Annotated in this window: 49 protein-coding genes (1 of these 49 running past the window's edge); 30 read left to right on the forward strand and 19 right to left on the reverse strand. The window is 39.4% G+C overall.

Features of this window, described 5'->3' with window-relative positions; all coding sequences use genetic code 11:
- Together BIZ36_RS00005 and BIZ36_RS00010 are read right to left on the reverse strand one after the other, a co-directional pair.
- Window positions 1–919: putative sugar nucleotidyl transferase (locus BIZ36_RS00005; RefSeq protein ID WP_187455798.1), on the reverse strand; the 919-nt coding region annotated here is incomplete at its 3' end.
- 169 nt (window positions 920–1,088) lie between these two features.
- Window positions 1,089–1,361, reverse strand: a complete 273-nt coding sequence (locus BIZ36_RS00010) for a type B 50S ribosomal protein L31 (protein ID WP_187455799.1) — start codon at window positions 1,359–1,361, stop codon at window positions 1,089–1,091.
- A 178-nt stretch (window positions 1,362–1,539) separates the two neighbouring features.
- Between BIZ36_RS00010 and BIZ36_RS00015 the strand changes: the two genes are divergently transcribed.
- The 8 genes from BIZ36_RS00015 (at window position 1,540) to BIZ36_RS00050 (ending at window position 8,704) form a co-directional block, all read left to right on the forward strand.
- Window positions 1,540–2,061 carry a DUF4199 domain-containing protein gene (locus BIZ36_RS00015; RefSeq protein WP_187455800.1) on the forward strand — a complete coding sequence of 174 codons (522 nt, stop codon included), beginning with the start codon at window positions 1,540–1,542 and terminating at the stop codon, window positions 2,059–2,061.
- Window positions 2,062–2,102: 41 nt separating this feature from the next.
- Complete coding sequence (locus BIZ36_RS00020; protein ID WP_187455801.1) at window positions 2,103–3,077, forward strand: glycosyltransferase family 2 protein; 975 nt, start codon at window positions 2,103–2,105, stop codon at window positions 3,075–3,077.
- A 32-nt stretch (window positions 3,078–3,109) separates the two neighbouring features.
- Window positions 3,110–4,819 carry a phospho-sugar mutase gene (locus BIZ36_RS00025; RefSeq protein ID WP_187455802.1) on the forward strand — a complete coding sequence of 570 codons (1,710 nt, stop codon included), beginning with the start codon at window positions 3,110–3,112 and terminating at the stop codon, window positions 4,817–4,819.
- Complete coding sequence (locus BIZ36_RS00030; protein WP_187455803.1) at window positions 4,819–6,642, forward strand: ABC transporter ATP-binding protein; 1,824 nt, start codon at window positions 4,819–4,821, stop codon at window positions 6,640–6,642. The genes BIZ36_RS00025 and BIZ36_RS00030 overlap by 1 nt, the downstream gene beginning before the upstream one ends.
- Before the next feature lie 72 nt (window positions 6,643–6,714).
- Window positions 6,715–7,257, forward strand: coding sequence for an RNA polymerase sigma factor (locus tag BIZ36_RS00035; protein ID WP_187455804.1), 543 nt, complete (start codon window positions 6,715–6,717; stop codon window positions 7,255–7,257).
- Between the two features lie 33 nt (window positions 7,258–7,290).
- Complete coding sequence (locus BIZ36_RS00040; protein ID WP_187455805.1) at window positions 7,291–7,806, forward strand: hypothetical protein; 516 nt, start codon at window positions 7,291–7,293, stop codon at window positions 7,804–7,806.
- 100 nt (window positions 7,807–7,906) lie between these two features.
- Window positions 7,907–8,242, forward strand: coding sequence for a hypothetical protein (locus tag BIZ36_RS00045; protein WP_187455806.1), 336 nt, complete (start codon window positions 7,907–7,909; stop codon window positions 8,240–8,242).
- A gap of 114 nt (window positions 8,243–8,356) precedes the next feature.
- A complete protein-coding gene (locus BIZ36_RS00050; protein ID WP_187455807.1) occupies window positions 8,357–8,704 on the forward strand; it encodes a DUF6515 family protein in 348 nt (115 codons plus the stop codon).
- A 48-nt stretch (window positions 8,705–8,752) separates the two neighbouring features.
- Here BIZ36_RS00050 and BIZ36_RS00055 read toward each other — a convergent pair whose 3' ends face one another.
- The gene (locus BIZ36_RS00055) at window positions 8,753–9,781 is read right to left on the reverse strand and encodes an oxidoreductase (RefSeq protein ID WP_187455808.1); all 1,029 of its coding nucleotides are present in this window, start codon (window positions 9,779–9,781) and stop codon (window positions 8,753–8,755) included.
- On the opposite strand from BIZ36_RS00055, the gene BIZ36_RS00060 reads away from it, so the two are divergent.
- The 3 genes from BIZ36_RS00060 to BIZ36_RS00070 all read left to right on the forward strand — a co-directional run bounded on the left by BIZ36_RS00060 (window position 9,780) and on the right by BIZ36_RS00070 (window position 15,625).
- On the forward strand, window positions 9,780–11,072 hold the full coding sequence (locus BIZ36_RS00060) for an RsmB/NOP family class I SAM-dependent RNA methyltransferase (protein ID WP_353616801.1): 1,293 nt from the start codon (window positions 9,780–9,782) through the stop codon (window positions 11,070–11,072). The genes BIZ36_RS00055 and BIZ36_RS00060 overlap by 2 nt on opposite strands.
- A gap of 398 nt (window positions 11,073–11,470) precedes the next feature.
- Entirely contained in the window at window positions 11,471–15,166 is a 3,696-nt protein-coding gene (purL, locus tag BIZ36_RS00065) for a phosphoribosylformylglycinamidine synthase (protein ID WP_187455809.1), read from the forward strand.
- 3 nt (window positions 15,167–15,169) lie between these two features.
- Window positions 15,170–15,625 carry a GNAT family N-acetyltransferase gene (locus BIZ36_RS00070; RefSeq protein WP_187455810.1) on the forward strand — a complete coding sequence of 152 codons (456 nt, stop codon included), beginning with the start codon at window positions 15,170–15,172 and terminating at the stop codon, window positions 15,623–15,625.
- A 51-nt stretch (window positions 15,626–15,676) separates the two neighbouring features.
- Here the strand turns inward: BIZ36_RS00070 and BIZ36_RS00075 are convergent, their stop codons facing one another.
- The gene (locus BIZ36_RS00075; protein WP_187455811.1) at window positions 15,677–18,277 is read right to left on the reverse strand and encodes a DUF6923 family protein; all 2,601 of its coding nucleotides are present in this window, start codon (window positions 18,275–18,277) and stop codon (window positions 15,677–15,679) included.
- Window positions 18,278–18,520: 243 nt separating this feature from the next.
- Between BIZ36_RS00075 and BIZ36_RS00080 the strand changes: the two genes are divergently transcribed.
- From BIZ36_RS00080 to BIZ36_RS00110, 7 genes are all read left to right on the forward strand, one after another.
- The gene (locus BIZ36_RS00080; protein ID WP_187455812.1) at window positions 18,521–20,293 is read left to right on the forward strand and encodes an AMP-dependent synthetase/ligase; all 1,773 of its coding nucleotides are present in this window, start codon (window positions 18,521–18,523) and stop codon (window positions 20,291–20,293) included.
- Between the two features lie 131 nt (window positions 20,294–20,424).
- Window positions 20,425–20,892, forward strand: coding sequence for a MarR family winged helix-turn-helix transcriptional regulator (locus BIZ36_RS00085; protein WP_187455813.1), 468 nt, complete (start codon window positions 20,425–20,427; stop codon window positions 20,890–20,892).
- A gap of 27 nt (window positions 20,893–20,919) precedes the next feature.
- The gene (locus tag BIZ36_RS00090; protein ID WP_187455814.1) at window positions 20,920–23,325 is read left to right on the forward strand and encodes a 3-hydroxyacyl-CoA dehydrogenase/enoyl-CoA hydratase family protein; all 2,406 of its coding nucleotides are present in this window, start codon (window positions 20,920–20,922) and stop codon (window positions 23,323–23,325) included.
- 39 nt (window positions 23,326–23,364) lie between these two features.
- Complete coding sequence (locus tag BIZ36_RS00095) at window positions 23,365–23,712, forward strand: four helix bundle protein (protein ID WP_187455815.1); 348 nt, start codon at window positions 23,365–23,367, stop codon at window positions 23,710–23,712.
- A gap of 42 nt (window positions 23,713–23,754) precedes the next feature.
- The gene (locus tag BIZ36_RS00100; RefSeq protein WP_187455816.1) at window positions 23,755–24,945 is read left to right on the forward strand and encodes a thiolase family protein; all 1,191 of its coding nucleotides are present in this window, start codon (window positions 23,755–23,757) and stop codon (window positions 24,943–24,945) included.
- 44 nt (window positions 24,946–24,989) lie between these two features.
- Complete coding sequence (locus BIZ36_RS00105) at window positions 24,990–25,343, forward strand: four helix bundle protein (RefSeq protein ID WP_187455817.1); 354 nt, start codon at window positions 24,990–24,992, stop codon at window positions 25,341–25,343.
- Between the two features lie 39 nt (window positions 25,344–25,382).
- Window positions 25,383–27,191, forward strand: a complete 1,809-nt coding sequence (locus BIZ36_RS00110; RefSeq protein WP_187455818.1) for an acyl-CoA dehydrogenase FadE — start codon at window positions 25,383–25,385, stop codon at window positions 27,189–27,191.
- A 79-nt stretch (window positions 27,192–27,270) separates the two neighbouring features.
- On the opposite strand, the gene BIZ36_RS00115 is transcribed toward BIZ36_RS00110, so the two are convergent.
- Window positions 27,271–29,073 carry a glycoside hydrolase family 15 protein gene (locus tag BIZ36_RS00115; RefSeq protein ID WP_187455819.1) on the reverse strand — a complete coding sequence of 601 codons (1,803 nt, stop codon included), beginning with the start codon at window positions 29,071–29,073 and terminating at the stop codon, window positions 27,271–27,273.
- Window positions 29,074–29,175: 102 nt separating this feature from the next.
- On the opposite strand from BIZ36_RS00115, the gene BIZ36_RS00120 reads away from it, so the two are divergent.
- The 3 genes from BIZ36_RS00120 to BIZ36_RS00130 all read left to right on the forward strand — a co-directional run bounded on the left by BIZ36_RS00120 (window position 29,176) and on the right by BIZ36_RS00130 (window position 34,330).
- Window positions 29,176–31,383, forward strand: a complete 2,208-nt coding sequence (locus BIZ36_RS00120; protein WP_187455820.1) for a bifunctional alpha,alpha-trehalose-phosphate synthase (UDP-forming)/trehalose-phosphatase — start codon at window positions 29,176–29,178, stop codon at window positions 31,381–31,383.
- 157 nt (window positions 31,384–31,540) lie between these two features.
- Window positions 31,541–32,704: an MFS transporter gene (locus BIZ36_RS00125; RefSeq protein WP_187455821.1), complete on the forward strand. Its 1,164-nt coding sequence runs from the start codon at window positions 31,541–31,543 to the stop codon at window positions 32,702–32,704.
- 3 nt (window positions 32,705–32,707) lie between these two features.
- Entirely contained in the window at window positions 32,708–34,330 is a 1,623-nt protein-coding gene (locus BIZ36_RS00130) for a M1 family metallopeptidase (protein ID WP_187455822.1), read from the forward strand.
- Between the two features lie 62 nt (window positions 34,331–34,392).
- Here the strand turns inward: BIZ36_RS00130 and BIZ36_RS00135 are convergent, their stop codons facing one another.
- Window positions 34,393–37,797, reverse strand: a complete 3,405-nt coding sequence (locus tag BIZ36_RS00135; protein WP_187455823.1) for a ThuA domain-containing protein — start codon at window positions 37,795–37,797, stop codon at window positions 34,393–34,395.
- A 121-nt stretch (window positions 37,798–37,918) separates the two neighbouring features.
- Between BIZ36_RS00135 and BIZ36_RS00140 the strand changes: the two genes are divergently transcribed.
- The 6 genes from BIZ36_RS00140 (at window position 37,919) to BIZ36_RS00165 (ending at window position 42,217) form a co-directional block, all read left to right on the forward strand.
- Window positions 37,919–38,503, forward strand: coding sequence for a YdeI/OmpD-associated family protein (locus BIZ36_RS00140; protein WP_187455824.1), 585 nt, complete (start codon window positions 37,919–37,921; stop codon window positions 38,501–38,503).
- Between the two features lie 91 nt (window positions 38,504–38,594).
- Window positions 38,595–39,287: a DUF2490 domain-containing protein gene (locus BIZ36_RS00145; protein ID WP_187455825.1), complete on the forward strand. Its 693-nt coding sequence runs from the start codon at window positions 38,595–38,597 to the stop codon at window positions 39,285–39,287.
- 78 nt (window positions 39,288–39,365) lie between these two features.
- A complete protein-coding gene (locus BIZ36_RS00150) occupies window positions 39,366–40,007 on the forward strand; it encodes a hypothetical protein (protein WP_187455826.1) in 642 nt (213 codons plus the stop codon).
- 186 nt (window positions 40,008–40,193) lie between these two features.
- Window positions 40,194–40,802 carry a superoxide dismutase family protein gene (locus tag BIZ36_RS00155; RefSeq protein ID WP_187455827.1) on the forward strand — a complete coding sequence of 203 codons (609 nt, stop codon included), beginning with the start codon at window positions 40,194–40,196 and terminating at the stop codon, window positions 40,800–40,802.
- Window positions 40,803–40,871: 69 nt separating this feature from the next.
- A complete protein-coding gene (locus BIZ36_RS00160) occupies window positions 40,872–41,414 on the forward strand; it encodes an RNA polymerase sigma factor (RefSeq protein WP_187455828.1) in 543 nt (180 codons plus the stop codon).
- Complete coding sequence (locus BIZ36_RS00165; protein WP_187455829.1) at window positions 41,414–42,217, forward strand: anti-sigma factor; 804 nt, start codon at window positions 41,414–41,416, stop codon at window positions 42,215–42,217. Before BIZ36_RS00160 ends, BIZ36_RS00165 begins: the two co-directional genes overlap by 1 nt.
- A gap of 55 nt (window positions 42,218–42,272) precedes the next feature.
- Here the strand turns inward: BIZ36_RS00165 and BIZ36_RS00170 are convergent, their stop codons facing one another.
- Complete coding sequence (locus tag BIZ36_RS00170; RefSeq protein ID WP_187455830.1) at window positions 42,273–43,013, reverse strand: glycosyltransferase; 741 nt, start codon at window positions 43,011–43,013, stop codon at window positions 42,273–42,275.
- 111 nt (window positions 43,014–43,124) lie between these two features.
- On the opposite strand from BIZ36_RS00170, the gene BIZ36_RS00175 reads away from it, so the two are divergent.
- Window positions 43,125–43,913 (forward strand): DUF547 domain-containing protein, encoded by a 789-nt coding sequence (locus tag BIZ36_RS00175; RefSeq protein ID WP_187455831.1) that lies wholly within the window; start codon window positions 43,125–43,127, stop codon window positions 43,911–43,913.
- 10 nt (window positions 43,914–43,923) lie between these two features.
- On the opposite strand, the gene BIZ36_RS00180 is transcribed toward BIZ36_RS00175, so the two are convergent.
- The 4 genes from BIZ36_RS00180 to BIZ36_RS00195 all read right to left on the reverse strand — a co-directional run bounded on the left by BIZ36_RS00180 (window position 43,924) and on the right by BIZ36_RS00195 (window position 48,573).
- The gene (locus tag BIZ36_RS00180; RefSeq protein WP_187455832.1) at window positions 43,924–45,021 is read right to left on the reverse strand and encodes a BamA/TamA family outer membrane protein; all 1,098 of its coding nucleotides are present in this window, start codon (window positions 45,019–45,021) and stop codon (window positions 43,924–43,926) included.
- 622 nt (window positions 45,022–45,643) lie between these two features.
- Window positions 45,644–46,921: a tetratricopeptide repeat protein gene (locus tag BIZ36_RS00185; RefSeq protein ID WP_187455833.1), complete on the reverse strand. Its 1,278-nt coding sequence runs from the start codon at window positions 46,919–46,921 to the stop codon at window positions 45,644–45,646.
- A gap of 142 nt (window positions 46,922–47,063) precedes the next feature.
- A complete protein-coding gene (locus BIZ36_RS00190; RefSeq protein WP_222937106.1) occupies window positions 47,064–47,867 on the reverse strand; it encodes a DUF4331 family protein in 804 nt (267 codons plus the stop codon).
- A 25-nt stretch (window positions 47,868–47,892) separates the two neighbouring features.
- The gene (locus tag BIZ36_RS00195; protein ID WP_187455834.1) at window positions 47,893–48,573 is read right to left on the reverse strand and encodes a DUF4331 family protein; all 681 of its coding nucleotides are present in this window, start codon (window positions 48,571–48,573) and stop codon (window positions 47,893–47,895) included.
- Between the two features lie 297 nt (window positions 48,574–48,870).
- On the opposite strand from BIZ36_RS00195, the gene BIZ36_RS00200 reads away from it, so the two are divergent.
- Window positions 48,871–50,058 carry an LETM1-related biofilm-associated protein gene (locus BIZ36_RS00200; RefSeq protein ID WP_187455835.1) on the forward strand — a complete coding sequence of 396 codons (1,188 nt, stop codon included), beginning with the start codon at window positions 48,871–48,873 and terminating at the stop codon, window positions 50,056–50,058.
- 79 nt (window positions 50,059–50,137) lie between these two features.
- On the opposite strand, the gene BIZ36_RS00205 is transcribed toward BIZ36_RS00200, so the two are convergent.
- The 5 genes from BIZ36_RS00205 to BIZ36_RS00225 all read right to left on the reverse strand — a co-directional run bounded on the left by BIZ36_RS00205 (window position 50,138) and on the right by BIZ36_RS00225 (window position 53,416).
- Window positions 50,138–50,893: a LytR/AlgR family response regulator transcription factor gene (locus BIZ36_RS00205; protein ID WP_187455836.1), complete on the reverse strand. Its 756-nt coding sequence runs from the start codon at window positions 50,891–50,893 to the stop codon at window positions 50,138–50,140.
- 35 nt (window positions 50,894–50,928) lie between these two features.
- Window positions 50,929–51,273 carry a 2TM domain-containing protein gene (locus tag BIZ36_RS00210; protein ID WP_187455837.1) on the reverse strand — a complete coding sequence of 115 codons (345 nt, stop codon included), beginning with the start codon at window positions 51,271–51,273 and terminating at the stop codon, window positions 50,929–50,931.
- A 29-nt stretch (window positions 51,274–51,302) separates the two neighbouring features.
- Entirely contained in the window at window positions 51,303–51,626 is a 324-nt protein-coding gene (locus BIZ36_RS00215; RefSeq protein WP_187455838.1) for a 2TM domain-containing protein, read from the reverse strand.
- Window positions 51,627–51,639: 13 nt separating this feature from the next.
- On the reverse strand, window positions 51,640–51,942 hold the full coding sequence (locus BIZ36_RS00220; protein ID WP_187455839.1) for a 2TM domain-containing protein: 303 nt from the start codon (window positions 51,940–51,942) through the stop codon (window positions 51,640–51,642).
- Between the two features lie 136 nt (window positions 51,943–52,078).
- Window positions 52,079–53,416: a 2TM domain-containing protein gene (locus BIZ36_RS00225; RefSeq protein ID WP_187455840.1), complete on the reverse strand. Its 1,338-nt coding sequence runs from the start codon at window positions 53,414–53,416 to the stop codon at window positions 52,079–52,081.
- A 251-nt stretch (window positions 53,417–53,667) separates the two neighbouring features.
- Here BIZ36_RS00225 and BIZ36_RS00230 point away from each other — a divergent pair, with 251 nt between their 5' ends.
- Window positions 53,668–54,663, forward strand: a complete 996-nt coding sequence (locus tag BIZ36_RS00230; protein WP_187455841.1) for a DUF1028 domain-containing protein — start codon at window positions 53,668–53,670, stop codon at window positions 54,661–54,663.
- Between the two features lie 4 nt (window positions 54,664–54,667).
- Here BIZ36_RS00230 and BIZ36_RS00235 read toward each other — a convergent pair whose 3' ends face one another.
- The 3 genes in view from BIZ36_RS00235 to BIZ36_RS00245 are tightly spaced (at most 25 nt apart) and all read right to left on the reverse strand, a layout consistent with a single transcriptional unit that may run on beyond the window.
- Entirely contained in the window at window positions 54,668–55,795 is a 1,128-nt protein-coding gene (locus BIZ36_RS00235; protein WP_187455842.1) for a Gfo/Idh/MocA family protein, read from the reverse strand.
- Between the two features lie 10 nt (window positions 55,796–55,805).
- The gene (locus BIZ36_RS00240) at window positions 55,806–56,663 is read right to left on the reverse strand and encodes a sugar phosphate isomerase/epimerase family protein (RefSeq protein WP_187455843.1); all 858 of its coding nucleotides are present in this window, start codon (window positions 56,661–56,663) and stop codon (window positions 55,806–55,808) included.
- A gap of 25 nt (window positions 56,664–56,688) precedes the next feature.
- A protein-coding gene (locus tag BIZ36_RS00245) for a PVC-type heme-binding CxxCH protein (RefSeq protein ID WP_187455844.1) crosses the window boundary here: on the reverse strand, window positions 56,689–57,671 show its 3' portion. It continues 2,515 nt past the right edge of the window; only the last 983 of its 3,498 coding nucleotides appear in the window; the start codon falls outside the window, past its right edge; the stop codon is at window positions 56,689–56,691.

The raw sequence follows: 57,671 nt of genomic DNA on the forward strand, positions 1-57,671 counted from the left end.
TGCTATGGTCTCCCATCATTAAGCCACAAAATTGCAAACCCGTTTGCTCAAACCTTTCGGAGGCATAATTCCATAACCGGACTTTAGCATAATTATTCTTTAAATTGGAATTGTTACTGTCCGCCCCAATATTACACCACTCGCCTAGAACTGCATTTCCTAAATAACCTTCATGCCCTTTGCTGGAATACCCAAAAATGACCGAATTACTTATTTCCCCACACACCTTTCCGTAGGGGCCCACCGTGGTAGCCCCATAAATTTTTGCGCCCATTTTAACTACGGCATTGTTTCCAAGGGCAAAAGCACCGCGTATAAGGTTTCCTTCCCAGATTTGGGAATCTTTTCCTAAATAGATAGGACCGTCAGTGGCATTAAGAATGCTATGTTCAACTTGGGCACCTTCCTCCGCAAATATTCGTTCTGGATGTATTAGAACATTTGTAGTACTTATGGGAGCACTTTCCCTATCCTCGGTCAAAAGGTTAAAATCTTCCTGAATTGCTTCGGCGTTCTTAGAAAAAATATCCCACGTATTAATAACTCGTAAGGAATCGCCTTCATATTCTATTGCCTTATAAGATGCTAAATCAACATCATCCTGCGTATCCTTTGTAAAAAATGCAATGACCTCCTCACCTTGAAAAATGGCCTCTCCTTCTTCTAAACCTTTGACCAATTCTACCAATTCACCATTGGGCAAAAAAGAAGAGTTGATTAAAATATTTTCCTCCATTTCAACCATTGGATACTTTTCCGAGAGATAATCTTCCGTAATGGTGGTAGTGGTATAACCCAAATACTTTTCCCACTTTTCCCGTATGGTAAGAATACCGATTCTAATATCGGCAACCGGTCTTGTAAAGGTAAAGGGAAGCAGATTATCCCTTACTGTACCATCAAAAAGTATGTAGTTCATTCGTTTTATTTTCGATAAAATTAAGTAATCTAATCACGATGAACTTTTTAAATTATTGTTATCTGGACAAAAATCATCAAACCATCCAAATTTAAATGGGGCATATGGAGCATAGAAAACAAAAACGCCCCCAATATTGGAGGCGTTCTGTTTATCTAGGAAAGCAAGCTTATTTCTTTTCAGCAGCTGGCTTTTTCTTAAATTTCTCGTATTTGCTTTTGAACTTATCAATACGTCCTGCAGTATCCAAGAATTTGGCCTTACCAGTATAGAACGGATGAGAAGTTCTGGAAATTTCTAATTTCACCAAAGGATATTCAACACCATCAACTTCAATGGTCTCTTTGGTATTAGCTGTAGATTTGGTTAAGAACACGTCATCGTTTGACATGTCTTTAAAGGCTACCAACCTATAATTTTCTGGGTGTATGTCTTTTTTCATCTAATTTAAAATTTTACGCACCCATTCCGACAGGCACTCATTTTAAGGCTGCAAATTTAGACATTTTTAAACAACCAACAATTTATTTCCGCAAAAAAGAAATAAAAAAGTCTATCTTTAAATGTAACAAAAATCTAAACTCCCCTACTAACGCAAAACAACCTAAATAAAAAGTACAATGGAAGAAAATCTACCCAAACCAGCTAAATTCTCCCTTAATTATGGATTGATAACCGGAGGTATAGGAATTATTTTTGGTATAATGTTATATACCATGGACATGCACTATGAAAGAGGTATGGCCGTTCAAGGAACCCAAATTGCCATTCTTGCTGCCGGTATCATCTTGGCCATTGTTCAATTCAAGAAAGCGAACCTAACTTTTTTAACGTTATCCGAAGCCCTAAAGATTGGCGCCGGAGTTGCTTTAATCTCCGGAATTTTGGGGATTATATACTTTTTTGTTTTCTCAAACTATGTGGAGCCAGATTTTATGGACAACATGTATGAGATTGGAAAACAACAAGCCCTGGCGGACAATCCAAAACTTACCCCTGAGCAAATAGACCAAGGTATTGAGATGCAGAAGAAGTTTGCATGGATATCCTACCCGATCATTATCATTTTCAATGTCATCATTGGTTTGGTCATAGGTTTAATTACCGGTCTAATTCTTAAAAAACAAAAGCCTGCGTATTAACTGCAAAGTTGTACTTTTGGGCAGACCTATAGAATAATTGCATGGATCTGTCCATAATCATACCTCTCCTAAACGAGGAAGAATCACTTATTGAACTTTATGATTGGATCGTAAAGGTGATGCGATCAAAGGGGTATTCCTATGAAATAATTTTTATAGATGATGGGAGTACGGATAGTTCTTGGACCAAAATCTCTGAAATTTCCTTACAAGATTTACATGTCAAGGGTATTAGATTTGTAAAGAACTTTGGTAAGTCGCAGGCTTTGCACGCCGGTTTTAAAGCGGCAAGGGGCCGGGTGGTTATCACAATGGATGCCGATTTACAAGATAATCCGGAAGAAATACCTGAATTGTACCGACTTATTCATGAGGAAAAGTTTGATTTGGTGTCAGGTTGGAAAAAGAAAAGGTTTGATTCCGTTCTATCCAAAAATTTGCCATCCAAACTTTTCAATTGGGCGGCCAGGCAAACCTCCGGAGTACAACTCAATGATTTTAATTGTGGATTAAAGGCTTTTGATCAACGTGTAATCAAAAACATTGAAGTCTCTGGAGAAATGCATAGGTATATACCAGTATTGGCCAAAAATGCGGGCTTCAGTAAAATTGGAGAAAAAATAGTACAGCACCAGGCTAGAAAATACGGTAAGACCAAATTTGGAATGGAACGCTTTATCAACGGATTTTTAGACCTACTTACCATTTGGTTCGTTTCCAAATTTGGAAAACAACCTATGCACTTATTTGGTGCACTTGGCGTATTAATGTTCATTGTAGGCTTTGGCTTTGCTATTTATTTGGGCATAGACAAACTCTTTATCAATCCTACAGGGAGATTGATAACGGATCGTCCGCAGTTTTTCATTTCCTTAACCGCCATGATTTTGGGAACACAATTATTTTTAGCAGGTTTTTTGGGGGAAATGTTAATACGTTCCAAGAAAAACGAGAACCGTTATAATGTTTCCGAAGAAATTAACCTTCAGCCGAAGGAAAAACAATATTCTTCTTAAATTTAGATACTAAAAATCACGAACTATATACTATGGATGCCATTTTAAACACTGCCAAAAGTTGGCTTACAGATTTCTTTGATCCCGCCGTAAAACAAGAAATTCAAGATCTTATCGCTAACGATACCGAAGAACTCAAAGACCGTTTCTATAAGAACATGGAGTTTGGTACCGGCGGTATGCGCGGTGTAATGGGGGTTGGCACCAATAGAATCAATAAATATACTTTAGGGAAAAGTACTCAGGGGCTAAGTAATTACCTTAAGAAGATCTATGCGGGAGATGATATAAAAGTGGTAATCGCTTTTGATTGCCGTAATAATAGTGACACTTTGGCTAGAACGGTTGCAGAGGTACTATCGGCCAACGGTATTAATGTGTACCTATTTTCTAGTTTGAGAACCACACCGGAATTATCTTTTGCCGTAAGGCACTTAGGTTGCCATGCAGGTATAGTCTTGACGGCATCCCACAACCCGCCGGAATATAATGGCTATAAAGTGTACTGGACCGATGGTGGACAAATTGTACCGCCACAGGATGGCGAAATAATTTCTGAAATCAATGCCTTGGCCTATGAAGATATCAACTTCAACGCCAACGATTCCTTGATTCAATTAATAGATAAAGAAGTAGACGAAGCCTTTTTTGAAGCCTCGGTAAACAACGGAAATTTCAATGCCCCGGGAAAAGATGAATTTAAAATCGTTTTCACTTCGTTGCACGGAACATCTATTACCGCTATACCGGAAGTTTTAAAACGTGCCGGTTATAAAAATGTAACTATTATTGAAGAACAAGCAGAACCCAATGGTAATTTCCCGACGGTGAAATCCCCTAATCCTGAAGAATCGGAAGCGTTATCCATGGCCATTAAAAAAGCTGAAGAGATTGGTGCAGATATGGTGGTAGGTACCGATCCCGATAGTGACCGCTTAGGAATTGCCGTAAGAAATTTAGAAGGTGAAATGGAAATTGTAAATGGCAACCAAGCCATGATACTCATGACCAAATTTCTTTTGGAACAACAAAAACTCAAAGGGTTTAAAGACAATGAATTTGTAGCGACTACGATTGTTTCTACCCCAATGATGGAAGCCATGGCCAAGGCTTATGGTGTAGAATTTAAAACGGCCCTTACCGGATTTAAATGGATCGGCAAAATGATCAAGGATTTTCCAGAATCACATTTTATTGGAGGAGGGGAAGAAAGTTTTGGTTATATGGTGGGTGACTTTGTCAGGGATAAAGACGCCGTTACCTCTACCCTCTTGGCCTGTGAAATTGCCTCCCAAGCGAAAGCAAACGGAAGCTCTTTCTATAAGGACCTCATTCAATGCTATGTTGATTACGGCTTTTACAAAGAAAAGTTGATATCCATCACCAAAAAAGGTATGAGCGGTGCCGAGGAAATTAAGCAAATGCTCAAAGACTTTAAAGAAAATCCCGTTTCCAGTGTGGCAGGTTCCAAAGTAAAATGGATTGAGGATTATAATATGAGTATTGCCAAAAATGTGCTTACCGGTGAGGAAAAATCCATAGATATTCCAAAATCAAATGTATTGATTTACGAAACGGAAGATGGTACTCGAATCGCAGCTAGGCCCAGTGGTACGGAACCTAAAGTAAAATTTTACATTAGTACGAATGCAAATTTGGACCGTGCGGCCGACTTTAAAAAGGTTTCTGCGAACCTTGACGATAAAATAAATACCATATTGGGAGAATTGAACCTCGGTTAATGGAGTATTTTAAAAAGATCCTTCGGTTTGCAAAACCATATAGCAAATACGGTTATTTAAATATCTTTTTCAACATCTTGTACGCCTTGTTTAGTGCTCTTTCGTTCGCCGCACTAATTCCAATGCTGGACGTGTTGTTCAAGCCTGAAAATAGAGTCACTGTAGAGCCCGTTTATACGGGCTTCAGTGATATTAAGGACTATCTACAAGCTTATATCAACTTTAGGGTCACGGAGTATTCCGGTGATGATGAAATGAAAGGATTGATATTGGTAATTGGACTGGTTCTGGTGCTTTTTCTGCTAAAGAATTTCTTTAATTATTTGGCAATGTACTTTATAACCTTTCTCAGGAACGGGGTTTTAAAGGATATTAGGAACAAAATGTACAGTAAAATAGTCGAACTGCCTATTTCATTCTATTCTGAAAAACGTAAAGGTGATGTGATTGCTAGGATAACGTCAGATGTACTAGAAATACAGCATTCCTTTTTGTCTATTTTGGAACTCATAGTAAGAGAACCTTTGACCATCCTTTTCACTATTTTAATTATGTTTGGTATAAGTACCAAGCTTACTCTTTTTGTTTTCATTTTCATTCCGATTGCAGGGACTATTATTTCCAGAATTGGTAAATCTTTAAAAAAGAAGTCCGATAGGGTTCAAAGGGAACAAGGCGAATTCCTTTCCATTGTGGAAGAAACCCTAGGAGGTCTTAGGGTAATCAAAGCTTTTAATTCCGAATCCTACTTTTACAGACTTTTTGATAAATCTACCACTCGCTTTTTTAGATTTTCAAATACGTTATTGAACCGACAAAATTTGGCTTCCCCAACAGGTGAATTTTTGGGAATATTGGTAATAGGTGTCTTATTGTGGTTTGGTGGAAAAATGGTTTTAGTTGAAAAGACGTTAGACCCTTCGTCCTTTATTGCCTATATGGGTTTGGCGTACAATATTCTTACTCCCGCGAAAGCTATCAGCAAGGCTTCGTACGGAGTTAAAAAAGGAAATGCCGCCGCAGAGAGGGTATTGGAGATTCTTGAGACGGAAAACCCTATTTCAGATCGACCCAACGCAATTGAAAAAAGTTCATTTGAGAAGGGCATTCACCTTCAAAATGTTTCCTTTAAATACGAGGATGAATACGTTCTTAAGAATTTTAACCTTAAAGTTCCAAAAGGAAATACGGTGGCCTTGGTAGGTCAATCGGGCAGCGGAAAAAGTACAATTGCCAATTTGGTAACCCGTTTTTATGACGTCAATGAAGGAGAAATTTCCCTGGATGATCAAAATATCAAGGACATTACTAAAAAGTCCTTACGCTCATTACTAGGCCTTGTTACCCAAGATTCTATTCTATTTAACGATACTGTTGCAAAGAATATCTCCTTAGGAAAGGAAAATGCTACAGAAGCCGAGATTATGGAAGCGGCAAAAATTGCCAATGCCCATGATTTCATTATGGAACTTCCAAACGGGTATAATACCAACATTGGGGATAGTGGCAATAAATTGAGCGGTGGGCAAAAGCAACGCCTTTCCATAGCCCGTGCCGTTCTTAAAAACCCACCGATTATGATTCTGGACGAGGCTACATCGGCCCTTGATACGGAAAGTGAGCGATTGGTACAGGACGCGTTGGAAAAAATGATGCAGAACAGAACATCCATTGTAATAGCCCATCGTTTGTCAACGATTCAAAATGCCAATACCATTGTAGTGCTTCAAAAGGGTGAAATTGTGGAACAGGGCACGCATCAGCAGCTCATGGAAAAAGAAGGGGTCTACAAAAAACTAGTGGCTATGCAATCATTGGATTAGAATAAAATTCGACCCGTTCATTAAACCTTTTCTTAGAAGAAAAGTCCAACTTATATATTTAAGCCTATTAATTTGGTTACGGAAGAAACCTTAGTACATCAATTACAACAAAAAGAAAGCCTTTCCGAGGCTTTTGAGGTCTTGGTAAACACCTACAAGACCCAATTATATTGGCATATTAGACAAATTGTAATGAATCATGATGATGCTGATGATGTTTTACAGAACACTTTTATTAAGGTTTATAGGAATATTGACGGATTTAAGGGCGAAAGCAAGCTTTATTCCTGGATGTACAGGATAGCTACCAATGAGGCATTGTCATTCTTAAAAAAGAAAGCGCGGCGCAGTGGTTTAACGGATGGGGAACTTCAGGAGCAAATCGTCCAAAATTTAGAGGCGGACGTATATTTTGAAGGAGATGAAATTCAACTGAAATTGCAACAAGCCTTGGCCACTTTGCCCGAAAAACAAAAATTGGTCTTCAACATGAAATATTTTCAGGAAATGAAATATGAGGAAATTTCCGAAATTCTGGATACTTCTGTAGGAGGCCTCAAGGCTAGCTATCATTTGGCCGTTAAAAAAATTGAAGCTTTTTTAAAAACCGATTAAACCTTTTAAGGTTTTGAATGTCAAATAAAAGCAATGGACAAGAATTCAAAAAATAATCCTTTTAAAACGCCCGAAAACTATTTTGGAAGTTTTGAAGACCGCCTTAAAGAAAAAATTACAGAAGGGCAGCCTAACTTTCCCGTTGAAGAAGGTTTTGGTGTACCCAAGGGTTATTTCAATGATATTCATTCACGCGTCTTGAAGAAGATGGAAGCTTCTGATCCTAAAGTCGTTAAGCTTCCTCTTTTTAAAAACTACTATTATTTGGGAGCTTCCATTGCCGCCATTCTAATTATTGCCTTGGCCATCAACTTAGGTCTGAACAAGAAGCAACCTACTTTTGATGATTTGGCGCACTCTGAAATAGAAGCCTATTTTCAAAACAATGATATTGGCATTACCAGTTATGAACTGGCCGAAGTAATACCCGTAGACCAATTGGAAGTTTATGATATTGTTGAGGATCAATGGGGCGATGAACAAATGGTAGATTACCTCAATGAGAATATTGAGGATTTTGAATCACTTAATCTCGAATATGATGAATAAAAGTATAATCAAAGTTCTTTTCACTGTTTTTTTCTTAGCCAGCAGCTTGACTTTTGGTCAATCCAAGAAGGACAAGATAAAATCCTTGAAAGTGGCTTTTATGACAGAAAGACTTGACCTTAGTAGTAAGGAGGCACAAGAATTTTGGCCCTTGTACAATAAATATGAGGAAGACCGAAATGACCTAAGGAGAAAGCAACACGAAGAAATTAGAACGAAAATTAAGAACGTAAACGATATTTCTGAAAAGGAAGCCAAAGAATTGCTTGACCGGTATTTGAGGTATGAACAAGATGAAGAAAAAGTAGAAAAACAGTTTTTGGAATCGGTAAGCAAAGTAATCTCTGCCCGTAAAACAATGCTTTTGTTACGCTCAGAAGAAGAGTTTAAAAAAGAATTGATAAAAAGGTACCACGAGCGCAGGGGCAATAGATAGAGTAACAAAAATTTCGATAAACAACACGTAAAAAGGGGCTTTAAGCCTCTTTTTTCATTAAACCCCTAGCCTATTTCACAGTCTTACATATAGAAACCTTTAAAATTTTAGACTATGAGAAATCTTAAAATTGTACTGTTGTTGGCATTGACCTTTATTATCGGCAATCAATCGTTTGCTAATTCAACCGCCACAAGCGTTGAAAAGGAAATTACTAGGGTAAGCCCTAGAACCACTACCAAGATAATTGTGTTCAAAGGGAAGAAATATCAATTTAAAAATGGAAATTGGTATATAACCAGAGGAAGAAAGTTGGTGGTGGTTCGCCCACCAATAGGAATTAAGGTAAGAACATTACCAAGAACAAATAGAGTTGTTTTGGTAAAAGGAAAAAAACGCTATCTATCCAATGGTATCTACTACAAGAAAAGAGGAAGAAACTTTGTAGTTGTCAAAATCTAATAAGACAGGTTATAGATTCGGGGACAAGTTGTACGCTGCTTGTCCCTTTTATTTGAAAACCAATTTGGCTATTCTATTTTTTCCTGCCGCATAGGCTACAGAATCATTTAAAAACCGTAGGGTGTAAAATTCTTCATTGGAAAGTTTTTTCCAATGCTCCCCTTGATCGGATGTATAGCTGATACCGGTAAAACCTAGGGCCACCATCTCCGTACCGTCAGAATTAGGTACAAATTGCACACAGCTTTTATAAGGCGGCTCTTCTCCAATAGCAATTAGCTCCCAAGTTTTACCTCCATCAAATGTAATGGCCTTATTTGCTTGGTTGCCTTCTGGTTGGGTGTAATCTCCCCCAAAGGCAATGCCCAGTTTTTCATTATAAAAGTCCATGCTGTAAATTCCCTGAGTTGGCTCTTCAGCCGCTATGGGAGTAGTTTGAATGTTCCAAGTTTTACCCTTATCCGGAGAAAAATAAATTCTACCTGCCGTTGTAGCAATCCAAGTGGTATCACCCCAAATAGCAATATTGGTATTACTGGCGGCAAATGCCCCTTCTCCCTCTATTCCCTTTGGTAGTAAATCACAACTTAATTTTTCCCAAGATTCTCCGCCATCCCTAGTAATGATTATACTTAAACAGCCATCTACACTATCGCCAATGGCAATTCCTTCCAAATCGTTCCAAAACTGCATTGCATCATAAAATACCGACGCTCCCTCTTCCCTGTATGTCAATTCCATCTTTCCATTGCCACCTGTTTTGTACAACAAGGCCGGATTGGAAACGGAAAGCATAAAAAAATCGGTAGTTGTATGGGCTATTGCCCTAAACTCGGGTAAAAGACTATCTTCCTGCATCACATTGGTCCTCACTTTACCATTGCCTAAATCCACAGTTCCAAAAACACCTTTGTTTGCCGCAAAGGCCAAACTGTTACCCATAATTTCTATAGCCCTCACACTTATGGAATCTTGGTATAGGTTTGAAACTGTTACGGATGAAAACGGAGTTCTCGTTTCCTTTTCAGAACAAGAAACCAGACATAAAAGCAAGATTATAACAAGACGTATTCTCATGAACATAAAATTTCTCAAAAATACAGGGATTCCGCACGAATACAATACCTTTGCACCCATCTTTTTAGAACCGTACAATATGAGACTACACAGAAATCTTGTCTTCGCAGTAATCGATGCGCTTAACCTAATTTTCAATGAAGGGGAATATGCAGATAAAGTAGTACAGAAAGTACTAAAGTTCGACAAGCGTTGGGGATCAAGGGACCGTGGATTTATAGCGGAAACCACTTATGAAATGGTCCGTTATAAAAGGTTGTACGCAGAGATTGCCGGTGTAAAAGCTCCCTACAACAGACCGGAACTCTTTAGAATGTGGGCTGTTTGGGCCGTTTTAAAAGGTATTACCTTGCCCGATTGGAAGCAAATAGAACCCACTCCGGAAAGGCGTATAAAAGGCAAGTTTGATGAGCTTTCAAAAATCAGGAAATTTAGGGAGGCCGTGCCGGACTGGATAGACGAGCTATGTGAAAAGGCCCTTGGAGATGAACTTTGGACCAAAGAAATAGCAGCCCTAAATGAGCAAGCGGAAGTTATCCTAAGGACCAATACCTTAAAGATTACAAAGGAAAAACTGCGAAAGGAACTATTGAACGAAGGCGTTGTTGCAGAACCTATTAAGGGGTATCCCCTAGCTCTTAAACTACCGGAGCGAGCCAATGTATTTGTAACCGAATCCTTTAAAAAAGGCTATTTTGAGGTTCAGGATGCCTCTTCGCAATTGGTTTCTGAACTTTTGGATGTACAACCAGGACAACGTGTGGTAGACACCTGTGCCGGCGCCGGTGGAAAATCGTTACATTTGGCCTCTTTGATGGAAAACAAGGGGCAATTGATCTCCATGGATATTTACGTAAGTAAGTTAAAGGAATTGAAACGAAGGGCCCGTAGAAACGGCGCCCACAACATTGAAACCCGTGAGATAGATTCCACCAAGGTGATTAAAAAGCTTTATGGAAGCGCGGACCGGGTTTTGATAGATGCCCCTTGTACAGGCTTAGGAGTTATTAGAAGAAACCCGGACACCAAATGGAAACTACAGCCCGAGTTTTTGGATAAAATAGTAAAAACACAATCCGAAATTCTGGAAAGCTACAGTCGCATAGTAAAACCAAAAGGAAAGATGGTATATGCCACCTGTTCCATATTGCCACAAGAAAATGGCAATCAAGTACAGTCCTTTTTAAATTCAGAGGCGGGCAAAGACTTTAAATTGAATCAAGAAAAGAATATTTTCGCTTCTAAAAGTGGTTTTGACGGGTTTTATATGGCCCTATTGGAAAAAAACTAGTATTTAGGTTTTTGGTTTCGGCTTTTTTTGGGGCGATTGGCTTCTAGTTAGTCGTTTATATGTTGAGCCTTGAGAAATTTAGGCGTTAAAGACCGCCTCCCTTCCTTTTGTAACCATCGGTTATCGGCCTGAAAATAGTGCTTACAATTCCTACAAATTAGCTATCTTCATCCAAGAAAACCCAACTAGGTATTTTGTCTTCAGCACCCAAGATATCATGGGTTATGGCGGACATTCAATATTATGGATTCTTGTTGCGTATAACAAATAAGCGTACAAAGCCGCCTGCCCAAAGTAATCAACAATAAAGGGCTTATTCTGTTAATTATTCTCTGCGCTAGATTTGATGAAAAGCTGTAAATTTGTGCTTTTCAAAAACCTATCAATCTAGATAATCAATGGTTCTTTTTTTCGGTGATTCCAGTACCAAGATTTTTGCTGTTCAGACTTCCAGCGAACTCAATCAAGAAGACATAAACAAATTAGTTTGGTTGTTTGGCAACCAACCCCTTATACAAACGGCGTCTGTAGACGCCTTTTTTGTTGGCCCTAGGGCTGCCATGATTACCCCATGGAGTACCAATGCCACGGAAATTACCCAAAATATGGGTATTAATGGTGTTATCCGTATTGAGGAATTTCAAGCAGTAGCAGAAGACTTTAGTGACTTTGACCCCATGCTGTCACAAAAATACAATGAGTTGGGTCAAGAAATTTACACTATTAATGTTACACCAGAACCCATTTTAGAGATTGAGGACATTGCCGCCTACAATGACCAAGAAGGTTTGGCGCTTAGCGATGAAGAGGTAGCCTACCTAAACGATCTTTCACAGAAAATGGGAAGGAAACTAACGGATTCCGAAGTTTTTGGTTTTAGTCAGGTAAATTCCGAGCATTGCAGGCACAAAATTTTTAATGGAACTTTTATTGTTGATGGAGAAGAAATGCCTTCTTCTCTATTTAAACTGATCAAGAAAACATCACAGGAAAACCCTAATGATATTGTATCGGCTTATAAGGACAATGTGGCCTTCTTAAAAGGGCCTAAAGCCACTCAGTTTGCTCCTAAAACAGCAGATAAGCCTGATTTTTACGAAGAAAAAGAGTTCGAATCGGTTATTTCCTTAAAGGCCGAAACCCATAACTTCCCCACTACCGTAGAACCTTTTAACGGAGCTGCAACCGGTTCTGGAGGAGAAATCAGGGACCGTCTTGCCGGCGGAAAAGGCTCTCTTCCACTGGCAGGTACCGCCGTTTATATGACTGCTTATTCCCGTTTGGAAAAAGAACGTCCGTGGGAACAAGCCATGCCGGAACGTGACTGGTTGTACCAAACCCCAATGGACATACTTATTAAGGCATCCAACGGTGCATCGGACTTTGGAAACAAATTTGGGCAACCTTTAATCGCTGGATCCGTTCTTACTTTTGAGCATGATGAGCATACGGACCCAACGGTGGAAAAAGCCAGAAAATTGGGGTATGATAAGGTAATTATGCAAGCCGGTGGAATTGGGTATGGAAAAACGGAGCAGGCTATTAAGGACCAACCCAAAGAAGGGGACAAAATTGTTATTCTTGGAGGGGACAACTACCGCATTGGAATGGGCGGAGCAGCCGTTTCCAGTGCCGATACGGGAGAATTTAGCTCTGCCATAGAATTAAACGCCGTACAACGTTCCAATCCGGAAATGCAAAAAAGAGCCGCCAATGCTATTCGCGGCATGGTTGAAAGCGATAAAAACCCCATTGTTTCCATTCATGACCATGGTGCAGGTGGCCACCTCAACTGCTTGTCCGAATTGGTTGAGGAAACCGGCGGAAAAATAGATTTGGATAAATTACCGGTTGGGGACCCTACCCTATCCGCCAAAGAAATTATTGGCAACGAATCTCAAGAACGTATGGGATTGGTTATCGGCCAAAAAGATGCAGATTTACTTCAACGAATCGCGGAAAGAGAACGCTCACCTATGTACGAAGTAGGTGATGTTACAGGTGACGACCGTTTTACTTTTGAATCCAACACCACAGGTGAAAAGCCTATGGACGTAAACCTTTCCGATATTTTTGGAAGCTCTCCAAAAACCACCATGGAAGATACTACCGTTAACCGCAGCTATGCGGAGCCCACCTATTCCTTAGAGTTTTTTCATGATTACCTGGACCAAGTGCTTCAGTTAGAAGCTGTCGCCTGTAAAGACTGGTTAACAAATAAGGTAGACCGTTGTGTAGGTGGGCGTGTAGCCAAACAGCAATGTGCCGGTCCTTTACAGCTACCTTTAAACAATGTGGCCGTTATGGCCTTGGATTTTAAGGGAAAGGAAGGGATTGCCACCAGTATTGGCCACTCCCCTATTTCTGGGCTAATTGATCCCGTAGCGGGAAGTAAAAACAGTATTGCCGAATCATTGACCAACATCATCTGGGCGCCGCTTAGAGAAGGATTAACCTCTGTTTCCCTTTCTGCCAACTGGATGTGGCCCTGTAAAAACGAAGGCGAGGATGCCCGTTTGTATAAAGCGGTCAAGGCCGTTTCGGATTTTGCCATTGAATTGGGAATCAATGTTCCAACGGGTAAGGATTCGCTATCCATGAAGCAGAAATACAAAGACGGGGATGTTATTTCTCCGGGAACCGTAATTATTTCAGCAGCCGGACATTGCAATGATATCAACAAGGTGGTAGAACCTGTCCTACAAAAGGATGGCGGTGCCATTTATTACATCAATTTATCCCAAGACGCCTATAAATTGGGAGGTTCCTCTTTTGCACAGGTTAAAAACACGATTGGAAACCAAGCCCCTAGCATTGCGGATGCGGCCTATTTTAAAAAGGTCTTCAACGCCATACAACAATTGATTAGGGACGGAAAAATTATTGCCGGTCATGATGTGGCTTCCGGGGGACTTATCACCACTTTATTGGAAATGTGCTTTGCCGATACCGATTTAGGAGCGCAAGTTGATCTAACAGACTTGGGGGAACAGGATTCCATAAAATTATTGTTTTCGGAAAATGCGAGTATCGTTTTTCAGGCCGAAGATGATAGTGTAGAAGCTTACTTGAAAGATTTGGACATTCAGGTACAAAAAATTGGACAGGTAGTTTCCGAAGGTACCTTGACCATCCGAAACAACGGTATGGAAATGGGCCTAAATGTTTCATCTTTAAGGGATACGTGGTACAAAACCTCCTACCTTTTGGATCAACAACAAACCGCCAACGGTCTGGCCCTAGAACGTTTTGACAACTATAAAATTCAGCCTTTATCCTACAAATTTCCGGTAGATACCAGCATTGACCTGGAAAACTACGTTCCCTTTACCGGCAAAAGACCGAAGGCTGCTATCCTAAGGGAAAAAGGCAGTAATTCGGAAAGAGAAATGGCTAATGCCATGTACCTAGCCGGTTTTGATGTGAAGGATGTACATATGACCGATTTAATATCCGGTAGGGAAACTTTAGAGGATATTCAGTTTATCGGAGCTGTTGGCGGATTCTCAAATTCTGACGTTTTAGGCAGCGCCAAAGGGTGGGCCGGGGCAATCAAATACAACGAAAAGGCCAATACGGCCATAAAGAAATTCTTTGAAAGACCAGATACGCTGTCCATTGGCATCTGTAATGGTTGCCAATTGTTCATGGAGCTGGACCTTATCAATCCAGAACATGAAAAACACGGTAGAATGACTTATAACGAGAGCCATAAACACGAAAGCAGCTTTACATCGGTAAAAATTCAAGAGAATAATTCCGTAATGCTTACCAGCTTGGCAGGTACTACTTTAGGAGTATGGATTTCTCATGGAGAGGGTAAATTTAGCCTTCCACAGTCTGAAAATCAATACGCCATTGTAGCTAAATACGGCTATGAAGGCTATCCCTCCAATCCTAATGGAAGCGATTTTAATACCGCCATGCTCTGTGATAAAACGGGTAGGCACTTGGTAACCATGCCACATATTGAACGTTCTATCTTCCCTTGGAACTGGGCGCATTATTCCAGACATAGAAACGATAAGGTAAGTCCTTGGCTAGAAGCTTTTGTGAATGCCAGAAAATGGGTAGATATGCAAAATAAGAAGTAAGAAGTGTTTAAAATTAGGCGTGCCACCCGAAAAGATGTACCTGAAATTATAGCTCTTTTAGCCAATGACAAGCTAGGGGAATTACGGGAAGATTTTAGGGACCCGCTACCCGAAGCCTATTATACTGCTTTTGAAAAGATACAGACAGATGCCAATCAGCATCTAATGGTTTTGGAGGATGTAAACGGTTCCGTCATTGGAACACTGCAATTAAGCTTTATACAATATTTGACTTATCAAGGTGGTATAAGGTCGCAAATTGAAGCTGTTAGGGTACATCCCGATCACCGTGGAAAAGGATTAGGAAGAAAACTTTTTGAATGGGCCATTGGGTTTGCTGAAAAAAATGGGGCCCACTTAATACAACTTACCACAGATAAAAAAAGACCTGAGGCATTGGCGTTCTATAAAGAATTAGGTTTTACTGCAAGTCATGAGGGAATGAAACTGCATTTTTAATGCCCCAAATACAGTTCCATTCCCTATGCTTTGCATGGGTGTGGGCCCAATTTACTTGATCATAATCTTATTGCTCCAAATCCTATCATTGGAACTACTAAGCTTATAAAGGTACAGTCCAGGGGAAAGGCTATTCTTTTTTATTGTTATTCTATTTTGGCCTTTTTGGGTATCGCCTGTTTGGTCACATTGAGACATCTTCTTGCCCGTAAGGTCAAATATTTCTAACGTATAGGTGCCGGCGTTATCCTCAAAGAAATAAAGGCTTGCTTCTTCTTTCACGGGATTTGGATATAGTAAGGACTCATTAGTGTCTTCCAGTACAAAAAGAGTTTCTTTTTCCTTATTATTAAAGGTGACATTAGAAAGCTCCATTTCCTTATTTTCTTCAACGCCATTTTTTGCCACCAAATTGAAGTTGATTACTTTGATATTTGAAAAATCAGTACTTCCAGAATCCCCGCTAAAGTCTGCTGCCGCTAATAAATAATTTTCAGTTTCGGAAGTCAACGCTACCTCGGTCTCAAAGACTTGACCATTGCCTTTAGTAATCTTGATCTCCAAGGTGCCCGTTCCTTGTGCATCAAATGAAAGTTTGGAATAATTAGAAAGATCAACCGCTGCAAATCTTGGGCTTAGAGCCCTGTATACTCCAATATAACTTGAGGTCTTGCCACTCAAGGAGATATTTCTTTCTATCGGATAGCCATCTTCCATATAGGGATCGGCACTTTCTTTCACTTCGTAATTACTTACAGTAGTACCTATAGCCGAAGCATCTAGACCCCAGGGAGCATCCGCTACGAACAAATCATCCGGAGTACCTCCTTTAACGTTGCTTATCCTAAATCCAAAATCAAAAATATTACCCGTTTTCAAAGAGACGGAATCCAAATAACCCTCAATAGGTGTTGCAAAAGACATATTCTCCGTACCCATAGTTTCGGTCCTCTTGATTCCACCTTCCAAGTCTATTCCTCCTGCTCTATTGTTATTCACCAAACTTAAAATAACTTCACCTTTGGCATATTTTGCAGATTTTACGAAAACGGGAGGTGGTGTTGAACCTTTGTAATCAATTATGGCCGCATTGGCTTCCAATAGATTGAGGATTTCATCGGCCAACGCCAATAGGTCGTCCACGGTATTGGACCAGATTTGAAAGTTATAATATGCGGTATCGCTCGGGTACATATCGATATTCCAATGGGATTCAATTACAAATTCATTATCCCCATTCAACCTAGCAGAAAAAGACAAAGCAAATTCTGTATTTCCATCAGGCTGTTTTATGATAGATTTTATGAAATCTTTTTCCCTTAATTGAATATTGGAAACAGAAAGTAGTTGAGCTCCTAAGAAACGGTCACAAATAAACTTACTATGTTCGTATACCTTATTCTCGGTCTTAATGACCATTAGCGCTCCAATATTATTTGTATCTTTTAAATAATCTACTGAATAGATATCCGAGGCATTGGTAAGATCCAATAAATCTGCGGGGGAGGATTCTATGGTACTGGTTTCGCCAATGATGTCCAAGGGAACCAAATCAGCAAGAGGAATGGCATCAGCACTATTTTTCCCGCTTTTCCCATATAACGCGCCTTTCTTTAAAACCTTGGCACTTAACTTATCGAATTTATAGTTTGTGGATGCCCTGTTGTAATTTCTTTGATTAATTAAAGACGATAATCTATCGTTACTTTCTAAACCACCATCATTGGCACCAGAAGTAAGTGTTATTTCTGGACAGGCGGCAATACCTGAACAAGCGGGATCATCACAATCGGTCAATCCGTCCCCATCATCATCCAATCCATTCAAACAATCTTCTTGAGGTACAGGAGCGGTTGGACACCTTGCACCATCGTTTAAGGATGAAGCCGGTCCAAAAGCAAAAATGTTGGATTGAATTATTCCATCTACCAATATGTTATGAACCGCATTTATTTTATATACAGAACCTGTTTGATTTGCGGAAATATAGAAATTACCATCAACATCAAAATATACTGCTCCAAATGTATAATTCAATCCTGATAATATGGGTACTATTCCCAAAGGCTGAACCAAACCTGTTTCGGCATTGATACGATAAAGAATATTTGTTTTCTTTTCAACCGTATAAAGCATCCCGTCAACAGCATTAAAAGCCCAATCATGAATATTTATATTCTGACTTAAGGTAGTGGCGCCCACATACTCCAAATAATTATTGGATTCAGGATTTAAATCCACCGAATAAAAGGTTGAGGAACCCGATCTAAAGTAATAGATTCCATCAATGGAAATATCTCCCACATACTTATTATTACTGTCCGGTAATTCGGGTATGTTGTAAATATCCGTTGTGAAATTTTTACCAATTCTTACAATGGATTTGCTTGGAGAAGAAAGATATCCCCAGATATAGCCATCAGCAGAATTATAAGCCGCTGCATTAATATTTCCGGAGGTTACATTTTCTGCAACCATATACGCACTACCGGAGGCCAAATCTACTGCATAGATGTCGTTGTACTGGAACAAGTAGGCATTGTAATCACATTGGAAAGGTTCTGATTGTGCCTGCAAACCAAACATTGTAACTATTAAAATTACAAAGGCAAGGGTGCACGACCGTGTTTTAAGTAGGTAAAGGTTCTTCATAATTATCATTTTATGAAGTACGAAATTACTCTTATTTTATATGTATTTTCCTACTTTGTTGTGAAATGAATATTTTTGTAGGTGAATGCCAACTATCTATGGATAAGTGGTTTTCAACGAGTAATGGAATTTCACCAACACCTTAAATATGAATTATTCATTATAATTGCATCTTTGTTGCAAATATCATTTTAAAATACCGTTCGCTTTTCATAATTTGCAACAGCTTAACTCAAGCCTACTATGAAAGAAATCACTCGACTATTTGACTTTCCTTACTATCAGTTGGAGAAGTTCAACTTGGAAAAATCATTGGTAACCAAAGTTAATGGTGTATGGAAGTCTACATCTACCAAGGATTATATTGATCAGGCCAACGCCATGAGTAGGGCGTTATTAAAAATGGGTATAGGCCCTAATGACAAAATTGCGGTCATTAGCATGACCAACAGAACAGAGTGGAACATTATGGATATAGGAATTTTGCAGCTTGGGGCGCAAAACGTACCTATCTATCCCACTATTTCAGAAGAGGACTACGCTTATGTCCTTAACCATTCCGAAGCAAAGTATTGTTTTATATCATGCGATGAAGTACATCAAAAGGTTAGTGCCATTCGTAATCAAGTGCCACACTTGAAAGACGTGTTCTCTTTTGATAAATTGCCCAATTGTAAAAACTGGAAAGAGGTTTTGGAAATGGGAGGGGATATATCCAATCAAGACGAAGTTGAAAAATTGAAAGATGCCGTTAAGCCTACAGACCTAGCTACCCTTATTTATACCTCGGGAACTACCGGAAGGCCTAAAGGTGTAATGCTTTCGCATCATAACCTTGTTAGCAACGCCATAGAAAGCTCCAAGAGGTTTCCAATTGAAGATGGAAAGACTAAATCATTAAGCTTTTTGCCCTTATGCCATGTATATGAGCGCATGCTCATTTATCTATATCAATACCGTGCGGTTACTATTTATTACGCAGAATCACTTGATAAAATTAGTGAAAACCTGAAGGAAACTGGTCCACATGTTATGACAGCGGTACCCCGCTTACTTGAAAAAGTATACGATAAAATTTTGGCAAAGGGTACCGAGCTTACCGGTATCAAAAAGAAACTTTTCTTTTGGGCCATTGAAATAGGATTACAGTATCAACCCTACGGAGAAAATGGCTGGTGGTACGAGCAAAAACTTGCTATTGCCAGAAAACTAATATTTAAAAAATGGAAGGAAGGGCTTGGTGGCAACCTTCATTTAATTGCATCCGGTAGTGCCGCCTTACAACCCAGACTGGCCAGAATTTTCAATGCAGCCGAATTTGGATTAATGGAAGGATATGGATTAACCGAAACCTCGCCCGTTATTGCGGTAAATGACATGCGTGACGGCGGATTCAAGATTGGAACCGTTGGCAAGCCCATTGGTCAAACCCAAGTTAAAATTGCGGAAGATGGCGAAATCTGCATAAAGGGTCCCCAGGTTATGATGGGTTATTACAAAGACCCGGAAAAAACGGCTGAAGTTCTAATTGACGGCTACTTTCACACTGGCGACATTGGAGAAGTGGATAGCGAAGGTTTTCTGAAGATTACAGACCGGAAGAAAGAAATGTTTAAAACTTCGGGCGGAAAATATGTGGCGCCCCAGCTGTTGGAAAACCGCTTTAAGCAATCTCGTTTTATAGAACAGATTATGGTTGTTGGTGAAGGCGAGAAAATGCCCGCAGCCCTTATTCAACCAGATTTTGAATATTTAAACGAGTGGGCAAAGAGCAATAATATTACCATTCCTGAAAATTCGGATATCATTTTAAATGAGAAAGTTTTAGAGCAATTTCAGAAAGAAGTGGATGATGCCAACGAAAAGTTTGCTAAATGGGAAAAAGTAAAGCAATTTAGGCTAACACCTGATGTATGGAGCATTAGCGAAGGTCATCTCACCCCCACCATGAAACTCCGTAGAAAAATTATAAAGGAGAAGTATCAAAGTCTCTACAATGATATTTACGGTCGTTAGGTACTTCTGGAAGTAAGTAATATCACCTTAATGTAAAAGCATTTTTTTTGGATGAGGGAAGCTATTTTTTTATAAATTTATTATGCATGCATAATAAATTTTTCTATATTTGAAGAACCTAATTCCAACCAATGAAAGAAATTACAATTGATTATGCACTTCGTGCAACCTGGCAAGCAGTGGCTAGAATGTACAATGAGGAGGCAAAGAAATTCGGTTCTACCATGGCAGTTGGTTTTACACTTTTGAGTATTGATCCAAAAACTGGAACTCCCTCAACTTCCTTAGGTCCCAAAATGGGCATGGAAGCTACCAGTCTCTCTCGCATTCTAAAGAGAATGGAAGAACAGGGCTTAATTGAACGTAAGCCCAACCCTAAAGACGGTCGCGGTGTACTTATCCATCTTACGGATTTTGGGTTGGAGAAAAGAAACGATTCCAAAAATGTAGTACTTCGATTTAATGAATCCGTTCGCTCAAAAGTTTCTCAAGAAAAGCTGAACGGTTTTTTTGAAGTGATGAATTCCATCAATGAGATGATTGTGGAAAAAAATATGCAAAGCAACGACAAAACTATTAATGGTCATCAACCTAAATGACCTCTTAACCTATAAACATTTTTAAAAGTGAACAAACACATTAATAAAGTAGCGGTTATCGGATCCGGTATTATGGGAAGCGGTATCGCTTGTCATTTTGCCAATATTGGGGTTGAAGTCTTACTTCTCGATATTGTTCCGCGTGAACTTACCGACGCCGAAAAGGCTAAAGGACTCACTTTAGAAGATAAGGTGGTTCGTAATAGATTGGTCAATGATTCACTAAATGCGGCCTTAAAATCAAAGCCCTCACCTATTTACCATCAGAAATTTGCTTCTAGGATCACTACGGGAAACTTGGAAGACGACATTGCAAAAGTCTCCAAGGTAGATTGGATCATTGAGGTGGTAGTAGAAAGGTTGGACATTAAAAAACAGGTTTTTGAAAACCTGGAAAAGCACAGAACTCCGGGAACATTGATTACTTCAAATACTTCCGGTATTCCCATTAAATTTATGTCCGAAGGACGAAGTGAAGATTTTCAAAAATATTTCTGTGGTACGCACTTTTTCAATCCTGCCAGATATCTAAAGCTTTTTGAAATTATTCCGGGACCTAAAACTTCTACAGAAGTGCTCGATTTTTTAAATGGTTATGGGGAGAAGTTTCTTGGGAAGACCTCTGTGGTCGCCAAAGATACCCCGGCATTTATTGGAAACCGAATAGGTATTTTCAGCATCCAAAGTCTTTTCCACATGGTGAAGGATCTGGGAATGACCGTAGAGGAAGTGGATAAGCTTACAGGTCCTGTTATAGGCAGACCAAAATCGGCCACTTTCAGAACGGTTGATGTCGTAGGTTTGGATACGTTGGTTCACGTAGCCAATGGAATCTATGATAACTGTCCGAACGACGAACGTCACGATTTGTTCAAACTACCGGATTTCATCACTACCATGATGGATAACAAATGGTTGGGGAGTAAAACCGGGCAAGGTTTCTATAAAAAAGTAAAAGACGCGAAAGGTAAAAGCGAAATCTTGACCTTGGATTTGGATACTATGGATTATAGATCTAAAAAAAGTGCCAAGTTCGCAACCCTAGAATTGACCAAGACGGTTGATAAGGTAATTGATCGTTTGGCCATTTTAACCGACGGAAAAGACAAGGCCGGGGAATTTTACAGAAAAAGTTTTGGGCAATTGTTTGCCTACGTTTCCCACCGCATTCCCGAAATCTCGGATGACCTATATAAAATTGACGATGCGATGAAAGCCGGCTTTGGCTGGGAACACGGTCCATTTCAAATTTGGGATGCCGTTGGACTCGACAAGGGTCTTGATTTTATAAAAGCAGAGAATCTAGAAGCTGCCAATTGGGTTTCAGAAATGAAATCGGCAGGTATTACCTCGTTCTACTCCGTAAAAGATGGGGCCACTTATTTCTATGATATTTCCAAAAAATCCATGGAAAAAGTGCCAGGTCAAGATGCGTTTATTATTCTTGATAATATTCGTAAGAGTAAGGAAGTCTTTAAAAATAGTGGTGTAGTTGTAGAGGATTTGGGAGACGGAATTTTGAATGTGGAATTTCAGTCAAAGATGAATACCATTGGTGGGGATGTCCTTAGCGGAATGAACAAGGCAATCGACCTTGCCGAAAAAGACTTTCAGGGTCTAGTTGTGGGCAACCAAGCGGCCAATTTTTCCGTAGGAGCCAATATTGGAATGATATTCATGATGGCCGTAGAACAGGAATATGATGAATTGAACATGGCCATTAAGATGTTTCAAGACACGATGATGCGTATGAGATATTCATCCATACCTACAGTTGCGGCACCTCACGGAATGACTTTAGGGGGCGGATGCGAACTTTCGCTTCACGCCGATAAAGTGGTAGCCGCGGCCGAAACCTATATTGGTTTGGTAGAATTTGGCGTTGGCGTTATTCCTGGTGGTGGTGGCTCCAAGGAGTTCGCGTTACGAGCTCAAGACACTTTTAAGAAAAATGATGTGGAGCTGAATGTGCTACAAGAGTACTTTTTGACCATAGGTATGGCCAAAGTATCAACATCTGCCTATGAAGCTTACGATTTAGGTATCCTTCAACATGGAAAGGATATTGTGGTCGTAAATAAAGACAGACAAATTGCTACGGCGAAAGCGCACGCTAAGCTTATGGCAGAATCAGGTTATACAAAACCTGTAAAACGAAAGGATATTAAGGTTTTAGGCAAGCAGGCTTTGGGAATGTTCTTGGTAGGAACTGATTCTATGGAAGCCAGCAGATATATTAGTGAGCACGATAAGAAAATTGCCAACAAATTGGCCTATGTAATGGCTGGTGGAGACCTGTCAGAGCCTAGCTATGTTAGCGAGCAATACCTTCTTGATTTAGAAAGGGAAGCCTTTTTGTCGCTTTGTACCGAAAGAAAAACCTTGGAACGTATACAGCACATGCTAAAAACCGGTAAACCTTTGAGGAATTGATAACAACGGTAGTGAGTTGTTAGATGTGAGTACTGAGACATGCACAAAGTTGAGGACTTAAAAATATGGTCGAAATCCATTCTTTTAACAAAAGCAGTTTATGTACTAATTGCAGAATTACCAGACGATGAGAAATTCGGATTAATATCTCAAATCAAAAGAAGTGCTATTTCAATTCCTTCCAACATAGCGGAAGGGGCTGGCAGAAATTCCCAAAAGGAATTTAAACATTTTCTAAGCATAGCGAACGGTTCTTTATTTGAACTTCAAACGCAACTGCTTTTAACAATAGAATTAAAACTAATAGAGAAAGAAAAAGTTGAACCGGTTATTGACAAGTGTATTGAAATACAAAAAATGAATTATGCTTTTCAGCAAAAATTGTAAAACTCAATACTATCAACTCAATACTCAATACTTAATTCAAAAATGAAAACAGCATATATAGTTAAAGGATACAGAACAGCGGTCGGTAAATCCGGGAGAGGCGGATTCCGTTTTAAAAGAGCCGATGAACTTGCGGCAGAGACCATTGAATATCTCATGGGAAAATTGCCCGATTTCGATAAGAAGAGAATCGATGATGTCATCGTAGGCAACGCTATGCCAGAAGGTTCTCAAGGACTCAACATGGGTCGGTTGATTTCCCTAATGGGCTTGGATATTGTGGATGTTCCAGGAGTAACGGTTAATCGCTTTTGCTCTTCAGGACTGGAAACTATCGGTATTGCCACTGCTAAAATTCAATCTGGAATGGCCGATTGTATTATTGCCGGAGGGGTGGAAAGTATGAGTTCTGTTCCTATGACAGGCTTTAAGACCGAGCTTAATTACGATTTGGTAAAATCAGGGCATGAAGATTATTACTGGGGAATGGGAAATACCGCTGAAGCGGTAGCTCAGGAGTTTAAAGTTTCTCGGGAAGACCAAGATGAATTTGCTTTCCACTCCCATATGAAAGCTCTAAAAGCTCAGGCAGAAGACCGTTTTCAGGATCAAATTGTTCCTATTGAAGTGGAGCAAACATACATTGATAATAATGGCAAAAAAGCCACCAAAAAATATACAGTTACTAAGGATGAAGGACCTAGAAAAGGAACTTCACTTGAAGCTTTGGCCAAACTAAGGCCAGTCTTTGCGGCCAATGGTAGTGTTACTGCCGGAAACTCTTCCCAGACCAGTGACGGTGCTGCCTTTGTGATGGTGATGAGTGAGGAAATGGTAAAAGAATTGAACTTAGAGCCAGAAGCCCGTTTGGTAAGTTACGCCGCTGCCGGTGTGGAACCCAGAATTATGGGAATTGGTCCTGTAAAGGCAGTTCCAAAGGCATTAAAACAAGCAGGCCTTAAACAGGAAGATATCGAATTGATTGAATTAAACGAAGCATTTGCGTCTCAGTCCATTGCCGTCATTAGGGAATTAGGCCTCAATAATGACATCGTTAATGTTAATGGTGGTGCGATTGCATTGGGTCACCCTTTAGGCTGCACCGGAGGAAAGCTTTCCGTTCAATTATTCGATGAAATGCGAAAAAGAAACATGCAGGGCAAACACGGTTTGGTTACCATGTGTGTTGGTACCGGACAAGGCGCCGCTGGTATTTTTGAATTTCTTTCTTAATGTTTATTAGACGTTAGACGAAAGACAAGAGATTCATAGAGACAATGAAAAGACATAATTATAAAAAACTAAAGATTTGGCAGCTTGGAATGGAAATATCGAATGCTGTATCTGATATTTTGATGTCTTTCCCAAAACATGAACGATATGGTTTGAGTTCCCAAATAAGTAGATGTTCAATTTCAATGCCTAGTAACATTGCTGAAGGTTCATCTAGAACGGATAAATCATTCAGTCATTTTTTAGATATCGCTCTAGGGTCATCGTTTGAACTTGGCACACAACTTTTGGTAGCAAAACATAGAAATTATATTAACATAGAGAATTTAGAACTAATTGAAGGTAAAATACAGGAATGGCAAAAAATGACAATGGGATTTCAAAATGGTTTGGAATAAGTCTTTTTTCAAATTTCTATCTTCTTTAATCTTATCAACATGGAAACAATACAACAAGACAATTTATTGCGAGGTGGACAATTCTTGGTCAAGGAAACCAAGTGTGAAGATGTTTTTACTTTGGAAGACCTCAACGAAGAACAACGTATGATGCGGGATAGTACCAAAGAATTTGTGGACAGAAAGCTTTGGGCGCATTGGGAACGTTTTGAGAAAAAAGACTACGCTTATACCGAAGAATGTATGCGAGAAGCGGGTGAATTAGGTCTTCTTAGTGTGGCCGTTCCCGAAAAGTATGAGGGAATGGGCATGGGCTTTGTTTCCACCATGTTGGTTTGTGACTATATCTCCGGAGCTACGGGGTCTTTCAGTACCGCTTTCGGCGCACACACCGGAATTGGAACCATGCCAATTACCCTTTATGGTACCGAAGAACAGAAAATGAAGTACGTTCCTAAATTGGCCTCTGGCGAATGGTTCGGGGCGTATTGTTTGACGGAGCCAGGAGCTGGATCGGATGCGAACTCTGGTAAAACCAAAGCCGTACTTTCCGAAGATGGCAAGCACTACTCCATTACAGGGCAAAAGATGTGGATTTCCAATGCGGGATTCTGTAACCTATTTATTGTTTTTGCAAGAATTGAAGACGATAAAAATATTACCGGTTTCATTGTCGAAAATGACCCAAGTAACGGGATTAGCCTTGGTGACGAAGAAAAGAAATTAGGTATTCACTCTTCTTCTACGCGCCAGGTATTCTTTAACGAAACCAAGGTGCCTGTAGAAAACATGCTTTCGGAGCGTGGGAATGGTTTTAAAATAGCCATGAACGCTTTGAATGTGGGCAGAATTAAACTCGCTGCCGCTTGTTTGGAAGCCCAAAGACGTGTTGTAACCGAGGGTGTGAAATATGCGAACGAAAGGGTCCAATTTAAAACTCCGATTATCAACTTTGGTGCCATCAAGGCCAAAATTGCTGATATGGCAGTTAACACTTACGCAGGTGAATCTGCTTGTTATAGGGCCGCTAAAAATATTGAAGACCGTATTGCCATTCGCCAAGCGGATGGAAACAGCCATCAAGAGGCAGAATTGAAAGGTGTTGAGGAATATGCCATAGAATGTTCTATCTTGAAGGTTGCCGTATCTGAAGATGTACAACAGACAACGGATGAGGGTGTTCAAATTTTTGGAGGAATGGGCTTTAGCGCAGATGCACCAATGGAAAAGGCATGGAGAGATGCCCGAATTGCAAGAATTTACGAGGGTACCAATGAAATTAATCGTATGCTTTCTGTTGGTATGTTGGTTAAAAAGGCTATGAAAGGTCACGTTGACTTATTAGGACCGGCTACAGCCGTTGCTGATGAGTTAATGGGCATTCCTTCATTTGACACGCCAGACTTTTCAGAATTGTTTTCGGAAGAGAAAGACCTTTTGGCGCGTCTAAAGAAAGTATTTTTAATGGTTGCCGGAAGTGCTGTTCAGAAATTTGGCCCGGAACTGGAACAACACCAACAGTTGATGTTGGCTGCAGCGGATATTCTTATTGAAATCTACATGGCCGAAAGCACATTGCTACGTACTGAAAAGAATGCCAAGCGCTTTGGCCAAGACAATCAAGGTCCGCAAATTGCTATGGCACAACTTTACTTGTATAATGCCACTGAAACAATCATTAGGAAAGGGAAAGAGGCCATAATCTCCTTTGCAGAAGGGGATGAACAACGTATGATGTTGATGGGCCTTAAGAGATTTACCAAGTACACCAACAATCCGAATGTGGTGGCGCTCCGCAATCAAATTGCCGATAAAGTGGCTGCGGATAATGGATATACTTTCGACTAATTCAAACATGTGCATATCATGCAAAAAAGCGTCCTTATCGGGACGCTTTTTTTTATGTTTCATGCATTTATTAAACCTTCTACTCTCTCATAGATTCCAAAATCTTTTCGTCGCTATGCTTATTTGAAAAATTAATGGCACATTCTATAAGGGCCAAATGGGAATATGCCTGGGGAAAATTCCCCAATAAACGCTTGGTCTTAAAATCTATGTCTTCACTGAAAAGACCAAGATGATTGCTATAACTCAATAGCCTATCAAAATATTCCATCGCCTTTTCTTCTTGACCTATCTTAAACAGACTGTTTACGAACCAAAAAGTACAAACGGTAAACGATGAGGAAGGTAGTCCAAAGTCATCCTCGTTCTTGTATCGGTACAACAATCCGTCGTTACTCAACTCACGCTCAATAGCTTCTACCGTGCTGACATATTTTTCATGTTTGGCATCAATACAACCGTACGACTCCATCAATAACACCGATGCATCCAAGTGCTTGGAACCGTAGGATTGGGTAAAGGCTTGTACTTCGTCATTCCAGGCATTTTCGTAAATATCGGCCCAAATTTCATCCCTTAAGGGCTTCCATTTCTCAATTTTATGGTGCTTATTGAAAATTTTGGCCACTTTTATTGCCCTATCAATGGCCGTCCAGCATAAAACTTTAGAAAAGGTAAAATGGCGATCTTCAGACCTAAACTCCCAAATACCTTTATCCGCTTCCTTCCAATGCTTGTCCACTATCCACACAATGCCTTTGGTAATACTCCAAATATCCTCTCCATTGGCAATATCGGTACTGAACTTATGCAGATTTTCATAAATGACATCCATAAGGATACCGTAAATATCATTTTGCCTTTGGATATAGGCTGCATTACCTACTCTTACGGGCTTTGAGCCCTCATATCCACTTAAATGCTCCAGAGTTTCCTCGGTCAAGTTCTTTTCCTTATTGATTCCGTACATAATCTGTAGCTTTTCATCCTTATCAGGAATCAAATCAATAATAAACTGAAGGTATCTCTTGGCCACATTTTTATGCCCTAATTCACTTACCACCTTTACTACCATAGAGGCATCCCTGATCCAGCAAAAACGATAATCCCAGTTACGAACTTCACCAATGGTTTCGGGTAAAGAAGTAGTTGCCGCCGCAAGAACGGCCCCTGTTTTATCATAACTTAGGAGTTTTAAGGTAATGGCACTCCTACTGATTTCGGCATTGTACTTTCTGTAATTTGGGGTGTTATTGCTCCAGTTCAACCAATACACCTTGGTTCTTTCTAAGTCTAAATATACCTTTTCGGTATTGGGAAGGAGTATTTTTTCATTGTAGCCTAATAAAAAATAACCATCCTCGGTAATTTCAATTTCGCGGCCTTCTACAACCGCATTTTTATTGAAGGAAGTATATAAAAAAACCGTATCAAATTTCTCCGCATGGGTAAGGCTCGCAATAAAGTTATGTTTTACGTACGTTTTGGTCTCCCCTATGGCGTATTCCAATTTGGGATCATACAAAACCTTAACCTTCGGTCTTCCCGAAATATATTTTATGAACCGTACAATTTCAGGAGGTGAATGATAACCTCCGGCGGTAAGATGGTAACGAGGCATAAAATCATACACTTCAAACACATCTTCGCCATTTTTGTATTTGGTGCATAAGATGGCCGTGTTTTCAATATAGGTCTGGGTAATTTCGTAAGCATCGTCTACTTCAAAACCGAAACTTCCTCCTATTTTTTCATCCAATAATTTGGCAAAAACCGATGAAGAATCAAATTCTGGTAAACAGCACCAATCAACACTTCCCGTTTTTGAAATAATAGCTGCGCTCCTACAATTCCCTATAATTCCATAGTCTAAATTATCCATTCAATAAAATTGTTGATTCATATGGGCATTGAATTGTTATTGCCCTTCTTTTTCACGAAATTTAGAGAAATAAACATCAAAACAAAGCAAAAAAACCAATTTATGGGCAAAACTATCATAATCTCAAATAGATTACCCGTTCAGTTACAAATTAGCAACGGAGATATAACGGCAATTCCCAGCGTGGGAGGTCTAGCTACCGGAATGAAATCTGTACATTCTGGAGGCGATAGTTTATGGATAGGTTGGAGCGGACTTACCAATGAGGAAATTCCCAAAGAATTATCTCCAAAAATAGATGCGGCCTTAAAAGAGCACGGTTCGTCTAAAGTAAACCTTTCTAAAAAGGAAGTGGATGGTTTCTATTTTGGATTTAGCAACCGCACTATCTGGCCCCTTTTCCATTACTTTTTAGAGTATTCTGAGTTTGAACTCAAGAATTGGGAGATCTATAAAAGTGTGAACCAAAAATTTGCCGACGCCATTGTAGAGGCGGCCGATGATGATGATACTATTTGGGTCCATGACTACCAACTAATGTTGGTACCGCAAATGGTCCGGGAACAAAAGCCCAATATTTCTATTGGGTTCTTTCTACACATACCATTCCCTTCTTTTGAGATTTTTAGGACGTTACCCTGGAGAGAAAAAATTCTGGAAGGTCTATTAGGTTCAGATTTAATAGGCTTTCACACCTATGACTATGAGCGTCACTTTTTAAGTTCGGTACGCAGACTTTTGGGGCTCGATGTTAGTTTTAATGATATTTATTCTGATGAGCGGGTTATTAAGGTGGATTCGTTTCCTATGGGTATTGACTATAAAAAATTCAGTGAAGCGGCCAAGAAGAACGAAGATACCGCCCCTGAAGACCTTTCTGAGTTGCAACGCCGGCTGTACAATCATAAAGAATCCACAGCGGATGCCAAATTTTTCCTTTCCATAGACCGTTTGGATTATACCAAGGGAATCGCCAAAAGACTGAATGCCTTTGAGTATTTTCTCAATAAATATCCGGAATATAAAGAGAAAGTACGGCTGATTATCTTGGCCGTACCCTCGCGTTCCAATGTGCCTCAATACCAATTATTGAAAAGAGAAGTAGATGAATTGGTAGGGCGTATCAATGGAGAATTTTCTACGGTGAGCTGGACGCCCATTTGGTACTTTTATCGTTCCATGCCCTTTGAAAATCTTATCGACCTCTATACTACTTGTGATATTGCGTGGTTAACGCCAATTCGCGACGGTATGAACTTAGTGGCCAAAGAATATATTGCCACAAGAACGGATAAAACGGGAGTGCTTATTCTAAGCGAGATGGCAGGTTCCGCCAATGAGATGAACGAAGCGATGCTTGTGAACCCAAACAATTTTGAGCAAACGGCCGATGCTTTAAAAGAGGCCATTAACATGCCAAAGGAAGAGCAGATAGAGCGAAACTCCATCTTGCAAAAGAGGTTGGAGCGCTATAATGTTGAAAAATGGGCCAATGATTTTATGAGTTCCCTATTAGACCAGAAGAGCAAAGATCACAGCCACGTAGCAAGAAGACTTTCAGTAGATTTGATGGATACCATTATCGATTCCTATAAATCGTCCAGTAAGAGGTTATTATTTATTGATTACGATGGGACACTTGCCGGTTTTCACAAAGACCCACAAAAAGCGGCCCCGGACGAAGAACTCTATGAGTTATTGGATAACCTCAACAATCAAAAAGATACCGAAATGTTCTTGATCAGTGGTAGGGACAAGGAGACCTTTACCAAATGGTTCTTGCATAAGAAGTATAATATGATTGTGGAGCACGGAGTATGGATTTCAAGAGGCGGGGAAGAGTTTAAGATGCTTGAAAACGTAAAAAAAGACTGGATGGAAAAAATTCTTCCAGTATTGGAATCTTTTGTGGATCGCACCCCGGGAAGTTTTATCGAAGAAAAAAATTACTCCTTGGCCTGGCATTACCGCAATACTGATCCTGATTTTGGCCAAAAAAGAGCTTCAGAACTCAATACGGTACTTACGAGTCTTATAGGAACGGATGACCTTAGTGTGCTAAACGGTAATAAGGTTATGGAAATAAAAAGCAGTAATGTGAACAAAGGTAGGGCCGCCATGAGAATGTATGCCGAAGAACAATACGAGTTTGTATTCGCCATTGGTGATGATTGGACAGATGAATTTATGTTCATGGAACTGCCCGAGGATTCAGTTACGGTGAAAGTAGGAAGACAAAAGACAAATGCGCGTTACTATGTTGATAGTATTAAAAACGTTCGGGCTTTATTAAGCCGATTTGTTTACTAATCATAAAATTTGATGCAAATAGCCTTCCGAAAATCGGAAGGCTATTTTTTTGAGTGAACGGTTTTATATTGTAATATATTCAGCAGATTACGACCAAATATCCATCACAAGGGAACCAACCCTTTTGAAGAAATTAGTACTGCTAAAAATCAACCATTTGAAACCTAAGCCATACATTCTTCCCATTATCATTATTGCCCAATTTGCCTGTACCTCCGTCTGGTTTGCAGGTAATTCCATTGTGACGGAGTTGGCACAAGCCACGGGTTTTGGGGAAGAACTTAAAGGTTTTATACTTTCGTCGGTGCAATTCGGGTTCATTTTAGGAACGCTCACTTTTGCTCTTCTAATGATTGCAGACCGATTTTCGCCTTCCAAGGTGTTTTTGGTTTCCGCCCTTCTAGCTGCCTTATGTAACTTATCATTATTACTACCTGCCCTTTCAAAAGCGGTATTGCTAATTGCCCGATTTGGTACAGGTTTTTTCTTGGCAGGTATTTATCCCATAGGAATGAAGATTGCTGCAGACTACTATGAGAGTGGACTGGGCAAAGCCTTGGGTTATTTGGTTGGGGCCCTTGTTTTTGGTAAATCCCTCCCCTACTTTATAAAAAGTCTAGATGTTGCCAGCTATACTTCAGTTGTGCAATATACCTCAGGATTTACGGTAGCCGGAGGAATTTTACTCTGGACCTTGGTTCCTGACGGACCTTTTAGAAGACGAAGTAAAAAGTTGAATTTAAAGGCTGGACCTGATTTATTTAAAATTACATCCTACCGAAAGGCGGCTTTTGGATATTTTGGACACATGTGGGAGTTATATGCCTTCTGGGCTTTTATTCCATTTGCCATGTATTCCTATGCCAATATTAATCAAATTACATTGCCTGTATCCGTTCTATCTGCAGTTGCCATTGCTATTGGCGGTGTATCCTGCATCGTTGGAGGGTATTTCTCCCAGAAATATTCCAGCAAAAAAGTAGCCTATTTCTCTTTATGGATATCAGGACTATGCTGTCTGCTTTCCCCTCTTATTTTCTTTTTACCCGCTTGGATTTTTATGCTGTTTTTCGGTATTTGGGGCATGGCCGTTACGGCAGACTCTCCCCAGTTTTCAAGTATGGTAGCCTCTACGGTAGCTTCGGAAATGAAAGGAACCGCCCTGGTATTGGTCAATTGTATCGGCTTTGCCATCAGCATCTTTAGTATTGAACTACTATCTTACCTTACCACGGTCATTCCCTCATACTTCGTATTTTTGGTCTTGGCCCTCGGTCCTATTTTTGGACTGCTTCAATTTAGAAAAACGAAAACGAACTAATTTATGAAACTAAAACTAACCCTCTTTTCCGCCTTTGCCCTGATTTACTTATCACATCAAGCACAGGAATTTACTGAGCAAGATACCTTAAGGGGAAGCATCACCCCTGAACGCGCTTGGTGGGACCTTACTTTTTATGATTTATACGTGGACGTAGATGCTGAAGAAAAATTTATTTCAGGAAGCAACATCATCAGATATAAAGTTCTTGAACCAAAACAAAAACTTCAGGTAGATTTACAACCTCCCATGAAAATTGAAAAAGTAACCCAGAACGGGAAGTCCTTAAATGTGGTTTCCAACGGAAATGCGCATTTCGTGGAATTAATCGAGAAACAGAAGAAAGGGGCCGTAAATGAAATAAAAGTCCATTTCTCGGGACAGCCAAGAGAAGCCATAAGAGCACCTTGGGACGGGGGCTTTTCCTGGAAAAAAGATAAGAATGGGAAGCATTTTATTGCCACTTCCAACCAAGGTTTGGGCGCCAGCGTTTGGTGGCCTAATAAAGACCATATGTACGATGAAGTGGATAGTATGAACATTCGTATCAAAGCTCCTCTAGGACTAATAGACGTATCCAATGGCCAATTGATCAAAGTAGATGAAAATTCAAATACCTACCATTGGGCCGTTGTGAATCCAATCAATAATTACGGGGTAAATATCAATATTGGGGACTATGTTCATTTTGAGGAAACCTTTGAAGGCGAAAAAGGAGATTTGCAAATGGACTATTACGTGCTTTCCTATAATTTGGAAAAGGCGAAAGAACATTTTAAGGATGCCCCAAAAATGATGAAGGCTTTTGAACATTGGTTTGGCCCCTACCCTTTTTATGAAGATGGTTTTAAATTAGTGGAGGTGCCTTATTTAGGGATGGAACACCAAAGTTCCGTTACCTACGGAAATCAATATAAAAAAGGGTATTTGGGCAGAGACCTTTCCGGAACAGGTTGGGGACTTAAATTTGATTTTATCATCATTCATGAAGCCGGTCATGAGTGGTTTGCGAATAATATTACCTACAAAGATATTGCGGACATGTGGGTACATGAGGGATTTACGGCCTACTCCGAAAATATATTTATCGATTACTACCATGGTAAAGAAGCCGCTGCGGATTACGTAATAGGTACCCGAGCCAATATTCAGAATGACAAACCCATAATTGGACCCTACGGAGTCAACCAAAGGGGTAGTGGGGATATGTACTATAAAGGAGCCAATATGCTTCATACCATTAGATATTTAATCGATGACGATGAAAAGTGGAGGCAAATTTTACGCGGACTCAACAAAGAATTTTATCATAAAACAGTGACTACTGAAGAGATTGAAAACTACCTTACCGAGCATTCAGGATTGGATTTATCTAAAGTTTTCGACCAGTATTTAAGAACCACCAAAATTCCTATTCTTGAGTACCAAATCACTAATAACGGCTTTAGATATAGATATACCAATGTGGTGGATGGCTTTGAAATGCCGCTAAAAATAAATGCTGGAGATAAGGAACTAGAAGTAAAACCTACTGACCAATGGGCGGAAATTAAGGTCAACAATGGAAAAATATCCAGTTTTAAAGTGGACCGTAATTATTATGTGGAGTCCAAAGAGTGGAAATAATTATATTTAAAAAAGGGCCGATTTGATATAAATCGGCCCTTTCTTATTCACTGTGATTGAATTTACTTTCCTGTAAATTTTACGCCTGTAATGGCCATTTGAGGGGTAGCAACTCCCTCTCGCGGTTTGTAAACAAAATAAAGTTCTTCAGCCTTATCATTTAAGGACTTTTTTAAAGGAATGGCAATCGCCCCACCGGGTTGCCCGGTCTCGGGGGCATCCATACTTCCTTGACCAAGTAATTCACCATCTGGGGCATTAAGTCTTACCTCCATTTCTATACCAGTCTTAGGAGTCTCTTGCCATCCTGCTGTTACCATTGCACTTGAAACCCCATTTAAATCAATATTTTCCAAAGCAAACCATCCTTCTCCATCTGGCAACAGCAGCAAATCCATTCCGTTAAAAGCTATAGGTGAAAAGCCCTGTGCTTTTGTGGATTCTTTAAAAGAAACAGTACTTCCTTGCAACGCAACAGATTGTACTCCCGTTAAAGGTTTTACGCCATTTTTACCTTTATCAGTATAACTCGCAGTTATAATCATGGCATTGTCGCTTGGTGAGGGGTTTGGAACAATAGTACCCTCTAGAGGTAATGACTTCTCTTTTTTATCCGTATCTGCCAAGGACAGGATGTAGGCAGCAATCTGCCTTGTTTCATCATCGGTAATATTGGGGTGTGCCGCCATGGCTGCTTCTCCCCAAACCCCGGAACCTCCGGAAACAATTTTCTTCTGTATGTACTTTGCCGCTCCACGGTCCTTTATATACTTAGCTGCGATTTCGCTGTAACTAGGTCCAATGGACTTTTCCGCTTCTTTATGACAAGCTTTACAGTCCATACCCTGCGTCAATGCCTTACCTGTTACCGCAGCAGATACTTCTTGGTGTCCCAATGATTGATTCACCTGATCAAGACCTTCCATATAATCAACGGAAACAAAAACGTTGTTCAAATCAATATCTTCATCGCCATCAGGGTCGGAAACGGAAACTTTATACTTTACCGGCGTTCCAGCAATAAAAAAAGTAGAATTCCCTCCCTGAAGATCAATGGTTAATTCAGGTCTAGAATTACCGGCCACAATGGTTTCCGCATTACTTTTTGCACTGGCACCTTTATCGTCCTTAACCTCTACCGAAAGCTTAAATTCGCCGTTTTTCTCATAGGTATAGCTCAATTTTGGTTCAGAAGTTTCCTTAGTTTCCCCATTTCCTAAATCCCAAATATAACTGACGGCATCCCCTTCTAAATCTTCCGCTTTAACCTCGGCGGTTACCTCAAATGGTAATTTACCTGTGTGTTTTTCAACAATCAATTGATCGATCATTGGTGGACGGTTCCCTCCGTTATATTCAATATAACTTAAGCCCGAATCATCATTGGCAGAGAACCAACCGCTGCCATATTCCAATAAATAAATTCTACCATCAGGCCCCAACTCCATATCAATCAGATTTCGTAATTGAATATCGGAAGCAAAAGGTTCCATTTTATTGAAAGTACCATCCTCAAAAAGACTTACAGCCATCATCCAACCTCGCATCCATTCATAAATAATGGTCTTTCCATCATAATATGATGGCAATCCGCCACCGTCGGTATACATATCCGAATAGTACGTTGGTCCGGCCATGGCATTTCTTCCACCACTACCTACTTGCGGAAACAAGGAAGTTTCAGCATATGGATAATATATATAGGCAGGTTTGGTTGGTGGCAATTCCCGTAACCCAGTATTGAACTTAGAATCGTTGATCGGTTTTTCGGGATTGAACGCATCTCCACTCTTACCGGTAGCGTAATCATAATCTCGATAGGCATAATTGTTTCCAATAAACAATGGCCAACCAAAATTACCGGCCTCGGTAGCCAGGTTCATTTCATCATAACCTCTAGGGCCACGGGTTTCCAAACTATCATTGGCAGCATCCGGCCCAACTTCACCCCAAAAAAGGTTGCCATTTTTAGGATCTACTGAAATACGATAGGGGTTTCTATGGCCCATGGTATAAATTTCCGGTCTTGTTTTTTCGGTTCCCTCTGGAAATAGGTTCCCTTCCGGTATTTCATATGTCCCGTCTTCTTTTACCTTAATTCTTAAAATCTTACCGCGTAAATCATTGGTATTACCAGAGGAACGTCGTGCATCATATTGTTCATGGTCTGGTAAATCGTTCAAGGGAGCAAAGCCACTGTTAATGTATTTTACCCCTTTTTCATTGAAGGGTGTAGAATTATCACCGGTAGAAAGATATAGTAACCCATCTCCCCCAAAAGCGATGGAACCACCCGTATGGCAGCAAATTTCACGTTGAGAATCTACATCCAAAATAACCTGCTCCGACTCCATATCAAATTTGCCGTCCTGGAATTTGAATCGAGAAAGTCTGTTGATCCACTTATCTCCTGTTGGTGCATAATAAACATATACCCAATGATTATTTGCATAATCAGGGTCTTTTTGTAGCCCCATCAAACCTTCTTCCGCATTGACCCCTGGAGTATTAAGCGTCTTGAAATAGACGTCCAATTTCGCCACCTCTTTCATTTCTTCGGTTTCCGCATTAAAATGCATGATTTCTCCCCTTCTCTGGGCAATCAGCACGTCATGATTTGGAAGAATGGCCATTTCGGTAGGTTCAAAAAACTCCCCACCAACCAATTGTACTTTGCTAAACCTATTGGAATCAGGTGGAATTTGTGTAGTTACTTTCGCATAATCCAAATTATTATTGTCGCCAATAGCATATTTAATTCCGCCTAAAACGTGCTTTAAAAAGGCTTCTTCTTGATAGCTTTCCGAAGTGTGACCCGCACCTGTATAAAAGGCCCTTCCCCCATCATATTCATGGTACCATGCAAAAGGATGGTTATCGCCATTTTTACCACCTTCGTAGGTAGACTCATCAACGGTCATGATTACATTGACATCTGGGTTGATGTTCTTATAATTGTAAATTTCATCATTACGGTGCCAAACCGAATCCGTAAAATGTTGGTTGGCAATGAAATTTTTGTCTTTGATAATAAAATCAGCTTGCGGAGTGCCTGCCGGATGCGAAAGAAACTGGGCCCCTACCAATTTATTATACCAACCCCAGTCGTATTCCGTATCGGTTGCGGCATGAATTCCTACAAAACCGCCGCCCGCTTGAATATATCTTTCAAAGGCAGCTTCTTGCTTATGGTCGAGCACATTCATGGTTGTACTTAAGAAAACAATGGCCGAATATTGCTTTAAATTCTCTTCATTAAAAAGTTCGGCATTTTTGGTGGTATCCACTTCAAATCCGTTTTCGGAGCCAAGCTTTTGTAGTGCTGCGATTCCATCGGGTATGGAAGCATGTTTAAAACCCATGGTCTTTGAGAAGACCAAAACTTTTGGTTGTCCTTCCCTTTTGTTGCCACAATTGGAAAGCACCAAGCCTAAGATGACCATGAGGGCCAACGTAATTTTTTTCATGTTGATGTTGAGTTTGATAGTTTAATACAATTGCTAAATGTAAGGATTCATGCCTTATTAGCCCAAGTTTTTTAATGTAAAAGGCTATTTTTAAATGTTCTATTGAGAATCTTGCAAAACGATGAAAAATATTGAAGAATTTTACTTTCCAAATGAAACCGAATGGAGAAATTGGTTGCTGGAAAACCATACAGGGTCTCAAGGCATCTATCTCATTTTTTATAAAGTTGAACATCCCAAAGAAAGTATGAGATGGGAAGAAGCGGTACAGGTGGCACTCTGCTTTGGTTGGATAGACAGTACAGTAAAAAGTTTAGGCAATGGTAAAAGAAGGCAATATTTCTGTCCTAGAAAGCCTAAGAGCGTTTGGAGCAAGGTAAACAAAACCTATATTGAAGAATTAATCGCCGCCGGAAAGATGCATGTTTCAGGACTTGAATCAATTAAAATTGCCAAAAAGAACGGCTCATGGTCGCAACTTGACGATGTTGAAAACGCCAAAATACCCGGGGACTTAAAACAAGCTTTTAGCCAACATCCTAAAGCCTATAAAAATTTTAAGAATTTTACCCACAGCCAAAAAAAGAGTTACCTATACTGGCTCTTTATGGCCAAACGAGAGGCAACTAGGCAAAAGAGAATTTTAGAAATAATTCAACTAAGCTCAGAAAATATTAAGTATAGAAATACAGGCGCTTGGGGTTAAAACTAGAAATTTGGTTTTCCTTAACATGATTAATTTCTCTTAACAAGGTCGATTTTCCTATTTTTAACCACTTTAAGCCTATCTGACTACTATGAAATTTAGACTACTCTTTTTACTTTTTATTTCTACCCTTCTTTTAACGGCGCAAGAAAATGGAGAAGACCAACTAGGTTCTTGGCACATGTACTTTGGTACCAATAAATTATCAGATAAATATAGTCTTCATACCGAGGCACAGCTCAGGTATTATGAGAATGGGAAAAACTTTAATCAGCTGCTGCTTAGAACCGGAATCAACTACCATATAAATGCCAATGCCATAGCAACCCTTGGATATGGCCATATCACTACGGACGGAACTTTTGAGGAATTCCCCGATGAGACCAATTCCATTGAACATCGAATTTTTGAACAGTTCATTTTAAAGAATAAAGTATGGGAATTTAATTTTGAACATCGTTATCGCCTAGAACAGCGGTTTATAGATTTTGGAGATAGAAATGACACCCAGCACAGGGCAAGGTATCGCCTTCAGGTAACCCTACCTCTTACTGATACCTTTTTCTTAAACTTCTATGATGAAATATTCTTAAATCTTCAGGATGAAGTATTTGGACAGAATCGTTTGTATGGTGCTCTAGGAATTAATGTCACCCATAACCTAAGTACCCAAATTGGGTATTTAAAAAACCATTTTCCCGCAGCACATTATGACCGTTTACAAATTGGTGTTTTCTACAACCCTGATTTAAGAAAACTGTTCTCAAAAAAAGAACAAAGTTAATATAAGAATTAAATGACCTCTTCTTTGTTATCCCTTTTTTATATAGCTAAATTTGGCAACAACTAAATCCTGAATACAATGAAACAATTAACATCTATTGCGGTTTGCATTATACTACTATTCACTGTGAGCTGTAAGGAAACCAAAAAAGAAGAAAAGGTAAACGCCGAGGTGGAGGTAGAAACCTCCACCGAACAGTATAGGCTGGTACAAGACTCTGTAAAAGTAAGTTTCACGGCTTATAAAACCACAGAAAAACTACCTGTAGGAGGTCAATTTAAGGAAATAAAAATCACTAATTCCAATGGTGGAGCAACCCCTTTAGAAACATTGAATGGAGTTGAATTTAGTATTCCGGTCAGCAGTCTTTTTACCAATGACGCTACGGGCACAAGAGACCCTAAGATTTTGGAATTCTTCTTTGGAGCCATGAATGACACTGAATTGATTTCTGGGGTTTTTAATGTTAGTGAAAATGGTGAAAGCTCCATAGACGTAACACTAAATGGCGAAACTTCCACCATTCCTTTAACACAAAAGAAAGTTTCTGAAACAGCTTTAGCCTTTGATGGCGTCATGAATTTGGAAAACTGGGATGCACTTGCAGCCGTATCCTCCATTAATAAAGCCTGTGAAGCTTTACATACCGGAAAAGATGGCGTAAGTAAAACTTGGAGTGAAGTGGCCGTGCACGCTGAAGTGTTGGTAGAAAAAAAGTAAATATATAAACACCTTCATTTACTGCTTTTGGTTAAAAAACATCCTTAGAAAGACATTCTATGGATGTTTTTTAATTTTCCTATCCATTTTTTAGCGCAAAGAAATCTAATCATATCTCATAAACCTTAATTATTTGAGTAGTATGATTCTAATTTTTACATTTCCTCAAATCTAAAAACTAAAACAATGAAAAAGATTTATTTTACCATAGTAACTGCAAGTATATTGGCCTTTACAGGATGTAAGGAAACCAAAAAAAATGCTGATAGTGCGGTAGATTCAATGGAAAAAGAAATGGAAAACATGGAGGAGACCGCTAAAGAAATGGAGGAAAGTACCATGGACCAAACAATTACTTTAGCTATGAACTCCGCAAGTGATAGTGGCGTAAAAGGGGATGTGACCTTTACCCAGAACGGTGAAGAAGTAATGATGATGGCCAAATTTACGGGCCTGCAAGCCGGAAATCATGCAATTCACTTGCATGAAACAGCCGATTGCTCTGCTCATGATGGGAAATCTGCCGGAGGCCATTGGAACCCTACAAATGAGAAACATGGTAAATGGGGAGATCAAGAGGGCTACCATAAAGGGGATATCGGAAATTTTGTAGCAGATGAAGACGGTAATGCCAGTGTAGAATTTTCAACTGACGAATGGTGTATGGACTGTGACGATGAAACTAAGAATATAGTAGGTAGGGCCGTAATTGTACACCAAGGAAAAGACGACTTTACTTCACAACCAAGTGGCGATGCCGGAGCTAGAGTAGCCTGTACCGCTATCATTAATTAATACTTGAGAATGAATAAAACACCTAATAGGTGTTTTATTCATATATTTAATCCCACCTTAAACTCCTATATGGATTTAGATGAATTAGTAAAACGATTCCAGAAAAAAGACGTGCTTGCTTTTGAACAATTGTATGGCATGTACTGGGAGAATATATGTGGTGCCATTAATGTTATCGTCAAGAATAAATATATGGCAGAAGAAATTTGCCAAGATGTATTTACCAAAATCTGGCACAACGCAGAGACCTATAATCCCTCAAAAGGTAGGTTTTTCACATGGACATTGAATATAGCGCGAAATGCTGCTATCGATAAAGTGCGCTCAAAATCCTTTAAAGATCAAAAGAAAAACCTTTCTGCAGACTATTTCGTAGGTATTTTGAACAGAGCGGATACAGATGATAATCAAGATGATGCTCCTGTAGATTTAACCGCACTTAAAAAGATGGTTTTAAACCTCAAGGAAAAGTGTCTAGAAATAATTGAAATGCTCTATTTTAAAGGGTACACCCAGAAAGAAGCATCTCAACAATTGGATATTCCTATTGGTACAGTTAAGACTAGAAATAGAAGCTGTATTTCCAAATTGAGGGAAAATATGAATGTGTGATGGAAGTAGATAAGTACATAGAATCAGGTATACTGGAACTGTATGTTGCTGGTCTTCTAAGTGAAGAGGAAAACTTTGAAGTGTACCAGAATGCTCAAAAATATCCAGAAATCAGAAAGGAGATTTTGGAAATAGAAAAAGCAATACTGCAATTGACCAAAGCTACTTATCCAGATTTGGTTCTTAGAAAAGGGTTTGATGATATTCGCTCGAGAATAGGCATTAGGAAAGAGCCTAAAGTGGTTCAGCTACCCAAGGAGGAAAAAACAAACTGGACAGCCTATTCTGGTTGGGCAGCTGCCATATTGCTAGGACTGGGATTATTTTGGTTCTACAACCAAAATAATGAGTTACAATCAGACATAAAGGTTGTAGAACAGCAAAATGAGGTACTAGAGCAGCAAATTTTTGAAGCTCGCGGTTCCTTGACCAATACCCAAGAACTACTTAATGATCTTAGGGATAAGGATGTGGCGGTAGTTTCCTTAGGTGGACAAGAAGTTTCACCTGAATCATTTGCGAAAGCTTATTGGAACAAAAGGGAAAACAAAGTGTTTATAGATGCACAGGGATTACCAGAACCACCGGATGGAATGGTTTACCAAGTATGGTCTCTTAAATTGGACCCTTTGACACCAACAAGTATGGGACTGTTGGAGAATTTCACTATGGATGAAAACAAAGTTTTTGTCTTGAACAATCCTAACGAAACCGAAGCTTTTGGAATTACGTTAGAGCCTGCCGGTGGTAGTGAATCTCCAACCTTGGAACAACTCTATACCTTGGGTGCGGTAACCTCCTAAGCACCAAAATAACAACAATCAAAAAACCTTGGTATCATACCAAGGTTTTTTCGTTTTATTCGCTATAGGACAAATGTAACAATCTGTTATGGAGCTTTTTTAGTTTTTCAGCTGGGTAGCCAGATTTGAATAAAATTACTAAAAGCAAGTTGCTTAAGTTAACACGTAAATAAGAGTTCTTCTCATATTTTCTAGCGGATACCAGCATATCGTCTTTAATAATGGTATACTTGAGATTGTACTTTTTCATACGTTTAAAAAACTCAAAATCCTCCATTAATACCTGCGACTCGTCAAAACCGTTTAATTTTTGAAAGCGGTCTTTTTCAATAAATAGACATTGGTCACCTCCTCCTGTAAACAATCCATCTTTGGCTGTAAAGTACGCATTGATGCTCAGGAAGATACTTTTTTTATCAAACTGATATGAAAAGAACCCAGCATCAAATCCTGATGCAATAGTTTCTACAATATTCTTGACAAAGTCCTGAGGCGGTAGTACATCGGCATGCAAAAAGGCCAAAATAGAGCTTCGTGAATGATGAGCCCCCATATTCATTTGCACCGCCCTACCCTTTTCTTTTGCCCTAATCCATTTCACCTTTGGCCCAAGTTCTAGTTCTTCCGATCCATCGCAATTCAAACTTGAAAGAACAACGATTATCTCCGTAAGCAGTTCCCCTCCCTCAGTTACTAGTTTAGGTAAAAGTACTTTTAGATTGTCTTTTTCATTATGCGCAGGTATAACCACGCTTAGATTGTATCCTGTATGATAGAACTTTTTGCTAGTTTTCAAATAGATAAATAAGGACTTATAGTTTTAAAACAGAAAGGTTAGTGTTATTCCTTCGACCAAACCATAATGTAATTTTTACGTAAATGAAGTTACAATACTTAAATTAGAAGAATGAACTCTATCTTATATAAATTTCTATGCTTTTGGCTTTTTGCTATTTCAGCTGTTTGGGCCAATAACATGGATTTTTCCACCAATCAAGATACTGACTGGAACAAAGTCTCTGAAGTTTTTTTAAAAAATATTCGAGATGGAAAAAGTACGGCAGATATACGAACGCAACTTTACAACACCACACTACAAAGACTAGAATCCTCATTGGATACGGATAGAAAAAAACTGGCATTCTGGATCAATATTTACAATGCATATATTCAAGAAATACTCTCCAAGAATCCGGAAAAATATCAGGACCGCTCTAATTTCTTTAAGGCAGAGCAAATACCTATTGCGGGAAGAATGCTTTCCTTTGAAAAAATTGAGCACGGTATCATTAGAAAATCACAATGGCCACTAGGGCTTGGACTCGTAAGAAAATGGTTTCCAAACAAATTTGAAAGAAAACTTAGAGTGGATAAAAGGGATTTTAGAATACATTTTGCCCTAAACTGTGGTGCCAAAGATTGCCCTCCAGTAGCTATTTACAGGGCTGCTGATTTAGAAAAGCAGTTAGCGAAAGGAACCGAAAATTACTTAAAAAAAACATCAGAATTCAATGAGACTACCGATGAAGTTAGGGTAACTCCTCTTTTTAGTTGGTTCAGAGGTGATTTTGGTTGTAAGCGTGGTATTAAAAAAATTCTAAAGAACCATAACGTCATTCCACATACAAAGAATATTACTTTGACCTACAAAAATTATGACTGGACGTTGGATCTTGACAATTGGACCAAACAATAAAATATTAATCTTAGAAAGCTTCTTTAATAGTAAAGTAAAAGTTGCCTCCTTCGGCCGACATGCCATAATCGGCACGAATTCTCACCCCATCTCGTTTATTGATAATATACCTAAGACCCACTCCAGCTGCCGGTTTGTAAACCGATTTTAAGGTTTCACCTAAATTCGGAGCCACTGTTGCCGTTGACCCAAAAGCAACGCCTCCGAATCTTCCGGCAATGGGAAATCGGTACTCCATCGCGAAGGTTAGTTCTGCATTATCTTGATACCTTCTATTGTTAAACCCCCTGGTTCGCTTGGAGCCCAAATAGTACAAATCATAGAACGGGGTGTTTTCCGTACTACTTGCTACAAAAAAATTAGCGGCAATCACCTGCTTCTTACCTACCTTTTGATAATATCTATTATCCAATTCAAATTTGGAATAACTAAAAGAGGAGCCCAAAAATTTGGCGGAAGTAAAAAAGTTTCCCTGCAAATAAAAACCTTTGGTAGGAAAGAAAATGTTGTCCCTTGTATCATAAATAGCCTGCAGACCTAAATTGCTTACGGTTCCGTCCTTTTTCCCGGCTACATCTGAAGCTTCCAAAATACCTCCTTCCTCTACCTTTAAATTAGTGAAAACATCCAGTTCATATCCCATACCTATAGAAAAATTGGGTACTATTTCTCTTAGCAAGGATAAGCGAACTCTTGGGAATGTTACTTCATAAGTTTCTTCGTCTTCCTCCAAGGCATTGATCCCAATCCCATAGAAATTATAGTAATATTTATAAAATCCAAGCTCACCCAACAACCGCCACCGTTCGTTATCCTTATAGAATTCAAAAGGAGCATAAATTAGAATTTGATTTTTGGTAGTATAACTTGCGCCTAATTGCACTGAAGATGGCCTAGTCTCATTACTTTCACCTCTTAACCAAAAATTACCGATACCCAAACCTCCAAAACCAAAAGCGGTTTCAGGTGTATAAAATGCCACCGGAAAAGCCGATATCTTAAGATTCTTTACTATGGAATCATTTGAGGAATTATTGTTATTCTGGGAAAATGAACTTTGTGTAAAAACTATACAAAGAAGAAGGATTATTTGACCTTTTTTAAACATGCAATTGTTCTAAATTTCTATAGATTAAATACTATACGTATAAGTGGAGAAAGTACATGTATTTACCTGAAATAAAAGGCCCAATTGAAATTAAAAATTGCTTAAAAAAAAGCTTTTTATACGCTGACCGTTGTAAATGCCACCAGCTAACCTAGCTAATGACCACTGGTTAACATTCCCCAAATTGGGGTATTGACACAAAGATAATTGCCCTAACATATAAATGTTGGGTTTTAAATAAGTAACAAGAATTTTAAATAAGTACTATTTTTTTGATTTGAGCAATTTTCTCAAACCTCTATGTGCAGTGACTACCTTTAAACACAACCACATCATGAATGATAGCCATATCACAAAAAAAACATACTCCATAACACTATTAATTTAGGGGAACTACTAGGTTAACGTTTCTTTTTAAAATGAAATTTTCTATAATTTCTGAATAGCAATTTAAGTTTTGGAAATATAAACTTAGAAAACCTATTTAAACTTTCCTACAAAAAAGTTAAAAATGTAAAATTTATTAACAAAAATTGTTGAAAAAAAAGTGCTCCAAAGTAAATTGAAGCACTTAGAAAAAACCAACACACCTAAAATAATCGAGATGTTCTTTCCGAATCCTCTAAAGATTCACAATTTCTTGTTTAGTACTAGGCCCCAGTTCGTAGACCGCGCTTAATAGCTCTTGTTTTAAATCTATAACTTTCTTATTGTATCCTGCAGCCTTATAAATTTCCGCAGTATTGAGTAGAATACCAGGTTCAAAAGTCTTTCCTTCAATATGCGATTCTACAATTTCCAACGCTTTTTCTACATTTCCCATTTTGAAATAACTATAGGCCAATAGACTATAGGATTCTGGGGTAGGCCTATTGGCAACCTCTTTCTTTGCCAACCTAAGCGCTTTTGCAAACTCCTCTGTTTCCGTTAGATAAAGCGAAACGTTATGTGCATTGTACATATCTCCGTAATCTGGATTGCTTACCTGTTGAAAATATTTTTCCAAGTTGTTCAAGCTTTTTAAATCATCGCCCATATAACCGGCAATTTCCGCCTTTAACAAATAATAATCAGGTGATTTATAATTTTTGGTCACGGAATCCAATATTCTCATAGCCTCGCTTGGTCTATTTTCATAGGAGAATACAATCCAAGCTATTCCTTTTTTGGCATAAGCATTTCCCGGATCAATTTCCAATGCTTTAAGATAATGGCTATATGAGTCCTCAATTCTGCCGGCATGCCCGTAGTAATCTGCCAAATTGGTATAAGACCAAAGTTTTAAGGATTCATTTTTGGCATTTTCGGCTTTCTTAGTGGCCTTTTCCATGAAACGAATAGTAGCATCTAAATCGCCTTTATAATCATTCCATTTTGCCAATCGAATCAAGTATCCAAAATCTGACATATCCTTGATACTATCCAATTGTGCCCTTGCCGTATCATAATTGCCCAATTCCATGTGTACATCAAACAAGAGACATTGGCTCTGGTTAACACCGTTGTTCGTGGCCCTAGCGGAATCTGCCATCTGCAAAGCCTCCATAAACCTATGCTGGGAAATATAATTTCTAGCCAAGGCCCTATAATAACCTGCCTTACCTACAGCTGAAATCTCTACGGCCTTTTCCAAAACCTGCTCGGCTTTTTTTAAATAGGCTATTTTTCCAGTATTCTGAAAGAAGCGACTGTATTCACTACCTACAATTCCAAAACTCATTAGCTGGGAACTGTCCTTTTTGATTTTGGAATCCCACAGCTCAAAATATTTGGAAGTGCTGCTCCCTGGTTCCGATGACAAATAAATGTCATAGTCCTCCTTTTGGGTAATTTGGTTTTTATTCTCGCTGGAACAAGATGCCAACAATAGAACTATCAACCCGTAAAGTAAATTCTTCATTTTCTTAAGTATTTCGGTTTTTTCATGATGTTTTCCGCCATTATCCTGAGTTAACTCTTAACAATCAACAACATCCTTCAGGATAAAGGAAAGGGAGGATGGTTCGCACCCTCCCAGTTCTTCTTCTTCATAGGTACATATTTTATTCTGGCATGGCCAAGTAGGGAAAGGTATCTGTTGGAGATGCGGTAAACGATACGCCATCTGATACCAACCTTGGAAAGGTTCCTACACCTTCAACTTCTTGACCGTTAAAACGAGCGCCATCTCCTCCCCCGAACAATAAAATCAAGGAAACATCTATAACATCATCTTGCAAGGTTCTTCCGGTCAGTCCAATGGCACCCTCATAATTTGGAGATCCGGAACCGGGATTGAAATATGTAGTTGGTAGATTAGGAGCTACTTCCAATACATCATTAGCCAAAACAGTGGTCAAAACTTCAGCGGAAACAGGATTATCCGTAAAACCATCCTTCTCAGGGCCATTAAGAATATCCCCTAATATATTGGGTTGATAATCAACATCCTCTTCGTTAAGTCCCAACAAGTTGGCATATACATCGTGCAAGCCCTCTAAGCGGTTTTCAAAATCCTTTTGATAAAACTCGGCAATTCTGTGCGGCTCTGCTTGATTATAGGGATCTTTAAAATCCTGGATACTCAAAACTGTGTTTATTCCTGGCCTTCCCATAAAATCAACTTGCGCATAGGTACCGGAGAAATCAGGCATTTCCTCTTCCTCCATTCCATCTCCGGGTTCCATCATGTCTTCACAAGGTTGACAAGAAGTTCCCCCGCAATCCACGCCTGTTTCCGTTCCGTTCATAATACCATCACTACAAGTGGCTTGTACAATGGCGTTATCATCATCCTCGCTACAGGCCACTAAAGCGGTGGCAAGGCAAAGAGACATCAGCAAATATTTTATACTAGTAAGTTTCATTCTTTTCTATTTATAAGGTTGTTAATTATTGTTTTCTGTTAGTGGTCACCCATGTTTTGTACACCTCAAGACCAAGAACATTGGTGGCAGTGGTCTCCCCAAGAATACTATTTGGTATCTCAACGACCAATGCCATGGTATTGGCTCCATCAAACGTATCTACTGCCTCCCCTTCAGGTAAAAAACCTTCTGGTGCTTCTCCGCCAATTACTTTGTTAAACTGATTGAAATCAAAAAAGAAGGCATCTTGACGTGGACCGGCGAATAACGAAACTCCATCCTCAGTAGTAGTCACGATGGCGTTTTCATCTGAAATTGCCACCATGCCCAGTGGCATATCTACCATTACTTCACTAGTTTTACCCAACATTGCTGGTTCTACAGGACCAAAGAAATACATATTGCCGTTTCTAGGAATGGCCTGGATGACCAAATCCTCAATAAGGTCATTGTCCGTATCTATATTAATTTCCGTTAAGACATCTTCGTCAAATGTTCCGTAGGCCAAATCTGGAACAACATCTGTTTGTAAGTCTACCACGAATACGGTATTGTCCGGATTGCTTGGTGATTCAAAACCATAAAAATCCGCAATATCTGCCGTGTTTCCAGTTGTAGTGGGAGCATCAATGTGATCGGCCGCCACTAATACGACACCAATCGCGGCCAATAGTCCCAGACCGATAAAAAGTTTTGTTTTTTTCATTTCTTAATTTTTTAAAGATTGTGATCAATTAATTCAACCTTACCTACGGCATTTCTATTTGGAGGTTTGGTTTCAAATGTTAAAGTAATGTTAATGCATTTCCATTTTGATGGTTAAACGCAACACTACTCTTAATTAAAACAATAATTAATGGTGAGAATGTGCAGATTCTTATATACCACTTTGTTTATTCGAAAATTCCTTAGATTACGTACGTTGGGAATTAAAAAGATAACCTTGACTCAATGAGTTTACACTGAATTTTATAGTAATTTCGCCCTTTAAACTGAGGTTGGTATGAATCCTTCGGCAAATGGTTGGATAGATAAGTTCGGTTCTTTGATTGCGGACCACCATGATGTATTTCAAGATTTTCCCACGTTCTACAAACTACTAAAGGAATTAGGGTTTGTATATGGAATAAATGTTGGGATTCCCAATTTTATTCCCACAGAGCACGAACTTTCTGAAGATGAGAGGGCCAAAATCAATCTTATAACGGCCCTGTACGGCACTTTTAGATTAGAAAGTAACGGTACCAATTTTAAGGATTTTACCTCTTCTGTATTTAAATTTTACAAAGAGCTTAAAATTGGCAATAGCTCCTTACTTAACAGATTTTTGGTAGGAAAAAATACATCTGCCCAATTAGAGCAACTTATAGACTCTCGTGCCTTTCTGGAGGAGAATCTAATCGGGAAAACATTTAGCAGTTTTATAACCAATTCCCTGTTATTTATAGATGTCCTTCTGTACAAACAATACTTGGAAGATGCCAGCGAAATTAGAAAGCAGGCTCAGCGATTGGAATATTTGACCATTAATATTACCTACCATGCTCTTAATTCTAAGAAAAGGAATAGAAGTGATGAACGCTTGGAGCAATTGTTCGCTTCCTCTCTCACTTTTATTGAGGTAAACGAAAAATCGTTTGATGGCCATTACCGCAAACAGTTGGTGGGCAACAAATCGCCCTGGGAAAATCAATATTTTTTAGATATAGCCTGCCTCACGGTTTGGGAAGATCATTCTTTGGATTATCAGGAATCGCAATTCGTTTTCGGATTCGGAAAGGATTTGGGCTTCGGGGAAATGGCTATCAAAAAATCCCTTATTGAGGTTCAAGAATTTTTCAAAATCAATTCTAGATCGGTTCCCTTTTTAAAAGACCACAATCTAGCCGTTCAATTTTATGACAGCATGGCAAAGGTGGTCAACAAACTTATTTTAAGAAATAGCAAAAGACTTCAGAAAGAACTTTCGCAAAGCAAAGAATTGGTCTTTTTGCTATCCAAATCGACCATAAAGGATTTAACCTCGGAAGAAAAGAAAAAGGTGCAAAATCAGTTGTTGGATATTTTTAAAAGTATACCGTCGTTGGCAATATTTTTACTTCCCGGAGGCGCGGTTTTACTACCGATTTTTATCAAGCTCATTCCTAAATTACTTCCCTCTGCTTTTGATGATAACCGTATTGAAAAGTAACTTTTTTTGACATCTTTACAACTATAAGAAATATCTATTTAATATATTAAATATTTTTAATTCAGCATATTAAACGCTTTTATTCCAACCATAACTTGAAGTCTTTTACTCGCTCCCTACTTACTATGATTTCTTGCTCTGAGAAGTGGTTAAGCTTTATTTTTAACCTTGAATTGGAGTAAGAAATGATATCTTTAATGTGGTTAATGTTTACATAAAACTTTCTGCTCACCCTAAAAAAATCTTTAGGCTCCAACTCCTCTTCCAAGTTTTCAAGGGTGGTATCCAACAGGTAATTTCTACTATCGGTAGTTGCAGCGTACGTGCCTTTGTTCTCGCTGTAAAAACATTCGATTTCTTCCGCATTCAAGATTTTAAGATGTTGCCCCACTTTCGCAGTAAACCGCTTTTTAAATTCCCTTTCCAATGGGTTCACCAATAGTTTTTTGATATCATCAAAATCAAGTGTAAACCCTTCCTTTTCAGGTCGAAGTGATTTGTATTTGGCAACTGCCACTTCCAATTCTTCTTCGTCAATGGGTTTTAGCAAATAATCGATGCTGTTAAGCTTAAAGGCCTGAAGGGCATACTCATCATAGGCCGTAGTAAAAATGATAGCACTTTTTACCTTTACGTGATCAAAAATCTCAAAAGACAGTCCGTCCGAAAGTTGAATATCCAAAAATATCAAATCCGGATGGTCGTTATTCTGAAACCACTCAATGGATTCTTTCACAGAGTGTAGCAATACGGCGGCATCCATGCCTATTTTCTGTAAAAGCCTAGAAAGTCTTCGTGCGGATGGCTTTTCATCTTCAATAATCAGGGTCTTCATAGGATTGGTTCGTCTTTAGGTTGGTTGTGAATAAATTACTGATCTTCGTTCATGAATTTCTGCAATTGGGCTTCCTCCCAACGTTTTAACCACTTGGGTTTTAAATTTTTACAAGAAAACGTTTTCCCTTTAAATGCCAGCCAACCGTGAACCGTTAAAATGACACCCCAGACAATGGGCGTCAGTAGTATGTTCAACCATAAATAATCCTGAAAATCAGACGTCAACATCTCCTTTGCTTCAAAAAAACCATAGATCCTGCCCTTAAACACAAACAACAGTACATTGGCAACCAAGTAAATGGCTGCGTGCTCATAAAAGTCCTTGATACGGTCCACTTTTGTTCTAGCTTCTTTATATCCTAATTTTGATTTGGTCATTACTCTTTTTTTGATTGATGAATAAACTCCTAATACTTTTTAACCTCTTCTCTATCTTCTTCCATAAACTTTTCAATTTGGCGTTTCTCCCAACTTTCAGAGAAAATCGGGTTCCAATTAAAAACTTTGGCCGCATGAAAGGCTAGGCCAATACCCCAAAAGAAGGGAGTACTAAACGTTGCTATACTGAAGAAAGCCTCGTTAAAAGTCTCTCCACCATTGATTCTAGCAGAAACGGTTACGGTCATTATAAACAGGTTCACGAGTGTAAAGACGGTAGCATGCGTATAAAACCCCTTTAATTCTGCTACTCTTTTTTTTGCTCTTAACTTCTTTGATCTTCTATCTTCCATATTTTCTTTTTTATTATTCCCAACGCTTAACACGGTCATCCTCTTGCATGAACTCCCTTATTTTGCGCTCTTCCCAATTCCTGCCAAAAAAAGGACTCATGCCGTACACTTTAAACCATTGGAACACCAATCCTATTCCCCAACCAAATGCTGCCCAAAGGAACCAAGGATAACTCCATTGGTCCACATAATAATTTAGGCCCGCCAACAGGCTTATAAAGATGATATAGGAGATAAGGCTCGTGTAAAATTTCTTGATTTCAGCCACACGTTCCTTCGCCCTAATGTATTTGTTCTCTTTCTCGAATTCTTCCATTGCTTTTTAGTTTTAGTTGTTGTTTCTTCTACAAATTTGGTATTTCAACCCCACGATTTAAAACCTATAGTCCTCAATTGTTGATTTTAAAGGATGAATTGACATTACCTTAAAAATCTTCTTATAAATCAACCTTCTAAAATTTATTATCATCCATTAACTCACGCATCTTTCTCTCCTCCCAACGTTTTCCCCACAAGGGATTGACCCCATAAGCTGCCAATCCGTGAAAAGTTAGGCCTAGCCCCCATCCACAGATAGGAAATAGCACCCAAGGAAAAGAAGTTGTCTTCATGTTTAGAAAGGCCAAAAAGGGAATCACAATGAGATAGGCCAATAAATTACCATAGAACGATTTAATGTTCTCCACGCGCTTCTTTGCCTTCTCATAACGTTTTTCGTCTATATACTCTTGTTGGTTTTCCATAACGGACACTTGCCTTGATAACATAGGTAGATATACTTTAAATTGATTCTTGTTTTTATCGATTCTCACCGTACGGTCCGTTAAAACGGCATATCGCTGCCTGATGTTCTGCAACCCCACGCCCGTACTCTTTTTAACCACCCGCTTTTCCTGAAGGTTATTGGAAACCACCAACATACCCTCTTTTTCAAAAACCTTTATATGCAAGGGTTGCCCAGAAGTTACAATATTGTGCTTCACTGCGTTCTCTAGCAATAGCTGCAAGGATAGCGGAATAATCTTTGCCTCGGGGTTTGAGCAGTGTTCCGGAATATCAAAAACAATACTATCCTCAAACCTCATCTTTAATAACTGTACATAGGTTTTTGCAAAAGCGAGCTCTTCATCAACAGAAATCAGGTCTTTATTCTTTTGTTCAAGTACATACCTGTAAACTTTTGATAAAGAGGTAGTAAATTTTTGTGCCTGAATGGGGTCTTCTTCAATTAAACTGGTCAATACATTTAAGCTATTGAACAAAAAATGTGGATCCAACTGATTTTTTAAAGCATCAAATTGGGCCGATGCCGTACCCGCTATTATTTTTTGCTCCTTAACCTTGGTTTCCTGCCGGTACTTATAATAATAAAATCCGTAGAAAAGTATCAGGACAATTCCTGAAACAAAAAGAGAATAGTAGTAATCTCCCGGTCTCTCATCAACCAAAAACTTCCAAAAGTCTTGCTGATGCAAAACAACCACAACAATCGCCCTTGAAATAAAAATACCCACTACGGATATTCCAAAATTGGCCACTAATCCTAGGAATAATCTTCTAATAGACTTAAAATTGCTGCCCATTTTCTTCTCTAGAAATCGCCACATGTACACATTGGCCAAGTACAGTATGATGGAGAAGATAAGATTCTCATAATATCTTCGCCAAATTACCGCCAAATCAAAACCATTGCTAAATCTACCCGTAAAGTAAAAACTGGCGAGGACCACCAAATAAATAACGGTACCAATAAGAATGGCAAAGGCGATATCTTTACTAAATTTCTGCATAATACAAACCTCCTTTTAAGTGAGGATTTTTACATCTAGGTTAAATATAAGGAAAAGACAGGTGGATGCTTTTTGAACTTTATTACAGTCCTACAGATTCCAAACTACAATCCCCAACAAAAATCCATACATCCTATCACAAATTATAAAATAGCTTTCCCAACTGTTATATACGTCTACCCAATTGCATTTTGCACGCCCTCTCCACCATAACACACATTTTGACTATCTTGGAAAACAAAAACAGTCTTATGAAAAAAATGCTTCCTTTCTTTCTTGTTTTAATAGTAGCTGTATTTAGCTCAATAGAGCTTACAGCACAAGGCGTTTACAAAGACCAGTTTGCCCATACGTTTTCCATTGTAGCCAAGGATACAACTACGGGCGAAATGGCTGTTGGGGTCCAAAGTCATTGGTTTTCAGTAGGAACTATTGTTGCTTGGGGCAAGTCTGGTGTGGGAGTGGTTGCCACACAGTCTTTTGTCAATCCTGCCTACGGGCCTCAAGGATTGGATTTAATGTCAAAAGGAATGAGTGCCAAAGAGGCGCTTACCACTCTCACCGCAAAAGACGAAGGAAAAGCGTTTAGACAATTAGGCTTTTTAGATGCCCAAGGTAATGCTGTATCTTTCACAGGCGAAAATTGTGTAGCCTCTGCAAGTCATTTCGTTGGCGAAAATTTTGCCGTTCAGGCCAATATGATGCTCAATGATGATGTAATACCTGCCATGAAAATGGCTTTTGAGGAAAATGCCACGCTCCCACTAGCAGAAAGAGTTGTACTTACCATGTTGGCTGCTCAAAAAAGTGGCGGTGATATCAGGGGGAAACAATCCGCAGCCTTAATTGTTGTGGGAGCCGAGCCCACAAAGAATGCCTGGGAGGACAAAAAAGTAGATTTACGGGTAGATGACAGCCCTGAGCCCCTAAAAGAGCTAGACAGGCTTCTAAAAGTACATAGGGCTTATGAGCATATGAACAAAGGAGATGTGGCCGTAGAGGCAAATGATATGGAAACTGCATTGGCGGAATATGGTGCCGCACAAAAGATGTTCCCTGAAAATCTCGAAATGAAATATTGGACTGCCATTGCCCTTGCAAATAGCGGACAACTAAAACAATCGCTACCTATCTTCAAATCTGTTTTTGAAATGGATGGAAATTGGAAACTCTTGACAAAACGCCTTCCAAAATCAGGTCTTTTGACCGTCTCAGAAGGCGATTTGGATAAAATTTTAAAGCTTTAGCAGCTTAAGACAATGTAAATTCCGGCAGTTTAATGATTTCCCCACCTTTTAACGCAGATTCATGGGCCAAAATACCCACACAAGTGATATTGGCAGATTGTTTGGCATTGGGATAAGGTGATGTGCCTCTTACAAGAGCATCCACAAAAACGTGTACCAAATGCGGGTGAGATCCACCATGACCCGCCCCCTGGGTAAAGGACAAATGCTGGTTGTCATCTGTATCATACACTCCTTGTGTGGTAAAACGCTGTATCTCATCGGGCAATAATTTGGCAAAATCAGGACTTTCCACTTCTTCGGGAATTTCGGGTTCCGGTTTCTTTGCCGTATGTACCACCAATGGCTTACCTTCGATCAATGGCCATTCCACAGACTTTTTTGAACCATAAACTTCAAAACTCTCCCTATACTGTCTCGCAACATCAAAAAGGGAACGGTACACTTGGGCGCTTAAATCTGAATCCTTGAATTTGATATGTGTGGTTTCTACAGCAAAAGGAGAATTATAATGACCTATCAGCTCTTCACGAATAGTACCGGAGCCAAAGCAGGAAACATATTCTGCCTCACCTCTGGTTAGTGCCAATACAGGTCCTACACAGTGGGTTGCATAATGCATAGGCGGTAATCCCGGCCAGTAATTGGGCCAACCATCCATATCCTGTTGATGACTAGCCTTTAGAAACTGAACCTTTCCTAAGTCACCGTTCTCATATAATTCTTTCATATACAGAAATTCACGGGCATAGACTACGGTTTCCATCATCATGTAGGTGAGCCCCGTTTCTTCCGTTAATCGCACAATTTCTTCACACTCTTCAACAGTGGTAGCCATGGGCACTGTACACGCCACATGTTTACCAGCTTTCAACGCCTTAATTGATTGGATACCGTGATCAGGTATTGGGGTGTTGATATGTACGGCATCAATATCCGGGTCCTTTAAAAGCTCATCATAGTCCGTATAGCGTTTTTCAATGCCAAAGGCATCGGCCAATTCGTTCAATTTAGTTTCATTACGCTGCGAAATAGCTACTAGATTGGCATTGGGGTGTTTTAAATAAATCGGTATAAATTCCGCACCAAAACCTAATCCAACAATTGCTACATTTATTTTTTTATCACTCATTTATATATAATTATTTAAATGTTTGCTTTAAAAATTTTAATCCTTCCGATGCAAATTCATCTTGACTGTTCGCCATGGTTTTCCAGATACAGACCGCACCTGCCAACTCCTTTATTTCAGGAGTAAAGCTTTCAATTACGATGGCACCTTTGTATCCAATATCCGTAAGTCCTAATTGAAAATCTTGCCAAGGGGTCAATCCGGTACCGGGAATTCCCCTATGATTTTCGGAAACCTGAACGTGTATCAGTTTATCCCCAACGGTATTGATAGCTTCCCGAATGTTCTTTTCCTCAATGGTCATATGAAAACCATCCAAAAGTACCTTTGCATTGCTTTCATTGATATCATTTGTTAGCCGAACTACATCTGCGGCGGTATTCACCATGTCCGACTCAAAACGGTTGAGTGGTTCCAAAGCAATGTTCTGTCCCTGATTTTTAGCAATCTCACAAACCCTTCTTAGGTTTTTAACCGCTAATTCCCATTCCGCCTTTCGCTTTTCTTCAGGTATCATTCTGGCCTTACCGACCATACTATACATAGGTCCGGCAAGAAAATCTACCTCCAACAGGTTGCAGAGTTCAAAACACTGCTCAACATATGTAAAACAATTCTGATGCAGGGTCTCGTCTTCACTAGTCAGGTCTTTGGTGGGTCCAAAAACCCCACAAACTGAGGGTTCCAAACCATTTTTCTGTAATTCTTCCTTTACTACTTTCCCATCGATCAAACTAGGATTCTCTACCGGTATTTCCACCAAATCATATCCCAATTCTTTTATTTTAGGAAATAGGGCAACCGATTCCGTAGTAAAAGGGGATTGCCATAACCAAGTACTCACCCCAAATTTGTATGCGTTTGACACGTTTATATTTTTTAATTCGTATTTATCAATTGGCAACTACCTTCATCACTCCTTGCATGATTCTCCAATGCCCGGGGAAGGTACAGATATAAGGATACTCCCCAGGTTCTGACGGCGCTGTGAATTTTAAGGAAACCTTCTCTTCAGGATTTATCAAGGCAGTGGCAAATAGCACTTCAGACATTTCAGGTACATAGTTTTTTGAAGCCCCGTCAGGGTCTGCCGCCATTTTATCAGCCGCAGCTCCTACCTTGTCCTTAGTTCCCGGTTTTACGATAACCAAGTTATGCTGCATAAAATCAACATTGTCCAGCACCAGCTCTACTTTTTCACCGGCACCAACTACAAATTCGGTCAAATCAAACTTCATTTCATTTTTGACCACTTTCATGTTGATGACTACTCTGTCCGAATCATCTTCCTCTTCTCCCGAGCCATTAGCCGTACCCTCGGAAGCATAATTTTTCACAAACACTTCCGCAATTGTACTGCCTCCAAAAGAATTTTTCGCACTTTCCGAAAAATCGGTTTCTACCTCATACTTCCAAGTGCCCGCAAGCGGCAAATTCTTTTTATCGGAACGCAGATATAACTGATCTGGTTTCCCATAAACACCACCGCCGCCACCTGTATCCTCTACACGTATGGCCAAAACATTTTTTCCTTTTTTGAACAGGGAATTATCTATCTGGTAATACCTGTTTCTATCATATTCTCCTTCGGTAACCCCTATTTGCGTTCCGTTTAAATAGACAATATCAGAATCGTCAATAGGCCCCAAGGAAATATAGGTTCTTCCTACGGGATCAAATTCAAATGACTTTCTAAACCAAATGATTCCGTCTATGTTCAAACCGGCATCTTCAATGAATTGTGGCAATTCCATAGTTTTCCAATTGCTATCATCATAGTCATGCGCCTCACGCTTGGCCACTTCCACTTTTTCCACGCTAAAATTGGGATTATCCGCAAAGTAGGCCGAGTTAAATCCTTCCACATGTTTGGCCG

Origin of the sequence: Cytophaga sp. FL35 (assembly GCF_014349235.1) — a bacterium.
Classification (GTDB): Bacteria; Bacteroidota; Bacteroidia; order Flavobacteriales; family Flavobacteriaceae; genus Euzebyella.

What these genes read in the sequence shown, in the direction of transcription:
- BIZ36_RS00010 (WP_187455799.1), bottom strand. Translation starts at nt 1,361, where the DNA reads ATGAAAAAAGACATACACCCAGAAAATTATAGGTTGGTAGCCTTTAAA.
- BIZ36_RS00015 (WP_187455800.1), top strand. Translation starts at nt 1,540, where the DNA reads ATGGAAGAAAATCTACCCAAACCAGCTAAATTCTCCCTTAATTATGGA.
- BIZ36_RS00020 (WP_187455801.1), top strand. Translation starts at nt 2,103, where the DNA reads ATGGATCTGTCCATAATCATACCTCTCCTAAACGAGGAAGAATCACTT.
- BIZ36_RS00025 (WP_187455802.1), top strand. Translation starts at nt 3,110, where the DNA reads ATGGATGCCATTTTAAACACTGCCAAAAGTTGGCTTACAGATTTCTTT.
- BIZ36_RS00030 (WP_187455803.1), top strand. Translation starts at nt 4,819, where the DNA reads ATGGAGTATTTTAAAAAGATCCTTCGGTTTGCAAAACCATATAGCAAA.
- BIZ36_RS00040 (WP_187455805.1), top strand. Translation starts at nt 7,291, where the DNA reads ATGGACAAGAATTCAAAAAATAATCCTTTTAAAACGCCCGAAAACTAT.
- BIZ36_RS00045 (WP_187455806.1), top strand. Translation starts at nt 7,907, where the DNA reads ATGACAGAAAGACTTGACCTTAGTAGTAAGGAGGCACAAGAATTTTGG.
- BIZ36_RS00050 (WP_187455807.1), top strand. Translation starts at nt 8,357, where the DNA reads ATGAGAAATCTTAAAATTGTACTGTTGTTGGCATTGACCTTTATTATC.
- BIZ36_RS00060 (WP_353616801.1), top strand. Translation starts at nt 9,780, where the DNA reads ATGAACATAAAATTTCTCAAAAATACAGGGATTCCGCACGAATACAAT.
- BIZ36_RS00055 (WP_187455808.1), bottom strand. Translation starts at nt 9,781, where the DNA reads ATGAGAATACGTCTTGTTATAATCTTGCTTTTATGTCTGGTTTCTTGT.
- purL (WP_187455809.1), top strand. Translation starts at nt 11,471, where the DNA reads ATGGTTCTTTTTTTCGGTGATTCCAGTACCAAGATTTTTGCTGTTCAG.
- BIZ36_RS00075 (WP_187455811.1), bottom strand. Translation starts at nt 18,277, where the DNA reads ATGAAGAACCTTTACCTACTTAAAACACGGTCGTGCACCCTTGCCTTT.
- BIZ36_RS00080 (WP_187455812.1), top strand. Translation starts at nt 18,521, where the DNA reads ATGAAAGAAATCACTCGACTATTTGACTTTCCTTACTATCAGTTGGAG.
- BIZ36_RS00085 (WP_187455813.1), top strand. Translation starts at nt 20,425, where the DNA reads ATGAAAGAAATTACAATTGATTATGCACTTCGTGCAACCTGGCAAGCA.
- BIZ36_RS00095 (WP_187455815.1), top strand. Translation starts at nt 23,365, where the DNA reads ATGCACAAAGTTGAGGACTTAAAAATATGGTCGAAATCCATTCTTTTA.
- BIZ36_RS00100 (WP_187455816.1), top strand. Translation starts at nt 23,755, where the DNA reads ATGAAAACAGCATATATAGTTAAAGGATACAGAACAGCGGTCGGTAAA.
- BIZ36_RS00105 (WP_187455817.1), top strand. Translation starts at nt 24,990, where the DNA reads ATGAAAAGACATAATTATAAAAAACTAAAGATTTGGCAGCTTGGAATG.
- BIZ36_RS00110 (WP_187455818.1), top strand. Translation starts at nt 25,383, where the DNA reads ATGGAAACAATACAACAAGACAATTTATTGCGAGGTGGACAATTCTTG.
- BIZ36_RS00115 (WP_187455819.1), bottom strand. Translation starts at nt 29,073, where the DNA reads ATGGATAATTTAGACTATGGAATTATAGGGAATTGTAGGAGCGCAGCT.
- BIZ36_RS00120 (WP_187455820.1), top strand. Translation starts at nt 29,176, where the DNA reads ATGGGCAAAACTATCATAATCTCAAATAGATTACCCGTTCAGTTACAA.
- BIZ36_RS00130 (WP_187455822.1), top strand. Translation starts at nt 32,708, where the DNA reads ATGAAACTAAAACTAACCCTCTTTTCCGCCTTTGCCCTGATTTACTTA.
- BIZ36_RS00135 (WP_187455823.1), bottom strand. Translation starts at nt 37,797, where the DNA reads ATGAAAAAAATTACGTTGGCCCTCATGGTCATCTTAGGCTTGGTGCTT.
- BIZ36_RS00140 (WP_187455824.1), top strand. Translation starts at nt 37,919, where the DNA reads ATGAAAAATATTGAAGAATTTTACTTTCCAAATGAAACCGAATGGAGA.
- BIZ36_RS00145 (WP_187455825.1), top strand. Translation starts at nt 38,595, where the DNA reads ATGAAATTTAGACTACTCTTTTTACTTTTTATTTCTACCCTTCTTTTA.
- BIZ36_RS00150 (WP_187455826.1), top strand. Translation starts at nt 39,366, where the DNA reads ATGAAACAATTAACATCTATTGCGGTTTGCATTATACTACTATTCACT.
- BIZ36_RS00155 (WP_187455827.1), top strand. Translation starts at nt 40,194, where the DNA reads ATGAAAAAGATTTATTTTACCATAGTAACTGCAAGTATATTGGCCTTT.
- BIZ36_RS00160 (WP_187455828.1), top strand. Translation starts at nt 40,872, where the DNA reads ATGGATTTAGATGAATTAGTAAAACGATTCCAGAAAAAAGACGTGCTT.
- BIZ36_RS00165 (WP_187455829.1), top strand. Translation starts at nt 41,414, where the DNA reads ATGGAAGTAGATAAGTACATAGAATCAGGTATACTGGAACTGTATGTT.
- BIZ36_RS00175 (WP_187455831.1), top strand. Translation starts at nt 43,125, where the DNA reads ATGAACTCTATCTTATATAAATTTCTATGCTTTTGGCTTTTTGCTATT.
- BIZ36_RS00180 (WP_187455832.1), bottom strand. Translation starts at nt 45,021, where the DNA reads ATGTTTAAAAAAGGTCAAATAATCCTTCTTCTTTGTATAGTTTTTACA.
- BIZ36_RS00185 (WP_187455833.1), bottom strand. Translation starts at nt 46,921, where the DNA reads ATGAAGAATTTACTTTACGGGTTGATAGTTCTATTGTTGGCATCTTGT.
- BIZ36_RS00190 (WP_222937106.1), bottom strand. Translation starts at nt 47,867, where the DNA reads ATGAAACTTACTAGTATAAAATATTTGCTGATGTCTCTTTGCCTTGCC.
- BIZ36_RS00195 (WP_187455834.1), bottom strand. Translation starts at nt 48,573, where the DNA reads ATGAAAAAAACAAAACTTTTTATCGGTCTGGGACTATTGGCCGCGATT.
- BIZ36_RS00200 (WP_187455835.1), top strand. Translation starts at nt 48,871, where the DNA reads ATGAATCCTTCGGCAAATGGTTGGATAGATAAGTTCGGTTCTTTGATT.
- BIZ36_RS00205 (WP_187455836.1), bottom strand. Translation starts at nt 50,893, where the DNA reads ATGAAGACCCTGATTATTGAAGATGAAAAGCCATCCGCACGAAGACTT.
- BIZ36_RS00210 (WP_187455837.1), bottom strand. Translation starts at nt 51,273, where the DNA reads ATGACCAAATCAAAATTAGGATATAAAGAAGCTAGAACAAAAGTGGAC.
- BIZ36_RS00215 (WP_187455838.1), bottom strand. Translation starts at nt 51,626, where the DNA reads ATGGAAGATAGAAGATCAAAGAAGTTAAGAGCAAAAAAAAGAGTAGCA.
- BIZ36_RS00220 (WP_187455839.1), bottom strand. Translation starts at nt 51,942, where the DNA reads ATGGAAGAATTCGAGAAAGAGAACAAATACATTAGGGCGAAGGAACGT.
- BIZ36_RS00225 (WP_187455840.1), bottom strand. Translation starts at nt 53,416, where the DNA reads ATGCAGAAATTTAGTAAAGATATCGCCTTTGCCATTCTTATTGGTACC.
- BIZ36_RS00230 (WP_187455841.1), top strand. Translation starts at nt 53,668, where the DNA reads ATGAAAAAAATGCTTCCTTTCTTTCTTGTTTTAATAGTAGCTGTATTT.
- BIZ36_RS00235 (WP_187455842.1), bottom strand. Translation starts at nt 55,795, where the DNA reads ATGAGTGATAAAAAAATAAATGTAGCAATTGTTGGATTAGGTTTTGGT.